The following is a 40783-nucleotide window of genomic DNA, read 5'->3' as shown; positions in this document are numbered from 1 at the left end:
ACAATAAAATTAATCTATGGGTCACTACATTGACGAGCAAAAAAATAAATATAATAAATACAGTGCGTTATATTTTCAACCCCATGGTTTTTTGATAAAATTAGCCTTGATTTTTAAAAAAATGACGAACTTGGGTTAGGTCGGAAGAATATCAATTATGGATAGAAAATTAGAAAAATTATGTAAATACTCCTTGACTGCGAACAAAATGAATGTAATTTTATAAGACAAAAAGTCAAAATTGGACAAATTGACTTACAAAGGATTTCAAATGACATGCAACCTATCACAATACATATCTATTGCAGACGCTCTTGCTGAACTTTTTCGTCCCCATGCTGAAATTGTAATTCATGACATTGAAGATGATACAATCTTCTATATTGCCAATCCTTACTCCGGCAGGCAGTTGGGTGATTCTTCAAATTTGAAAATCGGAGCGCAGAATTTCGACCTGGAAGAAGATGTGATTGGTCCATATGAAAAAGTTGGGACAAAGGGACAAAGTGTTCGATCGATTACCTCAGTGCTGAAGGATGATAAGGGAAACCCAAGAGGGCTCATGTGCATCAACCTTGATTTCTCAATTCTTGAATCCTCCCTATCGGTTGTTAGGAGATTTTTCAATCCAATGAACGAAGAACCCCGCCCGGAAATTCTGTTCCGAAATGAATGGCTGGAAGTGACCCTTTCGGCGATCCGATCATATTTAAAAGAACAAGGACAGACAAAAGAAAACCTGGATGTTCAGGGACGGAAAGCGTTGCTTTTACACCTTGATAAAAAAGGTCTTTTTTATGCAAGAAAATCGGCAGAGCAGGTGGCTGCCTATCTTGGGATATCAAGGGCGACCATATACAAAGGCCTCAGTGAAATTAGAAAAAAAAAGAAAACCTCCGATATCCTCGTCGGACTCTAACAGGCCGCAAATTATTATGCAGGCATAAAATCAGGAGAAAGATTGATGCAGATATTTAATTTAGAGCAAATAAAAAGTGTTGTAAAGCAGATTGATTTTTTACCTTTCATCGAAGAAGGGTTTGTGGCCTATTCACAGGGCCGGGTGGTTGTTCCCCCCGTGGGCGAACTGATCTTCGAAAACCCACCGGCTGATGTCCATATTAAATACGGGTATATTAAAGATGACGACTACTTTGCCATCAAGATTGCCTCTGGATTTTATGAAAATTATAAAATCGACCTGCCCACCAGTGACGGGCTCATATTGCTGTTTTCCCAGCGGGATGGAAAACTGGCGAGTATTTTGCTTGATGAATGTTATCTCACCAATGTCAGGACTGCAGTGGCGGGTCAGATTGTTTCAAAATATATGGCCCCGCCTGAAATTGACTGCATCGGTGTCTTTGGAACAGGGGTTCAAGGCCGGATGCAGGTTGAGTATCTAAAGACGGTTGTCGATTGCCGCAGTGTCATGGTCTGGGGGTTGCCACAGGATGATTTTGAAACATACAAGCAAGATATGGAAAAAATAGGATTTAATGTCCAGACAACCCGGGATGCTGGTGACATAACAGAAAAATGCCGCCTGATCATTACGTCTACGCCCTCACAGACCCCGCTTATGGATGTTAAGCAGATAAAACCGGGTACCCACATCACGGCCATGGGCTCTGATACCTCCCAAAAGCAGGAGTTAGACCCTAAAATTCTTCAAAAAGCCGATATAGTGGTGGCTGACAGTATAGAGCAATGTTTGTCCCGGGGTGAAATTTTCAAAGCACTACAGGCAAGTCTGTTAAAAAAAGAAGATCTCATTGAACTGGGGGATGTGATTGCCGGTCATCAATCCGGACGGACATCTGCTGAGCAGATAACCGTGGCTGATTTGACCGGTGTTGCGGTACAGGATATTCAGATTGCCAAGGCGGTCCACAAAGCCCTGAACCAATCTGATGTTGGCAGTGTATAGGAAACATTGGTTATGAAAACATATGTGATTTATCCCGATCAGGTCCTCCTTGGAGGTGGACAAAAGGGCAATAGTAATGATTGTGATATTTATTACTAAAACTTTATGTCGGGAATATGGAAACTAAAACAAGACACAGGGGGTATTAGAAATGAAAAAGTTTTTTCTTTTAGCAACGGCAATCCTAGTATTTGGTGCAGGCGGACTCGTGCAACCAGCAGCAGCAGAAAAGCTGCGTGTTGGATCGGAATGCACCTATTTCCCATTTAACTATCGCACGGCTGATGGTGTGCTTACCGGCTACGACATTGATGTTGCCAGGGGTATCATGGAGATCATCGGTGCCGACGTCACCTTTGTTTGCCAGAAGTGGGACGGTATGATTCCAGCCCTCCTGGCCAATAAGTTTGATTTAGTCATAGCATCCATGTCCATAACCGATAAGCGAAAGCAAAAAATAGACTTCTCGATTCCATACCGGATTTCCGTGGGTCGGTTTGTGGGCAAGAAAGATGCAAATCTCAATCTTTTCAATAAAGACGGTTCCCCCAATCCAGCCAATTTCAAGGGCCTCAAACTAGGTCTTGAGCGTGCCACAACCTATGCAAACTGGGTTGAAACGAACGTACCCAATGCCAATGTTATGCTGTATGATACTAACGAGGCCTTATATCTTGATCTTCAGAACGGCCGAACGGATATCATCATGACCAATCCCATGAAGGCCTTTCTTAAATTTCTCAGCAAGGAAAAGGGCAAAAAATTCGAATTTGTCAGCCCGGCGCTGGATGACCCCAAATTATTCGGCATCGGTGTCGGAGTAGGGATTGCCAAAGATCGGGAGGATCTGCTCAAGCGCATCAACAATGCTCTGGCGGAACTGATTAAAAACGGCTCTTTGGAAAAATACTCCCTGAAATACTTCCCCTTTGCCATCCACAATGAAAATTGGGAGGGTGTTGGCGAATAAAAATCTATAACTGATACGTTGGAGTTGGCACCGGCCGACTCCATTGCTTTTTTGTACTCGCAAATTAACAAAACATGCCTGGGTGTGACCATCGCGGTCATACCAGGCATAGATACCTCGATCAGAGGAAGGAAACGGCTATGGCAGAGCTATCCGGGTGGTTGGACGACTATTTTTGGGGCGCAATGGTAGTTCTAAAGGTTTTTGGTGTCTCCTTGACCATGGCAGTAATTTTCGGATTGATGGGGGCCAGCGCCAAACTGTCAAAAAACCGTATTGCCAATAAAATAGCCAACGCCTATACAATCACCTTTCGTGGAACGCCGGAGATACTGGTTCTATTGCTTTTTTACTATGGTTCCGCTATTGCGTTGACTAAAATCGTGCAGATATTTTTCCCCCAAATGCCGTTTGTCGATATCCCTCCTTTCTGGGCCGGTTCCCTTTCCATCGGTTTGATAGTTGGTTCATACGCAACCGAGACGTTTCGAGGGGCTTTTATGGGTGTTGATCCAGGGATTGTCGAGGCTTCCAGAGCTTTGGGGATTTCGAACCTGCACACGTTCTTTTATGTCAGGATACCCCAGATGTGGCGTTTAGCCCTGCCTGCATTCGGCAATCATATGCTTTCAATAATGAAGGATACGGCATTAATTTCAATCATAGGGCTTGAAGAGATCCTTTTTGTTGCAGAAATGGCCACGGCAGTGACCCTCAAGCCGTTTACAATGTACATGATCGTGGCTTTAATTTATCTTAGCATTACCACTGTCATTACAATGGTTGTGATGCTCCTGGAGAAACACGCTAATCGCCATCTGGAGGTTGCCAAATGAATCTTCAAATATATCTCATCCTTGAAAGCATCCCTAAAATGCTGACCGGCCTTGGGGTTACACTGCAGCTTTTGTTTCTGTCAGCAGTTCTGGGCTTATCCCTGGGTATTTTTCTTCTATTGATGCGCATCAGTGGCCGCTGGTATCTTTCCCTGCCCGCATTTATCTACATATACTTTTTCAGGGGGACACCTATTCTGGTTCAAATTTTTGTCATCTACCACGGCTTCCCACAGTTTGAGTTCATTCGGGACAGTGTATTCTGGCCGATCCTTCGTGAACCATTCGGCTGTGCAACCCTCGCCCTTACTCTAAATACGGGTGCCTATGTTTCGGAAATTCTTCGGGGGGGGTATCTGGGTGTTCAACGTGAACTGCATGAAGCGGGCATGGCCCTTGGACTGTCGAAACTGCATCGGTTTGTTTACGTTACGACCCCCATTGCAGTCAGGATTGCCATCCCGGCCTACAGCAACGACTTCATAAGTCTGCTCAAGGCCACCTCCTTGGCCAGTACGATTACCTTGCTCGATATGACAGGTGCATCACGTACTATTGTAGCCGAAACTTTTGCACCCTATGAGATTTTCATCTCTGCTGCGATCATCTATATGGTGATGACATTTTTTATTCAACGCGGCTTTGGCAGGTTTGAGAAGTACATGAGCCGATATGTCAAACCATAACCATGCAGACCAAAGCCAAAAAGTTTGTATTAATTTTTAAGCCAAAGCAGTATGAAAATTAAAGATAAAAATTTAAGGAGTAGTATGAAGGATAACGACAACGAAGCTAAAATAATACTGCAGGATGTCTGCAAATCCTTTGGAGACTTCCAGGCACTGAACAATATCAACTTGCAGGTAAACAAAGGTGAAAAAATTGTGGTGTGCGGACCTTCAGGATCAGGTAAATCAACCATGATCCGCTGTATCAACCGGCTTGAAGAGCATGACAGCGGTAAAATAATTATTTCCGGTCGTGAACTGACAAATGAGGTCAAAGACATTGATGCCGTTCGTAGTGAAGTCGGGATGGTGTTCCAGAATTTCAACTTATTCCCGCATTTGACGGTCATTAACAATTTGATGCTGGCCCTCAAACTGGTGCGAAAGATGAACAAGTCAAAGGCTCGGGAAGTAGCCATGGGTTTTCTCGAACGTGTTCAAATACCCGAGCAGGCCGATAAATACCCGATCCAGCTCTCGGGAGGACAGCAGCAACGTGTTGCCATAGCCCGTGCGCTTTGTATGAACCCTGAAGTAATGCTCTTTGACGAACCGACATCTGCATTGGATCCGGAAATGATCAGTGAGGTTCTCGATGTAATGATTGATCTTGCAAATGAAGGTTTGACAATGATCTGTGTCACCCACGAAATGGGTTTTGCCCGGTCGGTCGCCGACAGTATAGTTTTCATGGATAGCGGTGAAATTGTCGAAATGAAGCCGCCTGATGAATTCTTCAACAATCCGGAAAGCAAACGCACTAAAGCCTTTCTCAGCCAGATTCTCTCTCATTGAGTCAAAGGATATTATTTTTGTAATAGATTGGAGGAAGTAGTATTATGAAATTTGTCAGTACAAGGGGTGGTATTTCACCAGTAACTTTTGATGAAGCGGTATTGCAAGGTTATGCCAAAGATGGGGGCCTTTTCGTTCCGGAATACATCCCCGTAGTTTCAAAAAACCAAATGGAGCAGTGGGCTGATTTAGGATACACTGACCTAGCCTTTGAGTTATTGCGGTTATACGTGGACGAATCAATCATTCCGGCTGCAGATTTAAAAAACTTACTCAAAAAAAGTTTCAGCAACTTTGAGAGCCCGGATATCATTCCTGTCATACCCTTTGACAAAAAAACCGATACATTTATCATGGAATTGTTTCATGGCCCCACGCTTTCGTTTAAAGATATTGCCATGAATTTTTTAATAAATATCATGGACTACTTCCTGCAAAACAAAAATGAACATTTGTCCATTCTACTTGCGACCACAGGGGATACCGGGCCGGCCGCAGCCTATGCTGCAGCAGGGAAAAAGACGATTGACTGCTGGCCGCTTTATCCAACAGGGATGATATCAGAGGAACAGGCCCGCCAGATGACGACATTAAATGCTGCCAATGTTCATCCTTTGAGCGTGGAAAACTGCGCTGATGGCGGAGATGATCTTGATTTTGTGTTATCCAAACTGTTCGGTGATGTAGAATTAAGGGAACGAATGAAGATTACCAGTGTGAATTCTATAAACTGGTGTAGAGTGATGGTCCAGGCCGTACATTATTTCTACGGTTATTTTAAGGTTGTGGACAAGGTGGGAGACAAGGTGACTTTCTCGATTCCCTCGGGCGCTTTCGGGAATGGTTTTGGTGGTTATCTGGCTCGCGCAATGGGATTGCCCGTTGAAAAATTTATCTGCGCCAACAACAAAAATGCCGCATTGCATACAGCTTTTTCAAAAGGTGTTTTTGCTAAAAAAGACCTGATTGAAACTTTTTCATCTGCCATTGATATTGTCGTGCCTTATAATTTCTGGCGATTATTGTATTTTTCTTCCGGAAGCGACAGTACTAAACTAAAAGCCTGGATGGATGAATTCTTTGACAAAGGTGAAATTAAATTTGATGAGAAAACCGCTGCTTCTTTTCAGGAAGGTTTTCTTTCTGTTTCCATATCAGAGGAGAAAACCGCCCAAACCATAAACCAGACATTTAACAATGGATCTCACTATCTTCTCGATCCCCATGCTGCTGTGGCCGTCGCTGCGGTTGAAGAGCTTAAAGACAAGTTGCCTGAATCCGGTAAAATCATTTGTATGGCGACAGCGCACCCGGCCAAATTTCCCGATGTAATGAGAAAAATTTTACGTTTAGAAGGTGATGAACTTCCAAACCAGGCCGTCCATTCTTCGCTGGTTAAGGCAGGTAAAGTCTGTCAGCATCTCAGGTTATGTGATTTTGAAAACCTGGAATTTGCCCTGGTGGAAGCCATAACAAGAGTTTCGGATTCGAAATAGGTATAATGCTTTAACGGCTGGACAATCGGTATAGGAGATTCGAAGTTATACCTAAATCATTTTAATATGAGGATCGTATGACATACCAGGTGCCGAATTTTGATGAGCAGGCCCTTGCTAAAATTGCCAAGGAACATTATGGCCTCAAAGGGGAGATCGCTTCTTTCGTCTCTTACGAAGATCAAAATGCCTTAATCAAGACGCCAAAAGATAAATTTGTAATTAAGATAGCCAATAAAAGATGGGATCTTGAGTTTGTAAAAATGCAGACTAAAGTGCTTGAACATTTAAAAAATGTCGCGCCAAATATGACATTCCCCAGCGTTGTACAGTCATTGAAGGGGGAAAAAATAATCTTTATCGACGGGTTTGCTGTACGGCTCCTTACTTTTCTTGAAGGCGATGTATTGGGAAACATGAGGAGAAGTCCAGAACTTTACCATGATATCGGGTGCTTCCTGGGTCAGTTTTCAAATGCCATGCAAGGCTTTTCTCATCCCGGCCAGGAAGGCTCAGACGCATTATGGAAACTTGATAATGTCCTAGCGTGCAAAGCCTATCTACCCGATGTTATTGATGAAGATGCCCGGAACCGTATTACCCGGCTATATGAAGAGTATGAAAAAAGCATAAGGCCTAAGTTGCAGAATTTACGAAAAGCTATCCTTCATGGTGACGCCAACGAGCACAATTTTCTAATCCTGCCGGATCAACCAAACAAAATAGCCGGATTGATAGATTTTGGTGAAATACAGTATGGAACACAGATTAATGACCTTGCAATTACGCTTGCCTATTCACTGCTGGGGGAAGATGATATCCAAATGGCGACGAACAATATTATAGATGGTTACACCAAAGAATTCCCGTTGGAAGAAGCTGAAATTGATATACTATATTATCTGATGGCGATGCGACTTGTGACCAGTATAACGATGACATCGCACAGCGCAAAACAGTATCCAGATAATAAATATATTCTCATTTCCCAAAAACCGGCCCAGGCACTGCTAAAAAAGCTTGAGGACGAAAAATATATATTAAGAAAATCAAACAATATGACATATAAAGAACCATGGTCCAAAAGACATAAATCCGTAACGGCAAACACGCCATTTAATCTGTCGAATTCTTTTGCCGAGCCACTTGATAGTGAAGAGCTGATCAATCTGTCGCTTGATAGAGGCGATCTCGATATTGTAGAACAATATAATAAACATTCACTGATTTATACGCCTAACGGAGGGAGTATAGATCTTCGTGAAGAAATAGCAGGGCTTTATGGCCCGGATATTGAAGCGGAAAATATTGTAGTCTTTCCAGGTGCACAAGTGGCGCTGCAAACCGCCGCGAGTGCCTTGTTAGACAAAGATTGTCATTCAATCGTATTTACGCCTAGCTACCAATCCGTTCAGGAAGCACCGGCCCGCGCAGGCAGTCAGTTGACCAGAATTTGTCTCCATCCGGAAACTAATTGGCAGATAAATCCTGAGGTGGTAGAAGCCGCGGTTCAGAAAAATACGAAATATATCGTTATCAATGAGCCTTCTAATCCTACTGGTACTTTGATGAGCCATAAGGTGCAGCAGCAGCTTAAAAATATAGCCGAGGCAAATGATATTTATGTTCTTTCGGATGAGGTTTATCGTTTGCTAGAGCATAATGCCGACGATCGACTTCCGGCAATGGCTGATTTCTACGAAAAAGGGATAAGTGCCGTTACATTATCAAAACCATGGGGCGGATGTGGCATAACGATTGGCTGGTTGGCATTGCAGGATCTTGATCTTAGGCAAAAAATCATTGATACTCAATATTTTGGGACGGCTTGCCCTGGTCGTGCCAGTGAAATCCAGGCGATCATGACGTTGCGTGCCAGTGATAAAATTCTTGAAAAAAATTTAAAAATTATTAGGTATAATATTGAGCTGTTAGATCGATTCATCGAAAAATATAGTGATCTATTTGAATGGGTGCGACCAAGTGCGGGGGCGAGTGCTTACGTGAAATTTAAGGGGCCTCTATCGTCTGATGAGCTTGGTGAACAACTGGCTAAATCGGGGATTTCAATAAAACCCGCTTATGTATTTTCGGAATATGGCACAGACGACAGTGGATATTTTCGCGTCGGTTATGGTGAAAAGATCATGCCAATGGCATTGGAGGCGCTATCGGTTTATGTGGAGATGCACAAAAAAATATGGCTCAGCTGAGACCATATAGATCATTTGCCAAAGTTTTTCTGGTAGCCGGCCCTTTTTAGAACCCGTTATATAGCAGAAAAACTTTTTGACATGGCAAAAAATGCCCATGAAAAAACTCTTGTTTTCTGCCTTATTTCAGGTGGCGGGTCTGCGCTTTCACCTTTACCATGTGGGTGATGATCTTGATATCATAGCTTCAGGCCTTACAGTTCCCGACACAGGCACTTTTGAAGATTGTAAAAATATCATAGATTCATATAATATTGCCCTAAGCCTGCCAAAAAATGTCCTGAATCATATTAATAAAGGGTGTAAAGGTGAAATTCCTGAAACCCCCAAGCCTGATGATCCATATTTTAAAAAAGTTAAGAACCTTATCATCGGGAATAATTTTAATACACTCATCGCTGCCAGAGCCAAAGCTGAGTCACTGGGATATAACACAATAATTTTATCTTCTTTGGATGATCTAATCATAACCGGCCCCCCCAATACAAATGTCATGGATCTAAGAATATTTCTCATGAAATAATCTTAGATCGAGTCTCTAAATGTTAGGACGTGAGTTTTTTCAAAATTTCAACAAGGTCAGACCTTTGATTAATTTACAATTCCAGTTATTTTCTTTTGTAAAATTTAAAATTCAAATACAATTTCTTAAAAATGATTTATTTTTGACTTATTTTCAATAAAAATCCACATTATTTCTGTATTTTTTACCTCAAAAGCCTCCCAAATGGCTCTTTTGAGCCTTTGGACGCAACTATGCTGTTGATAGCCTTTGAAAAATGTTAAATCCTCTTTTTATATTAAATGCTACTTGCCTGAACCATATATCAATGTTGTTTTTATCTATGGTCGTAAACCTTGCTCTTTGCCCATTGTCATGAAGATGACTTAAACCAAAATACTGTTCGACTATGTATCTGACTTTGGATATCTTTTTATTTCTCTCTATTTCATGCTCAGTTAATTTTGCTGTTTTGGTATCCTTCCGCATGATTCCATCTTTGAGTTTATTCATGGCCAGGAATGTTCGGTTCGGCTCTCCTGCGTATCCTTTATCCGCATACACAATCGCCAGAGCATGCTTGATGTGACGGCTATATAAAGTGCAATATGGTAAATAATTCGTGTCATTAACAGAAGCAGGGCTTAAAGCTGTTGCAAGAACAAATCCATACTTTGCATCAACAGATGCATGTTCTTTTAGTCCATAATAATTTTTTTTGTTTTTTATTGTCCAATTGGATTCAATATCCCTGGCAAATTTTAAGGGCTTCCCGGTTTTATCAAGTTTCCCTTCAGGTGTTTCTCTTTTCACTCTTATTTTTTCCAAGGTTTTATTGCTAACCGGCCTGCTGGCTGATTTAACAATCCGGGCATCTATGGCGATTCCTTCATTAATGGTAAGGCCCTTATCTGAAAATTGATTTAAAATATCTCCAACTATCATATCGAACTTAGCCTTTGTAAGTCTTTTCCTGAAAATTGAAAAAGTTGAATGATCAGGAGATGCTTCCCGGGCAGAGAGGCCCAGAAAAACCTGAAATGATTTACGATCATTGATCAAATTCTCCAGTTCCGGATCTGATCCGACCCGGAATCATTTTTGAAGTAACATGCATTTAAACAGAAACAACGGAGGATAAGCTCTATTGCCTTCCCTCTTATGGCCAACCGGATAGTCTTTCAAGAGTATTGATTCTATTCGATCCCAGGAAATGACTTTTTCTAAATTCATCAGGGTTTTTAGACTTCGGTTCTTTTCGTCTTTAAACGATTTTTCTAAGTCAGAGAATGTTAGATTTTTTTGATTTGATTTAAAGCCCATTAAAAGGTCCCTCCATTTATGCTTTTGATTGTCATTTTAATAACATAAATGGAATGAATAGTCAATTATTTTAATTAGTTATCTAAAAATAAATTTATTTCGTTTTTGTAATAATTCGTTGTTTTAGTCGATGAGTTGTTCAAAGGTCTGGTTATAAGTATGGCCTTGATCTTTTAGCTTGTTGTTATCTGGCACAGCTCCGCTCTTTCGCTTACATTGTCGAGAATGGAGGCAAGATCGAAACAGCATGTCATTTTCTGTTATAATAGGGATTTCATAGAATTGCAATCAGGGAAAACTCCTAAGCTTATTTTTACTTTACATTTTGCAAATTGTATATTAATGTTTACCATTATATATAAATTTTCATTTTTATTTTTATAATAAAACATAGGAAATCAAGATGAAGTTCACAAAAGAAGTTGTCGAAATGATAAAAGTCTTTATAATTAATCATGTCTCCGACAACCCAAACACATTGACACAAATCACTTGCAAGCATTTTCAGATTACCAAACCAACTGTTTATAAATATATTTATGAACTGGTTGAAGACAAAATTCTCGAAAAACTTGGATCAAATAAATTGCCCAATTACCAATTGGTTAAAACTGTTTACAATTGGGAGTATGAGAATAATCATTTAGAAGAAGACATTCTATGGTCAAAGGACATGGCACCTTTATTAAAAGACCTTAAAAACAATGTAAAAGAAATTTGCCAATATGGTTTTACAGAAATGGTCAACAATGTGATTGATCATTCAGAATCAAACACAATAACGATTCAGCTATCTGTTGATTATTTAAAGCTTAAACTCCAAGTGTCTGATAATGGAATCGGTATTTTTGAAAAAATAAAAACCGACCTGGGCTTGGAGCATCCAAAACAGGCAATTTTAGAACTGGCAAAGGGCAAATTCACCTCTGATCCTGAAAACCACTCCGGGGAAGGTATCTTTTTTACTTCAAGGGTGTTTGATATCTTCGTCATTTTTTCACACGAGTTAGCCTTTGTCGGGTTTGGAAATGATGAAGGGGTCATGTTGGAAAGAAAACGCGATCTTCCGGGGACCACCGTCAATATGGAAATCAAAAAAGATTCACCCACTTTATTAAAGGACATCTTTGATGAATATGCAGATCCGGATAAAGATCCGAGTTTCCATAAAACCCTTATTCTGGTTGAGCTTATGCAAAACGAGGGAGAGTCTTTGCTTTCAAGATCACAGGCAAAGCGGCTTATATCGCGACTTGACAGATTTACTGAGGTTATATTGGATTTCAAAGGTGTCGCCCAGATCGGTCAGGCATTTGCAGATCAGATATTCAGGGTTTTTACAAACAAACATCCTGACGTACACCTTAAAAGGATTAACACATCAGTTGATGTCGGAAACATGATTAAAAGGGTGCAATCAACTAAATAGCAGTGAAACTAAAAGTGTTTGTCCGCAGTTTAAGAGAATCACGCCATATTATTCGCCACAAGTTCGGCGATATCCTGTGTCTTGATGTCCTCGTCTTTGTCCAGCTCTTTCATGCCGTCTTCAATCATGGTCAGGCAGAACGGGCAGGCCACTGCCACAGTTGCGGCTTTTTGACCTGCAATTTCTTCTGATCGTTCCACATTGATTCTTTTACCAATGGTCTCCTCCATCCACATTCTTCCGCCGCCGGCGCCGCAACAAAAACTTTCACGGCCATGCCGATCAAGCTCTTTGAGCCCGTCTTTTGATAAGGCCTGCAAAATCGATCTGGGTTGATCATAAATTGAATTGTACCGCCCCAGATAGCAGGGATCATGGTAAGTCAAAGAGCCTTGAAATGATTTATTTAAGGTGATTTTGCCGGATTTTATAAGCTGGTCGATAAAATCCGTATGATGGATCACCTCATAATTTCCGCCCATTTGCGGGTATTCATGTTTAAGCGTATTGAGACAATGAGGGCATGCTGCGATAATTTTTTTAACCTTGTAATTGTTCAGGGTTTCAATGTTTTCCTGAGCCATCATCTGGTACATCATCTCATTGCCGACACGTCTGGCAAAATCACCCGTGCATTTTTCTTCCTTACCCAGGATGGCAAAGCTGATATTGGCTTTCTGTAGAATTTTGACCAGGCTTTTGGATACTTTTTTGCTTCGATCATCAAAAGACCCGGCACAGCCGACCCAGAGTAAATAGTCGACATCAGCATCTTTTGCCATGATTTTAACGTCTAACCCGTCTGCCCAGTCAACGCGTTTGTCATACCCGATACCCCAGGGATTGCCGTTGCGCTCAAGTCCTTTAAGGGCCACATTCAACTCCTGGGGGTAGACTCCCTGCATCAAGGACTGTCCCTGTCTCATGGCAATTATGCGGGGAACATGCTCGATGGTAACCGGACAGACTTGTTCACAGGCCCGGCAGGTGGTGCAGGCCCAGAGCGTGTCTTCGGTGATCACATCACCGATAAGCGGCTTTTTGCTGTTGAGCTCGGCCATTTGGGCTTTGATTTCTTCATTTTTTTCAGCGTCGCCGTCCTCTTTGATGGTAGCGGCCAGTTTTGCTCTTTTAATCAGGTTGCCTGCATTCTCTAAGAGTTCAGCCTTCAGTGTATCATTGAAGTCATGCAGATTTAACGGTTTGTCAGTGGTATGCGTGGGACAGACCTCTTTGCATCGGCCGCACTCGGTACAGGTGTAAAGATCCAGTCCCTGTTTCCAATTGAGCTGGTGGATGTGGTTTATCCCTAAGGATTCATCTTCCCACACGGATTCATCTTCCAGATCTAAAAGTTTGGTCTTTTCATGGGGATATCCCAGGGATTTTAAAAACACATTGGGAAGTGCAGTGATGACATGAAAGTGTTTTCCAAAGGGCAGAAAATTAAGAAAGGTCAACTGGGTGATGATATGCAGCCAGAACATAGTGGTCAGGATAAGCCCGTTGGCATCGGCACTGAAGCCGGATATGAGGCTTGCCGCCCCCACGGAAACAGGTGTCCAGAGAAACTCGGAACCATATAGTGGATTATTAAAAAAATGAAGATGCTCTGGATTATTATGCAGCATAATTAAGTTATACCGGGCGCCATCGAGTAAGAGATCGGAAAGCATCAAAACCCCGATCATGCCCAGAACAAAATACGCTTCCCAGGTATTGTGCAGTCGTTCCGGCTTAAGAACGGCCCTGCGAAAGATGGCATAAACAGCCATCACTAGAACAATGCCTTCCATGATATCTTTTAAGGCGATATAGAGATATCCCAGTATGGACCCGTCTCCAAATAAAGGCAGCTGAAACCCTTTTACAAATCCTTCTCCATATAAATTCAGGCTGCGGATTAACAGGATGCAGAATCCCCAGAAGATGAAAGCGTGCATGATACCGGAAGCCCACTCTTTTTTTCTTCCCACCAGTCGTTTCTGACCCAGTGCGATAACCACCATATTCTTAAGCCGGTCTGTAATATGATTGGCCCGGTCAGTGGGTTCAAGTGCCATAAGCAATTGGATTTTTTGAACCATTGTGCGGCTAAAAATCGCCAGCCCGACAATAAGCAGTAAAGACATAAAAAGTGGGTTCATGGGGACCTCTTCCTAACTTCTAATTTTATTAATCTCTTCACGGAGAATCGGAACCACTTCAAAAAGGTCTCCGACAATACCATAGTCAGCCACGTTAAAGATGGGTGCTTCAGGATCTTTATTAACAGCCAGGATCGTTTTTGAGCCGTTCATTCCTGCAAGATGCTGGATAGCGCCTGAGATACCGATTGCCATATAAAGGGTCGGTGCGACTATTTTACCGGTTTGTCCGACTTGCTTGTTATGTGCCATGAAACCACCATCCACCATGGCGCGGGAGGAACCAAATCCTGCGGCAAGATCGTTGGCCAGTTCTTTTACAAGATCTATACCGGCCTGATCCTTAGTGCCTCGCCCCACTGAGATGACGATGTCGGCATCGGCAAGATCAATTTCTCCGCTGGCATCTGAAACAAGTTCTTTGATCACGGCCTTTAAATCAGCTGCCGGGGCAGTAAGTTTAACCACATTTTCAGTTCCGCTTATGCCTTCGTCTGCCTCAAATGCACCCGCTCTGATAACGGCTACAAGTCTTTTCGTATTGATTTTGACTTTTTGCGTTACCTTATTTGCAATGGCAGGTCGCATGACCTCGATTTGATCTCCATCAAGCACAATGTCAGTAATTTCTGTTGCACATGCAGCTTCCAGCTGGGTTGCTACTCTCGGCGCCATGGCCTTGCCGCCTTCGGAAAAACCAAACCAGATCAGGTTGGCTTCAAATTGATTGGCTGCGTCCACGACACATGATGCATAAGGTCCTGCTGAAAAAAGTTCAAGACTTGCATCATCTGCTATATACTGGGTATCTGATCCGGCATTTGCCAGATCATTTGCCAATGATTCGATATTACTACCAATCGCCACGACAGCAGTCTCTGCGCCAATGGCTTTGGCTTTTGATAAAAGTTCAGCTGTGCTGCCTTTTAGTTCGCCTTGTTTGATATCTGCTATTACAAGTACTTTAGCCATAATATTATTTTCCTTATATGAAATCGGAATTGAATCCGGTTAGTTTTAAATTTTGTTAAAACACCTTTGCTTCATTGACCAGAAGATCAACGACTTTGGCTGTAATTTCTGCTGCATCACCTTCAAATTTCTGCCCGCCCTGTCGTTTTTCCGATTCCATAAACTCTATAACTTCTGATTTTAGAGAGCCGCCGCCGACTTCGTCATAGGAAGTTCCCAGGCCTGCCAGATCCATAACCTGGATTTTCTTTTTCTTTGCCATCATGATACCGCGCATGGCCGGCAACCGGGGTTCATTAATACTGTCACTCACCGTTATTACTGCGGGTAACACAACTTCTACAATTTCTGTACCCATATCACCCAGCCGGGAAACTTTAATCTTGCCGTCATCTATTATTTCTATGGCGATCACGTTACTGACGCACGCTATTCCCAAACACTCCGCCAATATAATCCCGGTCTGGCCGCTGTCTGTATCCTGGGCCTGTTTCCCTGTGATGACCAGATCATACTCGCCAGCCTCATAAACCTTTTGCAGCACTTTGGCAAAGACAAATGAATCTGCTTTTTCCAATGCAGGATCATCAATATGAATTCCATTATCAATTCCCATGGCATAGCATTTACGGATCATATCCGTGTTATCACCACTGCCAATACTCACCAGGGTCGTTTCGGCCCCATTATTTTCCTTTAACTGGACAGAGGCTTCCACTGCATTTTCATCCCAGGCATTAATAACATATTGCAACCCGTCTTCGACAATGGCGCCGTTCTCCACGTGAATGGTTAATTCCACATCTACTACTTTTTTTGCGGTTGTGAGAATTTTCAAATTATCCTCCTGTTTATTGGTTTTTTATATTTATCAGTTTTTTTGTTTTGATCTTTTTTTGTGTAAATTGTTACCTTGACTTTATCTTCTCTTGATGCGGTTTTCACCGCAAACTATTATTAATTCAGTTTCCTCGGCAGGAAAGGCAAGCGTCATGTTAAGGGCCTGCCCCATTTCTACGGCAAGGGTGGTGGGTCTTGAGTTAGAAATCATCACCGGCAAACGCGCTCTGGCAGCTTTTTGAACGAGTTCATAGCTGATCCTTGAAGATAGAACAAGAATGCTGGCGTCAGACAGCGTCCCGTCCATAAAGATTTTTCCGATTGCCTTGTCAAGCGCATTATGCCGACCCACATCCTCAGAAAAAGAGATCGCTTGAAGCCGGTCATCAAATATGATTGCAGCGTGTGATCCACGGGTTCTCTGATAGTATTTTTGATTTTTGGAAAGTTTACCAATGCAATCAAAAACGTGATTAATTTCAACCTCAAAGCCATTTTCCGCCGGCATTAATATCTGGTTGAGTTCCTTCATCATTTCCTTACCACAGATACCGCAACTGGTTTGGCTGACAAAGCCCCTTCTTTCAAGAAGATGCGGAATCTTTTCCCGCCGTTCAGGTTTGAGCCAGATATCAATAATATTTGGGTCCAGATCTTTATCATATCCAATGGTCTTGAAATCATCCGGAGCATCCGCAATCCCCTCCCCTAAACAGAATCCTGCCGCGTGAAACACCTCTTCCCCGGGTGTTCTCATCACTACTGAATAAGGCTTGTCATCGATACGGATTAAAAAGGGTTCCTCTCCGATCAATTCCAGGTCAATTGTCTGGTCGGAAAAATTTGTCTGGCTGACCCCTTCCTTGCACCGAAGCGCTTGATAAAATTTAGTATTTTTTCCTGCACTCAATTGTTCCTTCTCCTTACAAAAAGGTTAGGGAAACGCGAGGGCTTCGGTTAAAACGAAAACTGCCTGGAGATACGATGTCGGGCAGAGCTCAAAACATTCCTTACAGTCATTGCACTCCTTTGCGGCTATTTCCGGAATAAAACTTATCTCACGTCTTGCTCCACTGTTAACAAATCCAACAGCATGTTTCTTTTTGACTTCAGCACAATATCTTACACATAGACCGCAATGGATACAAAATGAAGCCTCTTTTTCAAAACGGTCTCTATCTGCTCCATACTCTTTAGCAAAAGCTTGCAATTGCAAAGAATCAGGGGCATGAGCCAGCAGAAGCTCCAAAATCATCTTACGAATTTTATCTACCTTCTCAGATCTGGTTCTGACAATTATATTTTCTTCTACCGGATAAACGCAGGAAACAACGAGCTTTGTCCAGCCGTTAACTTCTACTTCTACTATACAAAGTCGACACCCACCATAAGGTTCTAATTTCTCATGGTGACAGAGCGTAGGAATAAATATATCTGCACTTTGGGCTGCTTCCAAAAGGGTCATCCCTTCTGTTGCTTTAACTTGCCTTCCATCTATCTGTAAAAGAATTTCCTTCATCTTTTTATACTCTCTTTAACTATAATTCTTGGTTCTTTGCCGAGCATTGCATCTACTTGATGCGTGCCTCATACTCATCTCTGAAGTAGCGTAAAGAGCTCAGGAGCGGATCAGAAGCAGTTTTCCCCAACGCACACAAAGAGGCTGTTCCAGCTACCTCGGCTATCTCCTCCAAAAGCTCAATGTCTCCCTCTTTTCCATTTCCTTCACTAATATTAGTCAAAATCTTAGCCATCTGCCTGATGCCTTCACGGCATGGAACACATTTACCGCATGACTCATTAACGAGAAAATCAAGGAAGAACCTGGTTTTTTCAACCATATTGGTATCTTCATCCAATACTAGTAATCCACCTGCCCCTATCGGAGCTCCCAGTTTTGCAAGCTCATCAAAATCTAAAGGAGTGTCAAGAAATTCCTCTGGAATAGAGCCTCCCATGGGCCCTCCAAAATGAATCGCTTTGAGTTTTTTCCCATTTGGAACTCCACCGCCAATGTCGTAAACAAGCTCTCTGAGGGTAGTACCAAAAGGAACTTCTACGACCCCTGTATTAACTATATTACCTGATAAGGATATGAGTTTTGTTCCCTTGCTTTTCTCTGTCCCGATACTGGTATACCATTCTGCGCCCTTATTGATTATCTGAGACACATTAGCCCAGGTTTCTACATTATTCAGGTTGGTCGGCATGTCCCAAACACCACGTACCGAAGTACGTATATATTTTGGTCTTGGTTCCGGGTTTTTCCCTTCTATTGAACTCATTAATGCGCTGGACTCACCGGAAACAAATATTCCTACATCAAAATGCACCTCAACATTAAAATTAAAGCCGGAGCCAAGGATATTTTCACCTAAAAGACCGTATTCCGTGGCCTTAGCAAGAGCAATATCAATATTCTTTTTTAATTGAGGAGTATCATGACGTGTATAGATAAATCCTTGATGTGAGCCAATAGCATAAGCGCCAATTATCAGACCTTCCAGCACAAGATGCGGATTTCCCGTAAAAATGGCTCTATCCATATACGCCCCTGGTTCACCTTCATGACCATTGACAATAACATACTTATCTTTTCCCGGGGCATTTCGCGCAGTCTCCCACTTCCGACCAGCAGGAAATCCACCGCCGCCTCTACCACGCAGGTTAGCTTTCTTTACCTCTTCAAGGACTTGCTCAGGGCTCATCTCAAAAAGCGCTTTGGATAAACCAGAATAACCACCATTAGCCAGATAATCATCAATGCTTGTAGGATCAATCTTAGGGTTATAGCTGATAAGGTACTGGGTCTGATTCTTGTAAAAAGGTATTTCAGACTGATGTGCTGCTTTTTCGCCGGTATTGGGATCAGTATAAATCAGACGGTCAATCACTTTCTTTTCAAGCACAGTCTGAGATATAATTTCCGGGACATCCTCCGGTGTTACCTCCATATAGCAGATTTCTTCAGGATAAATAACTACGATAGGCCCTTTTTCACAAAAACCATGGCAGCCGGTTACTCTAATATCAACTTTAGTCTTTAAATTTTGTTTGTTGATTTCTTCTTCAAAGGCGCTGATAACCCTGTCGTTACCGAGACCGTGACAACCCATTCCCGAACATATCGAGATACAGGTCTTATCAGGATCTCTTTTTGACAAGATACCCGACCTTCGTTCTTCCAGTTCAGCAGCTGAATTTATCCTTGGCATAATCTTTCCTTACTTGTAGTTTTTCAACACATCTTCTGCCTGGTCAGGTGTTAGCCTGGCGTGATGTTTCCCATTGATTATTATCTCCGGCCCTAAATTACAGCAGCCGAGGCAATTGCTGGTTTCCAGGCTGAACTTTGAGTCAGAGTCTGTTTCACCAGGTCTAATTCCGATCAGGTCTTGAACCGTATCGAGGAGGCGTGCCGAACCACGAGCATGACAGGAGCTGCCCGTACATACGTGAACTTCATTACGTCCTTTAGGAATCAAACTAAAAGTTTTATAAAAGGTAGCTATTTGCATTACACGAGTTAACGGTACTTCCAGTTTCTTACTAACCTTGTCTAATACTTCTTTAGGGAGCCAATGATTTTGATTCTGAATCTCTATCAACACTTGAATCAGTGAACTGGCTTTCCCCTGATGTTTATTTATAATCTGATCGATTTTATCATTATCCATAGTCGCTGTCCTAACTTCCTTATTTCTTTGTCTTATCTGTGTGCCTGCTCTTTCATCTCAGGCGGCAACAATAAGGTCCTGGCTTTTGTCGAACCTGACTAATCCCTGCCTTGCTGAAACATCAAGGTGTCTTGATACTTCAGACGGGTTTAAACCTAAAATCTCAGAGATTTCTCCAGCTGAAAGAGGTCTTTCCCGCAGGAGCGCCATAATTTGGCTTATTGCCAATTTATCTACAATTAATTCATTAAATAACCTGTTTACCTCGCTGCTTTCAAAGAACTTATTATACGCTTCTTCCGATTTAAAAGGTACTCTCAGCCTCTGTCTTTCCACCAGTTTAATGTAGGGGACCAATTTTCTAACTGCTTCAAGTTTGAACTTCAATTCATTTTCATCCATGCCTTCGCTTTCGCCAATTGGTCCTAACTCCTTAATCTCATTGGTAAAATCATCAGTATATTCGGCCAGAAGATTTCCATCAGCGCCGGTCATAAATTTGATCCGGAGGCGCTCTGGGTTCAGGCCGATATGTTCTAATATCTTTTTAGTAAGATAGGTGTTGGCTAATGCATCATAATTTCCATGGGTAACATAATTACATTCATCTAACTTGCACCCACCAATAAACACGCCGTCTTGTCCATTTGAGAAGGCTCTGAGTATAAATTCCAGGTCAACTCTACCGGAGCACATGACTCGAATAAGCCTCATTTCATTTGTATATTGCAGTCTGGAAACTCCAGCCAGGTCAGCAGCACCGTATGCTCACCAGTGACACACAAACCCTAATATTTTTGGTTTAAATTCAAGACCTGTACTCATTATTTATAACCTCCTTTGTTAGAAGCTATTTAAAACTTTAAAACAGCCTCTATTCATCATGGTCCTATGCCTCTTCAAGAACCGCATCCATTTGTTCTATGATATCTTCATGGGTAACTGCCGCATCAATCTGGCTTATGAGCGCATCATCGGTAAAATGCTTTAGGCTAATAGCATTTGTTGGACATTTTGCATTACACAGACCGTCTCCTTTACACAGAATCGGGTTCACAAAGGCTTTCTTACCCTTTGGTGTATCACGGAATTCAATAGCATCATAGGCACACGCTGTAATACATGCGCCGCATGACACACAATCGCACTCAGTTACTTTGGCTACAGAACCGGATGCTATGACCGTATCTTTTGATAGAAGTGTTAAGACCCTTCCGGCAGCGCCATACGCCTGGTTAATCGTTTCCGGTATATGTTTGGGATAGTGAGCCGTTCCACAAAGAAAAACGCCATCCGTAGCAAACTCAACCGGTTTTAATTTAACATGGGCTTCTTTGAAAAAGTTATCCGGGCTCAAGGTTACCTTAAAGTGGCTGGCTATTTCATTGGTTGATTCAGTGGGAATAACAGCGGCAGCCAGAGAAAGAACATCGGCAGTAAGTTCAAGCCGCCGGCCTAAAATGGGATCAGGAACGGTTACCCGTATAATGTCTTTACCACCCTCTTTGGCCGCTTCCACTACAGGCTTATCTTCCGGCGTATAACGGATGAAACGTACGTCATTCTCTGAGGCTTCCCTGTAAGAATCTTCCCTGAACCCATAGGTTCTCATATCCCTGAAAAGGATATAAATCTGCATCTCGGGATTTTTCTTTTTGAGTTTCAAGGCGTTCTTTACGGCATGACTGCAACATACCCTGCTGCAATAATTTCTGTCTTCGTTTCTACAGCCAACACATTGGATCATCACCAGACTTTCGGCATTAATGACCGTTTGGTTTCCTTTGGCAATCTCTTCTCCCAGCTCAAGGTGGGTGAAGACAGAATCGTTTTCCCCATAAAGGTATTCGGTAGGCTTATATTCATCAGCACCTATCGCAAGGACGGAGGCACCATGTTTTATTTCTTTGATCCTTCCCTCGGTTTCCAGGATGGTGGTAAAATTGCCCAGATAGCCTGTAACACTTTTAATAGTGGCTTCATGGGATACATGGATTAAGGGATTCTGATAAACCTGGCGTATCACGTCATTCAAATAGGCTTGAACATCCAGGCCTTCCAGGGTCGAATGAAGTCTTCGCGCCATTCCACCTAAGTCTTTATTCTTCTCCACGAGATGAACCTCATGTCCCTGTCTGGCTATGGAGAGTGCACAGGTCATGCCGCCTATACCGCCACCAACCACTAAGGCCGCTTTGTTTACCGGCAGATCAAATTCCTGTAAGGGTTCCAGTTGACTGGCGCGTGCTACTGACATCCGGACGATATCCTGTGCCTTTTGGGTGGCCTCTTCCTTTTGCTTGGCATGAACCCAGGAGCACTGTTCTCGAATATTGGCCATATCAAGGTAATATTGATTCAACCCGGCTTCTCGAAGGGTATCCCGGAACAAGGGTTCAAGGGTCCTGGGGGAACAGGCAGCAATGACAACCCGGTTGAATCCTTTTTCTATTGCCAGGTCTGTTATTTCCTTGGCAGAATTGGTTGCACATGAAAAAATTTGATCTGTGGCGTAGACAACATTGGGTAAAGTTAAGGCATAATCAACTGTGGAGGGCACATTGACAACACTTGAAATATTGGCCCCGCAATGACAGACAAAAACGCCTATCTTGGGCTCTTCGGCGGAGACATCCCGCTCGATCGGATAAACTCTTTCTTTGGCCAGCTTCCCCCGCCTGTAGTTAAGAAGTTCACCAATTTGAGAACTGGCACCGCTGGCGGTAAAAACCGACTCAGGAATATCTGTCGGGCCCTGGAATGCGCCGCTGACAAAAACGCCGGGTCTGTTGGTCTTGATCGGATTGGTAGAATCTGTTTTACAGAATCCATGTGAATTAAGCTCGATTCCAAATTTTTCTGAAATCTCCTTGTAAGCCGCCGGCGGATTCAATCCAACAGATAATACCACCATATCGAATTCTTCTCTTTTTACACCATCATCGGAAGTCGCATATCTGACAACAACATTCTTGCTGTCAGGGATCTCTTTTTCGATGGATGCGTAGCTTCTGATGAATTCAACCCCGGGCAGTTGTTCTGCTCTTTGGAAGAATCGTTCAAAATCCTTGCCAAAGGAACGAATATCGTTATGAAATATGGTACACTCGGCATCTTCGTAATGGTGTTTTGTCAAAATAACCTGTTTCTGGGTATAGGTACAGCACACGCCTGAGCAATAGCTGTTATCCCCTTCGGTTACCCGTCTTGAACCAACGCATTGAATCCAGGCTATTTTTTTGGGATGCTTCTTGTTAGAGATACGCAGGACCTCGCCTTCGTAAGGACCTGTGGAGGATAAAAGCCGTTCATAGTCCATACTGGTGACAACGTTCTGCATCTTCCCATAGCCATATTCATCCTTCACTGAAGGATCAAACGGCGTAATACCGGAAGACAGAATGATCGCACCTACATTTATGTCTGTTTTCCGGGGCGTTTGTCTGAAATCTATGGCGCCTGTCTTACATACGCTGCTACAGATATCACATTTGTTCTCTTTAAGTCTGAGACAACTGTCATCAATATATGAAACAAGGGGAATTGCCTGGGAAAAATATACATGCACGGCTTTATTCTGGGATATTCCCTGGTTAAATTTATCAGGATATTCCACGGGGCAGTATTCTACACAGGTTGTACAACCCGTGCATTCGTCCTCGATAATGTATCGGGGTCTTGTTTTAAGCGTTATCTTAAAATCACCTTGTTTCCCTTCTACAGTCTCTACTTCACTAAATGTCAGAATCTCTATGTTTGGATGCCGGCCGACCTCGACCAGTTTTGGAGAGAGAATTCACATCGAGCAGTCATTTGTAGGAAAAGTCTTGTCAAGCTGGGCCATGTGGCCGCCAATGCTCGGTCCTTTCTCAACCAGATAAACCTTGAAACCCGCAGTGGCGAGATCAAGAGAGGCTTGAATACCGCTGACCCCCCCGCCAACAACCATTACGTCTCCAAAGTTTTTGTCTCCAAGATTTTTAGAAAATTGCTGAATTACTTCTTTTGGTAATACATCGTTTTCCACTTTCTATCTCCTCATCATATATTTAGTGCTCGCCCGAAAACCGTCAATTTTTCCGATTACTGCGTTGGGCTCAGACCACTTACTCAAAATCATTTTTCTAAAGCATCTCACTGATAATCTCTGTGATGTCTTTGACTTCCAGGACATCTTCATATTCAAGATTCAGGCGGCTTTCCTCAAAGTTGGTAATGCAGTATGGGCAGGATGTCGCAAGAACCTGGGCCTCAACCTCTTTTGCCTGTTTCAGTCTGATATCGGAAAACCTTTCTTCCTGGGGTGTGTCCATCCAGATCCTGCCACCGCCGCCACCGCAGCAAAGGCTGTTCTTGCGGGAATTTTCCATCTCAATCAGTTCCAAACCGGCTACCTTGTTTAAAAGATCCCGAGGTTCGTCGTATACATTATTATGCCGGCCAAGATAACAGGGATCATGAAAGGTTACTTTTTTCGGGTATTCTCCTGTTAGTTCAAGCCGTCCTTCATTAATCAGCTCAAGGAGATATTGGGACATATGAATAACCTCAAAGTTTACCATAAATTCGGGATATTCATTTTTAAAAGTGTGAAAGCAATGGGGGGAAGAAACAATGATTTTTTTTACGCCATTATCAATAAAGGTTTTGATATTTTCTTTGGCCAGATTTTTGAAAACTTCCTCACTGCCTGTCTTGCGTATGCTTTCTCCACAACAGCTTTCCTTGTCACCCAGTATCCCAAAATTTACCCCGGCTTTTTTAAGGATATTGGTTGTGGCGATTGCTACTTTTTTCATCCTCGGGTCATAGGAAAGATAGCAGCCAACGAAATATAAGGCTTCCATTCCCTCTGTGTACGTTTTTACAGACAGATCTTTAGCCCAGTCAGCCCGCTTTTTTCGGTCTCCCTGCAAGGGGTTGCCTTCAGAAATCAGGCTTGCCCGAGCCGTACGGGCGGATTTGACAGAGGCGGGGAAAACTTCATATTCCGTTGCCACCCTTCGCAGGGCTACGCTGATATCTATCTGTTTGACGCCCCTCGGGCACTGCTCAGGACAGATTCCGCAGGTTGTGCAGCGCCATATATCTTCGCTTTCAATTTCAGTCAAACCAAAGGCAACCTCCCGGATCAGCTTGCGCATGCTAAAGGGTCGAACCTTATTCCACGGACAAACAGTATCGCACAAGCCACACTGAAAGCACATTTTAAAGACTTCTCCGCCGGCCTCTTTTATCTCATCTATTACTTCTATGAAGGGGGCTATAGTTTCCACTGATTTAGTCCTTTTCATTCATTCGGACAACGGCATCCATTATCTTGTCCATACCATATTTGTCTGCCAATGATTCCAACCCGATCTCCAGATCTTCCTGCTCCACCTCTTCTTCCATTTCCTCTTCTCTTTCTTCCAGAATCAACGCATCATGCAGGCACCACTTAACACACAAAGGCTCTTCTTCACCTTCACACATATCGCATTTTAAGGGCAAGCCTGAATCAGGCTCTTTGAACTCGTCCCTGGATGGGCAGGAAGCCCTGCAAAAAGAACACTCGTCGTATTCCTTCCCGTCAATGGTGTATTTGTCTCTGCCGGCACATTCCGCAACAGTATATTCTCCTGCATAGACAGGAACATAAATATCTCTTAAGGGATCACGAATGATTCGGATACGGGATCTTGCCGGATTATTGCTGCTGTATTTGGGAGCAGCGTGAAAGGCGGAGCAGATGACTTCACATGCCCGGCAGCCATTGCATTTATCAACATCAATTTTTATTGTCTTAATTATTTTCTTTTTTTCATCAATTTTATCAACAGTCAAGATTCACGCCCTCCACTCTATTTTTTCTCTTTTTCAGCCATTGCCTCTTCGGAAGAAGTATCTTCGAAAGGCGAATCTTCGCCGTCCGTTAAGATCCCTCTCTTTACAAAGTCTTCGGCCACGTAATCCAAACCCAGTTCATGTAAGGACTCTTTAGTCGGAATACCATCATTGTTCCACCCTTTATATTGGTAATACGTATCTAAGAGTTCCTTTTCAAGCTCGGGAAATCTTTTCTTCCAATGATCAGCTGGTGGTACTTCATCTTTTCTTCTCATGCCTCTTCTTATATTGTTGGCTCTAACTAAGGTTCGATACCTCTTGGCTGCTTTAGTCAGTTTGTCCTGATCCATTTCTAACCCGGCACCTGCGGTGATAAATTTTGGAAAATTGTGCATATGATAGGGAGGTTTAAGATGAAATGAAGAAAGACCGGCACACATACCGAGAGCATCATCAATGTAATGCATTTTTTCCTGCCAGTCAACAATCTCACAAGTCATTTCAACAGTTGGATAGAAAGGCGTTACGTTTTCTTCGCCCCTCATTTCCCAGTCCAGAAAATATTGTTTGAATTTTTCATCCGGCACCTGGAACCAGTCCTTTACAAACTTTTCTCTATGCTCTCTTTTTGGGAAAGGCGCCTGGGGAAATTGTCCTTCAATCTGTGTAATATTCATTTTCTCGCCGGTACAATACATCAGATAATAAATGGGATTCATCATAAACAATTTAAGAGGCAACTGCTCAACCTTCTTAATATTATTATGGGCGTATTCCTCGGCACCGTTACCTATCTCTTTAGCTGCCCAATGGGTACCATTTGCCAGAGTATCCCCTATTCCTTCCCGTCGAACAATCTTGTCCAACAGATAATAAAATCTGCCTTCAGTATCAGCCGGCATTTCAGGGAAATCTTTATCTGTCAAAATCCCATCTTCTAAAAGCTCAAGAGCAAAGGCCATAACCTGGGGAGTTGAGTACCCATCCAAGCCATATTCCGTTGCTTTCTGAGCAATTCTTAAACCAAATTCCAGATTTGAAAAAGCTCCCATTGTATAGGTAAGTTTTGTAAAGCATTTCATCATGTATGTGGGTAGTCCAGGCAAAGAAAGTGTTGCGCCGCATTTCATGGGGCAATTATAGCAGGAAATCAGCCGTGTACGGGCGCTTTCCAGCGTCTCTTTCCACTCCGTTGCAACCTCCTCTGTCCAAAAATCTTTTCTACGGGTACGAGAATTTCCCCATGAAAAATTTTCAGTGTGCCATTTTTCATCATGCACAGCCATCTCCTGGGGTGACCCGAGTCTGGACAAAATGGCCATAACCCCTGGGATTGGATTTTCTTCTCTAAATTTTATATATTCCAGTACTTCATTGCAAAGTTCTATATATTTTTCAGGGTCAGCAACATTAATATCTTTTGTTCCGCGGACTACAATGGCCTTTACCCCTTTGTCTCCCATAACAGCACCTATTCCGCCTCGGCTGGCACTGGATCTGCCCTGCTCAATGGAAGCATAATAAACCCTGTTTTCACCGGCCATGCCAATAGCAGCCACCTGGGCTTTGGACTCATTCAACTCCTTCTTAAGAATTTCACCAGTTTCAATGGCTCCTTTACCGCTCAAATGAGAGGCATCCCGTATTTCGACCTTGTCGTTATTTATATATAAATAAACCAGGTCAGGGGACTTGCCGCGAAGGATCACTTTGTCATAGCCAGCATACTTTAATTCCGGTGCCCAAAACCCCCCCATCATTGAAAATACCATTAACTTGGTCTGAGGAGAAATAGTGGTAACAATGGTACGATTACAACCGGTTGCAGGTGTGCCGCATAAAAGACCGGCCCCGAATATGAGTAAATTATCAGGAGAAAAGGCTTCAACTTCAGGTCCAACCCTGTCCCATAATATCTTGGCGTTGGTACCTAGACCCCCCAGATAAAGCTCGGTATCTCTTGGATCGGTTGCGACTTTCTCAATGTTTCCCCGGGTTAGGTCTACTTCTAAATTAAACCCTGTCTCTGCATACCTCATTTTTTTCCCCTTCTATATTACCTGAATCCATGGTATTCTTTTAATACCGAATACAAAATCACTCTTGGCGATAAAAAAATTACCTGCGCCGTCCGGTACAATGTGATTATATATAAGCTACATAATAACTATGTGTCAAGAGGAAAAATGGGCCTTATAAACCAGAGCATTGCTCTTTCCATTTTATTACCACCCTAAAATAATTTATGGTCCAAAGTCTGATACAGACCTTGAACCATAAATTATGTAACTTATTTATCAATTATTTCTGATAGTATTTCTATTCTTGGGGTTTACCCATAACTTCAGCAAACATTTCATCACTCCACATCTTGGAATCAGCAACGTTCTGGCGGAATTTAATGAAGTCGATTGTATCCTGACCTGTAATTTTCTTGGTATTAAATGCGCCAAATCCGAGGAATGCTTCCCCGGACATATTTGCAGCAAGCCAGTGTCTGTGATCATTCTTCATGGTATCCCAGAAGAATTTCTTTTTCTGACGGATACCGTCAATGGATTTAATCAGACAGCCAGGGAACAGGTTGGCAAACTTCCAGATAACATTATTGACTTCTTTGTCAAGAAGTTCAAAATCAGCAGTGGCCTGATGCTGTTTAAGAATTGCCCGGCCATCTTTGAAGTCCTGTCCTGATTTGTATTCGCCGTAAACGATCTCACCGTCATCAATATATTTATCCGTAATAATGGTTGGGTTTCTCACCCATTCTCCATCAATTTTCAGAACCGGGACAACCTTGGAGAGCATCCCTTTTGCTTTCATTTTGTAAGAAGACCACATCTCACAGGATACGCAGTTCCACATGGCATCTTCTGCCGTCAGGAACCAGGGAAGAAAATCCGAAGATCCACCGGCAGGTGCGGAGCCATGCCTTGGGCCTGCCTGACCAAAAATAGCAAGATCAGAAGATATTGCGATATCACATGCCAGGCCGATTTCCTGGCCACCGGCAACCCTCATGCCGTTAACCCGGCAGACAACGGGTTTTTTGCAGGCAAGGATAGAATCAACCATGTGGTTGAACAGCTCCATGTACTGGCCGTATTCATCACATCTTTTTGAATAAAATTCCGAATATTCCTTTGTGTTTCCACCCGTGCAGAATGCATAGGGGCCTGTGCCGGTAAAAACTACGGCAACAACACTTCTGTCAAGAGAAGCATTTTCAAATCCTGCAATTACACCCTTTACCATGTCTGTGGTATAAGAATTAAACTGTCTTGGGTTATTCAAGGTAATCCATGCAACAAACAATTTTTCTGTAACATTTCCCTTTGGATCTGTTAATGGTCTTTTCTCATATATTACGCATGGTGCTTCTGTTCCCCAATGGGGATTTCTGTGCAAAGCATGATCCTTAATCTCGTTTTCTCTTGGCATCCACTCTAAAGCCATATTTAGCTCCTTATATAATATTTTTATTTATCTTAAGTGCCTGACGGAAAACCTGAAAATTTTTGTGAGTACAAGACGGGCGATAATTTTAACCGGAGGAATATATTAAGTATTTTGAGGATTAAAATTTGAGCCCAACGCAGTAATCGGAAAAATTAGCGGTTTTCATTCGGGTACTATCCTATATATCCGCCGTCAACACCCAGTACCTGACCTGTGATATAACTTGCATCATCAGAAGCAAGAAATACAAAGGCCGGGGCAATCTCTTCGGGCTCTGCAAATCTGCCCAGCTGAATTCTGCCTTCATAGATTTTTCTTAATTTCTCATCAGTCTGTAGTTTGCCCGTCATTTCAGTCTTTGTAATACCGGGACAAATGACGTTTACATTGATACCATATCTGCCAAGTTCCCGGGAGGCTGATTTTGTAAATCCTATGATCCCGGCTTTTGCAGATGCATAGTTGATCTGGCCGACGGTTCCGAAAATACCGGCGGTTGAGATCACGTTAATAATTTTGCCGTATTTTTGTTCTTTCATGTGGCGGCCTGCTGCCTGGGTGGTATTAAAGGCTGCTTTTAAATGGATATCAATAATGGCATCCCAGTCTTCTTCCTTCATTTTAAGCAGCATGGAGGGTTTGGAAACCCCGGCATTATTGACAACAATATCAACACCGCCCAGCTGTTTTACGCATTCTTCAACCATATCCTGTGCGCTTTTATAGGAGGCAACGTCTGCTGCAACTGCAACACCTTTACGCCCAAGTTTTTCAATTTCAGCCACAGTCTCTTTTGCAGCAGCATCATTGGAATGGTAGTTTACCAGGATATCTGCCCCTTCTTTTGCATACATCAGGGCAATGGCTCTTCCGATTCCGCGGCTTCCACCGGTAACGATGGCTTTTCGTCCTTCTAATTTCATCTTTATCATCCTTTAAAATTATTAAAAATCAGGTACAAGTACAATCCTCTGATCAGGTGATTTTTTATGGGCTTCATCAAAGCTTTCAACAATGGTGCTCATGGGCCTTGTCTGTACAAATTCTTCAAAATTGATTTTCCCGCTGGTAATCATGCTCAGCACAGAAGGATAGTATTCCGGCAGGCATCCCCAGGAACCAATGAGTTCTGCATCAAATGCCATGAGTCTTGAAATGGAATATTCAACCTTGTGGGGACCGAAACCCACAACAACCATTTTGCCTGTAAAGCTTAAAAGAGCAAGTCCAAGTTCCTGGCCGGGTTTGCTGCCGGAAACTTCAAAAATTTTCCATCCAGTAGAAGCAAGTCCATTTTCCTTGCGATAGGCTTTCATCTCCCCGGAGATCTCTCTTGGGGTTTTGCCCATTGAATTAACAACAAAATCCGCACCATTTTTCAACATGACATCAAGGCGCTCCTGGTTAATATCAATGGCAACAACATTTGCCGCACCCAGAGCTTTAAGGACCTGAACCATGTATTGTCCCACACCGCCGACACCAATAACAATAGCATTGTCACCCACCTGAACATCAGCTCTTTTAGCCGCCTGAAAAGGAGTTGTTGCAGCATCTGCCACAACTGCCAGTTTTTCAAGAGAGATGCCTCCGCGGTTTTTCACTTCGCAAAGATCAATGGCAGGAACAGGAATATGACTTGAGAATCCACCGTAAATCCCCATGCTGTTGCCCGGCATCTTCTGAGCAAGACATCTGTTTCCCCTGCCTGTCTTGCAAAGATAGCATTTTCTGCAGGGCATGACCGCCGGGATAATAACTTCTTTTCCATTCCAGGCTTCCACATCACTAGCTGCTGCCACAACGATCCCGGAAATTTCATGGCCCAATGTTAAAGGGGGTTTATTCACAGTGGGAACACCATAATAAAAATACCCAAGATCCGTGTGGCAGACACCACAACCGGCTACTTCAACCAAGACCTCTCCGGGGTTAAGTTCAGGAACATCAATCTGTTTTTTTTCAAGTTTCCCAGGGGTGGCCTCACCGGTTTCCCTGTCTTTTCTAAATGGGGTTACCATTTGCCAGGTCTGAATTTTATCTGGTACATTTGCCATCTTATACTCCTTATTATATTAAATTATATTAACATTTCACCACTTTAACTTTTATGCCGATCCATTCAGGCGGCAGATAAACCCTTCCACTGTTACCGCTTGAATTAACAGTTTTTTCGATAATTTCTTCACCATAAATTTCAAATTTCACCTTGCTGCGAGAGTAACTTTCTTCACTTTTTTCATCATCAATCGCCATGATGTTAAACTCCTGTTTACAAAGCAGCTATACAACAATAGTATATTTTAGCTATTACTTAGATATTTTATAGATACATTACAGCTACACGTCAAGAATTTATTTTTAATTTTTTTTAGTGCCGATTGTCATCTAAACAAATAAGGGAGAAACACTGCTTATTTTGAAAAGAGGAGAAAATCAAGTCACTTAACTTAAAATAATATTTTATATTGGTTGATATATCAACTTCCTACAAACACATTCTTTTGATTAAAAACGCCAATGCCTGTTGAAATACAGCTGATTTGGGATTTTTCCAACATGGATAGCAAATAATCGTACTATAGCCGTGTGTCTTATTAAATTTGAGCCGCCCAAATACCGTGAGCCCCTCGCATTAAGGGGATGGTTGATATATCAACCACATAGGCTTCCTTTTTATTTTCCAAAACGAACTTTTTTTCTTGACATGGTTTCTTTATTTTAAATATAGTTACTTAACATAGCTGATTTATAGTTACATTGTAATACTATTAATAATATTGCAATGAAAGGAGGTGAAATCCCCCTGGGCAAAATACATGGCGGCATGGTTTAAATTATAGAATCCCAAGGTAGTTTTTGGCTCCATTATAAACTTTTTTTTAGGAGGTCAACAAAATGAAGAGAATTACGTTTCTGAGTTTTTTAATTTTTTGTTTTAGTACAATTTTTGCTTTCAATGCAACAGCTAAAACCCAACTTACCTATGCTAATTTTTTCCCCCCCACACATATTCAAAGCATACTTGCACAAAGCTGGTGTGATGAAGTAGAAAAAAGAACCAATGGTGAAGTCGTTATTAAATATTTTCCTGCAGGAACCCTTACAAAAGCCCCACAAACTTATGATGGTGTTGTTAAGGGTATTGCAGACATCGGCATGACTGTTCTTGCCTATTCAAGGGGTCGTTTTACTGTGGCATCCGCCATTGACCTTCCCCTGGGTTATAAAAACGGCGTACAGGCAACTGCCGTTGCCAATGCTGTCTTAAATAAATTTCAACCCGAGGAATTTAATGATTCAAAGATCATGTTTCTCCATGGTCATGGCCCAGGGCTTATCCATACCCGCGACAAAGCCGTCTCTACCATGGCGGGCCTGAAGGGTCTTAAACTCAGAAGTACCGGAACCAGCGGTCTTGTCGCCGCTGCCCTTGGTGCATCTCCTGTTGGTAAATCCATGCGAGAATGCTACCAGATGCTTCAAAAAGGTGTTGTCGATGGCTCCCTCCATCCCCTTGAATCCAACAAGGGGTGGAAATTAGGCGAAGTTGTTCATTATCTGACAGAAAATTATTCAACTGCCTATACCACCACATTTGCCGTATTTATGAACAAAGACAAATGGAATAAATTGTCTCCTGCTACGCAAAAGGCAATCAAAGATATAAACGCAGAATGGTCTGCCAAACACGGCGAAGCCTGGGACGAAGCAGACAAATTGGGTCTTGAGTTCTTTAAATCTAAAGGCGGAAAAGTAATTAGCCTTTCTGATGCAGAATCCAAAAAATGGGAAGCTGCTGTTGCTCCGGTAATTGATGGGTATATCAAGAAAGCGAATGCAAAAGGTATTGATGGGAAAGCGGTTGTGGATTTCATCAAAGCGAATATGTAATATTTAAATATTCATTCACAATAAATGACCGGGTTTGATCAAACCCGGTCATTTATTGATAGTTTAATTTTTAAGCAGGCTATTATGAACAATCTCTCCAAAACACTGGACAAATTTTCCGATCTGTTAAAAATCATCGGCGTGTCTGCCCTGACCGCCATGATGCTGTTGACTGTTGTTGATGTGATCGGTCGTTTTTTCAAGCATCCCATATTCGGCTCTGTTGAGCTTGTCGGTTTTCTGGCCACTCTTGTTGTGGCCGCGGCTTTGCCTTATACTTATAAGGTGGAAGGGCATGTTGGTGTAGAAATACTGGTCCGGCTGCTGTCTAAAAAAACACAGCTTATCATTGATCTTTTCACCCGAACCTTAAGCCTTTTTCTGTTCTGCCTTGTGACCTGGCAGATGTTTCTTTATGCAAATGATATACGTGAAACAGGAGAAGTCTCCATGAACCTGGAATTCCCCATTTATTACATTATATACCTGCTCGCTTTCGGTTTACTGGTCTTCTCTGTTACCATTATAGAGACTATTTTAAAAGATATAAAGCAATTGAAAGAATTAAAAACAAAATGAGTCCAACAATTATTGGCATCATCGGTATAGTCATCATGATCCTCATGTTTCTGACAAGAATGCCTGTTGCATTTGTTATGGCCATAGTCGGCTTTGTTGGATTCAGCACCATGGTTACACCCAATGCCGGCCTGGTTCTTTTGTCCAGAAATGTGTATGACGTCTTTGGATCATACGATTTAACAACAATCCCTTTATTCATCCTCATGGGGCAGTTAGGGTTTAACTCGGGAATCAGCAAGCGTCTTTATGACGTCGGCTACAAGTTCATGGGAAGTACCAGGGGGGGGCTTGCCATGGCAACAGTATCCGCGTGCACAGCTTTTGGTGCGGTCTGCGGATCCAGCCCTGCAACAGCAGCAACCATGGCAACGGTGGGTCTTCCTGAAATGAAACGCTATAATTATGATGATGAACTTGCCACAGGATCTGTTGCATCCGGCGGCGGAATCGGTATGATCATGCCCCCCAGTGTTGTCCTGATCATTTACGGTATTTTGACAGAGCAGTCCATCGGTCAATTATTTGTTGCCGGAATTTTCCCGGCCCTGCTTGTTACTATATTATTTATCATTACAATATATATCCGTTGCAGTATTAATCCGGAACAAGGCCCTTGCGGTGAAAAATTTACATGGGCAGAAAAATTCAAGGCATTGCTGGGTCTTGGTGAGACACTGGCAGTATTTATACTTGTTATCGGCGGTATTTTCATCGGTCTTTTTACACCGACGGAAGCGGCCGCAATAGGTGCTTTCGGTATACTTGTCATTGCAATAATAAGAAAACAGATCACCTGGGCTGGATTTATCAAGTCTCTGATGGAAACTTTGAGAACCTCGTGCATGGTCATGATGCTCATTGCCGGTGCGGTTATTTTTGGAAAATTTTTAGCCGTCACAAGAATTCCTTTTGAAATTGCCGGCTGGGTCAGTGAACTTCAAATGGCACCGTTCCTGGTCATGGCGATCATCATTATGATCTATTTCATCGGTGGCTGTTTTATGGATGCCCTGGCTTTTGTCACCTTAACCGTACCCATTTTCTTCCCGGTTGTCATGGAACTTGGATATGATCCCATCTGGTTTGGCATCATTATCGTTATGGTGACTGAAATGGGGGTTATCACACCCCCGGTTGGTATTAACGTATATGTCGTCTATGGGGTTGCAAAAAATGTACTGGATCAGGAAATCCCTTTGGAAAAAATATTCAAAGGTATCTTCCCTTTCCTTATCGCTGTTGTTGTCGGTGTAATCATCCTGATCATCTTTCCAAAAATCATACTGTTTTTACCCCAACTCATGTATTGACCTTGCAAGGTTGAAAATTTATTGTTTTCAACCTTTTAACATATTGAAGCCCTCTATTTTGATTTATATCAAATAGAGGGCTTTTTTAATTGACTATCCCTGGGACAGGTAGTAACCAAACTATATAGAGGCACACTTGACAAGCTTAAAATACCATGGGGGTGTTACTTGAAAAGCAATTTTTTTTCACTGGATTATCTGTTTTCCAGCATCCGCTCAAAGTTTATTGCCATCTTTGTCATTTTAGGTTTGATGCCGCTGATTATTGTGGGGTTCTTTGCCTATAACAGTGCATCAAACGCACTCTTATTACAGACCAGCGAACAATTGGGCAATCTTGCAGACAAAACCGCCCAACAGATTGATACGTTTTTCGAAGTCGTTGAAAAAGATATAGATCTGCTGTCAAATTTCCCCTTTATTCAGCTTTCTTTTCTCCAGTATGAATTTGGTCAAAAACTTGATACGGCCAAAAGACTTATGGAAGAATATGAACAAAAGAACCAATACTATAAACAGATTCACCTGATCAATCTTCAGGGCAAATCCATATTAACCGTCCCCCGGGACAGCAATAAAAAATCCGGCTTGTTTAATACCCCTGACTGGTTCGATACCGCGCTTGAAAAAGACATGTTTTTATCAGACATCATCATGAATGAATCCTTTGCCGATTCCTTTTTGATCCTTTCAAAAAAGGTGTATGATTTTGAAGATAAGACAAAACCTGTGGGGATCCTTGTCTTTGAAATCAAACTGTCCTCCTTTACCTTATTTGTGTCAAGTTTAAAAATCGGCACCCAGGGGTATTCTTTCCTGATCAATGACAAAGGATATCTCATATACCATCCGGATCAGAGTCTCAATTTAAAAAACACCTTTCTTGAAAATGAAGATGAAAAACTTGCACACATTATAAAAAAAATGGAGTCGGGAGAACGCGGGTTTGGAGATTACCTTTTTAAAAAAAGAAAAAAATATATAGTGTTCACACCGTGCAGGATTAAAAACTGGAGTGTGGGCATTACATTGCAACACTCAGAATTTATGGCTGATATAATTAAACTTCGGCAGAGCATGATGACCTTCAGCGCCTTGATCATTACCCTGATTATTTTTGTTTCACTCCTGTTTGTAAAAAGCCTGACCCAGCCCATCAGCCAATTGATCACAGGTGCCAGGGCCATTGGAGCAGGAGATCTGGATCAGACAATCAGAGTGGAATCATCAGATGAACTCCAGGGACTTGCAAGAGAATTCAACAAGATGGCTGCCAGGTTAAAAACAAGTATGCAGGAGATTGTTGAGCTCAAAACATTTAATGATGATATTTTCAGAAGTGTGTCCAGCGGTATTATTACCGTGAACCGCAAAGGAGAGTTAACCTCGATTAACAAAAGCGCCCAAAAAATCTTATCATTCTCCGGGCGTATTGGCAGCAAGGACCAGGAAAACATTCCTGCCGGCATAAAAAAAGCCCTGGCTCTGTTAATGTTGACCCTTGGGAAAAAAGAAAAAATAGGACACCAGGTTCTAGATTTTTTCGATCAACAAGGCGAACCTGTTTTCATTGAAATCAACACCTCTTTGCTCAATGAGAGTGGAGGCAAAGTCATCGGTGCCATTGCCGACATCAGAGATGTTACCCTTAGAAAACGAATGGAAGAATTGATGATGAGGGTTGATAAACTGGCCTCTTTAGGAGAATTATCTGCCGGGATTGCCCATGAGATCAGAAATCCCCTTGCAGGGATGAAAACAAGTATCCAGGTATTGGCAAAAAAATTGACGGACCCCTCACAACTACTTCTCATTGAAGGGGTTTTAAGCGAGATAGACCGGCTCAATGAAATTGTTACGGATCTTTTAAAATTCTCAGGCCCTGCCCCTTCCTTTCCTATACCTATGGATATCAAAATTGTACTTGAAAAGACCCTTGATCTTTTAATGGAAAAAATAAAAAAACTGAATATCAAAATTGTTCAAAAATATGATCATGAGATCCCAAGTGCCTTCCTTGACAGGGAACAAATTCAACAGGTATTTTTAAATCTGATGCTGAATGCTGTGAATGCCATGCCCGGGGGCGGCACCCTGACCATTTCTATCAAGAGGATAATGGACCAGGAGAGAATCAAGGAAAAAATTGCCCAGTCCTTTGATCCAGGCTTCTCAATGGAAAATGAATATATGGCCGTCTCTTTTACGGATACCGGTTCGGGAATAAAAGAAGAAAATCTCTTAAAAGTATTTAATCCCTTTTTCACAACCGATCCCAATGGTACGGGTTTAGGGCTTTCCATCGCCCATAAACTTTTAGAAAAAAATAATGCGTATATTTATATTGACAGCAAAGAAGGCAGGGGGTGTCGCGTCACCCTGATTATCCCCATGGCTGATGAATCCCGAGGTACTTTGTCTGAACCACCTTTAAAAAAACCAAGTAAAAAGGAAGTAAAAACATGACACAAGAAAGAGTTTTAATTGTCGATGATGAAAAAATTCTTTGCCGGTCATTAAAAATGGACTTTGAAGAAGACGGCTACCTTGTAAAAATTTCAAACAGTGGAGAACAGGCCCTTGAAGTAATTTCAGATTTCGATCCTGCTGTTGTGCTTCTGGACTTAAGACTGCCGGGAATAAATGGAATCGAGGTCTTAAAAAAAATCAGGGTATATAACCCTGAGATTGCCGTGATTATCATGACAGCATTCGGAGACACAAAAATCACGGTTGAAGCGGTCAAATGCGGGGCTTTTCACTTTATCAACAAACCCTTTGAGCTGGAAGAATTAAAAAAACTGGTGGGGCAGGCCATTAAGGGCCAGGTACTAAAAAGGGAAGTTGAATACCTGAGGTACCAGCAGCGCAAGATATACCGGTTCTGCGACCTTGTGGGCCAGAGTGATAAAATGATGGAGATATACAAACAGATTGAAATCCTTTCCAAAACCGATCATACCACTGTGCTTGTCTTAGGAGAGAGCGGCACAGGCAAGGAACTTGTTGCAAGTGCAATTCATTTTAAAAGTAAAAGAAAAAAAGCCCCTTTTATGGAAATTAACTGCGCCACTCTACCGGAAAATTTAATTGAAAGCGAACTTTTCGGGTATGAAAAAGGGGCGTTCACAGATGCAAAACAGTCCAAAAAAGGGCTATTGGAGATTGCAGACAATGGGACTGTCTTCCTTGACGAGATTGCAGAAATGTCCATGTCTATCCAGGCCAAACTGCTGACATTCCTGGAAAAAAAACAGTTCAAACGGCTTGGCAGCGGTAAGGATATTGAAGTGGATGTCAGAATCATTGCCGCTACAAACCAGGACCTTATAAAGGCAATTGAAAAGAAAAAATTCAGAAATGACCTTTATTACCGTTTAAATGTTGTTTCCATTCATGCGCCTCCTTTAAGGGAACGAAAAGATGATATCCTGGCGTTGAGCAATTACTTTCTGGAGGAATTCTCCAGAGATATGGGAAAGATTCCCAAAACCCTGCTGCCTGAAGTTGAGGACATCTTTAATGCCTACCCCTGGTATGGCAATGTCAGGGAACTAAGAAATGTCATTGAACGGGCTGTTATATTCTGTAGGGGAGATACGGTTGATAAAAGTCTTCTTCCCCGGGAAATACTCGAATATAAAAAATCTGGAATTCCGGAATTAAAATTTCAGGGCCCGACAAATCATGCCCAGGGAAAAAAGAGTACTCCCATTGATACAGTATTGTTAGAAGTTGAAAAACAAATCATTGATGATGTCTTAAAAAAGACAAAAGGAAACAAGACCCTGGCGGCCCGCCTGCTTGACATCAGCCGGCATTCCCTGACACGCAGGATAAAAAAATACCAAAAGGAAAACAAAAGGAAGGGTAAATGATCCGTTTATTTTTCTTTATCCCATGTATTTTGGGTCTGTTTTTTTTTATTATTGCTCCCGGACCCCTCTTTGCAAAAGAGTACTGCATTGCAATGATTACGTGGCGCGGTGAAACAATTGCTGAAAAAGGCTTTATTGATGAACTGAATAAAAGCACTTATGACATAGTATTGACCAAATATAATGCGGATCAGGATAATTTTCGACTCCAAAAAATCATAACACAGATTCAAAGCAACCCGGTCGATATCATCTATGTTTTTGGCACAACAGCTACCAAGTCTGTTTTATTGAGGATTAAGGATACGCCTGTTGTTTTTAATATTGTCAGCCGCCCGGTTGGATCAGGAATCATTGCCAGCTGGGAGAGCTCCAAAAATAATGCCACCGGTGCCAGCAACAAGGTATCAGTAATAAACCAACTAAAGACCTTAAAAAAAGTCATTAATTATAAAAAACTGGGAATCATTTATAACCCCAAAGAGCAGAATTCCATTTTTCAAAGAAACAATGTAAAACGGCTGGAAAACCTGCTTAATTTTTCTCTCAAAGAATATAGAATTTCCCGGAAACAGGACATTTTAAAAATTCTGCCCCAGATGAAAGACAACGTTGACGCGGTTTTTCTCCCGGCAGATTCCATGATAAAGTTTTTGGGGAAGGAAATCATGGAAAAGGTAAACGGATACAAGATACCGTCCCTGTCTTCAGTCGGGAGCATGGTTCCTGAAGACTCTGTCCTGCTGGGCTTTGTCCCTAAATATTATGAACTGGGCAGAATAGCGGCCCAAAAAGCCATACTGATTTTAAACGGGAGGAACCCTTCGGATATTCCCTCTTCTGTCCTTGATCACTATCATATTTCAGTGAATATGAAGACTGCCAGAATAATCAATATCCAGATTCCCATGTCCCTTCTTGTCATGGCCAACCAGATTGTCAGATAATAACACTCCCTTGAAAATGAATAGAATTCGGTAAAATGTGCGGTTTTCGCCCGAAAAGTGCGGAACAAAACCGCACACTTTTCTTATCCCTACCCTGTTTATCCCCTCTCCCCCATGAATAACTTATTGAAATAACGACATAAAAAAAAATAAATGCCCTCTGGCACCATGATTGCAGTTATTTATAAAGTTATTGCCTAAAACGGGGTGCACTAAAATCCATCAATTATTAAATAAGGAGAATCTTATGAATCAAAGTAAAATTAAATTTTCATGGTTATTGCTAATTTTCGCAGCAGGTGTGCTTGCCCTGACCGGATGTATGACGGTAACTCCCAAACCAGGAGAAGTCTTTTCCTGTGCCAAAGATTCAGATTTAAACAAGATAATTGCGCCTGAAGCCTCTTTGGAAAATTTTTCATGTGTTATTAAAAAATGGGCTGGTGCAAATACGCTTCATTTTAATGTAGCCGTCAAAAACATCAGTAATGAAGACCAGCGGTTCAAGGTCAATATTTTTCTTGCAAACGGCAAGGCTGTCGGCGGACTACTTCCCAGAAAAATCAAGAAAGGTTTGATAAAACCAGGAGAAACTGCAAAGTTCACATATCCGGTACAGAATGTGATTGCTGCACCGGGAAAAATCGATCTGATCATCAAAACCATGAGCAAATAATTTAAGATAAGGAGATTAGCCCAATGAAACGAACGCATATTATTCTATCCATTATATTTTTAGCCCTGGTTTTTACAGGGGTGGCTATTGCAAAGACAACCTTTATCAGCATCGGTACAGGCGGAACCGGCGGCGTTTATTATCCATACGGCGGTGGTGTAGCTGAAATCTGGTCAAAGAATGTAAAAGGAGTAAAGGCGGTTGCCGAAGTAACCGGTGCCAGTGTTGAGAATGTAAAACTGGCCCATAAAGGAGAAACCGTGATTGGTGAGGTTATGGCTGACACCGCCATAGCCGGATATGAAGGGCTGTCAAAATTTAAAGGCAAAAAACACAACATTCTTTCAATG

35 protein-coding genes and 1 pseudogene are annotated in these 40783 nt (G+C 42.2%); 19 read left to right on the top strand and 17 right to left on the bottom strand.

Going from position 1 to position 40783, the window contains the following annotated elements; translation table 11 throughout:
- Positions 1-271: 271 nt before the first annotated feature.
- From QAI40_RS07375 to QAI40_RS07335, 10 genes are all read left to right on the top strand, one after another.
- Positions 272-919, top strand: a complete 648-nt coding sequence (locus QAI40_RS07375) for a helix-turn-helix transcriptional regulator (protein ID WP_299980197.1) — start codon at positions 272-274, stop codon at positions 917-919.
- Between the two features lie 45 nt (positions 920-964).
- A complete protein-coding gene (locus QAI40_RS07370) occupies positions 965-1930 on the top strand; it encodes a hypothetical protein (protein WP_299980200.1) in 966 nt (321 codons plus the stop codon).
- A gap of 151 nt (positions 1931-2081) precedes the next feature.
- Entirely contained in the window at positions 2082-2900 is an 819-nt protein-coding gene (locus tag QAI40_RS07365) for a transporter substrate-binding domain-containing protein (protein ID WP_299980203.1), read from the top strand.
- A gap of 140 nt (positions 2901-3040) precedes the next feature.
- Positions 3041-3736: an ABC transporter permease gene (locus QAI40_RS07360; RefSeq protein WP_299980206.1), complete on the top strand. Its 696-nt coding sequence runs from the start codon at positions 3041-3043 to the stop codon at positions 3734-3736.
- Positions 3733-4422, top strand: a complete 690-nt coding sequence (locus QAI40_RS07355) for an ABC transporter permease (protein ID WP_299980209.1) — start codon at positions 3733-3735, stop codon at positions 4420-4422. Before QAI40_RS07360 ends, QAI40_RS07355 begins: the two co-directional genes overlap by 4 nt.
- Positions 4423-4506: 84 nt before the next feature.
- Positions 4507-5259: an amino acid ABC transporter ATP-binding protein gene (locus QAI40_RS07350; protein ID WP_299980212.1), complete on the top strand. Its 753-nt coding sequence runs from the start codon at positions 4507-4509 to the stop codon at positions 5257-5259.
- Between the two features lie 44 nt (positions 5260-5303).
- Positions 5304-6755, top strand: coding sequence for a threonine synthase (gene thrC / locus QAI40_RS07345; RefSeq protein ID WP_299980216.1), 1452 nt, complete (start codon positions 5304-5306; stop codon positions 6753-6755).
- Between the two features lie 77 nt (positions 6756-6832).
- Positions 6833-8968: an aminotransferase class I/II-fold pyridoxal phosphate-dependent enzyme gene (locus QAI40_RS07340; RefSeq protein WP_299980219.1), complete on the top strand. Its 2136-nt coding sequence runs from the start codon at positions 6833-6835 to the stop codon at positions 8966-8968.
- Positions 8969-9049: 81 nt separating this feature from the next.
- Entirely contained in the window at positions 9050-9136 is an 87-nt protein-coding gene (locus tag QAI40_RS17170; protein ID WP_367278874.1) for a DUF4147 domain-containing protein, read from the top strand.
- Positions 9099-9491 carry a DUF4147 domain-containing protein gene (locus tag QAI40_RS07335; protein ID WP_442875360.1) on the top strand — a complete coding sequence of 131 codons (393 nt, stop codon included), beginning with the start codon at positions 9099-9101 and terminating at the stop codon, positions 9489-9491. Before QAI40_RS17170 ends, QAI40_RS07335 begins: the two co-directional genes overlap by 38 nt.
- Before the next feature lie 231 nt (positions 9492-9722).
- Here the strand turns inward: QAI40_RS07335 and QAI40_RS07330 are convergent.
- A pseudogene (locus QAI40_RS07330) lies at positions 9723-10547 on the bottom strand (IS5 family transposase); the annotation flags it as partial.
- Between the two features lie 649 nt (positions 10548-11196).
- Here QAI40_RS07330 and QAI40_RS07325 point away from each other — a divergent pair.
- Positions 11197-12222 carry an STAS-like domain-containing protein gene (locus tag QAI40_RS07325; RefSeq protein WP_299980225.1) on the top strand — a complete coding sequence of 342 codons (1026 nt, stop codon included), beginning with the start codon at positions 11197-11199 and terminating at the stop codon, positions 12220-12222.
- Between the two features lie 38 nt (positions 12223-12260).
- On the opposite strand, the gene QAI40_RS07320 is transcribed toward QAI40_RS07325, so the two are convergent.
- From QAI40_RS07320 to QAI40_RS07245, 16 genes are all read right to left on the bottom strand, one after another.
- Positions 12261-14369 (bottom strand): (Fe-S)-binding protein, encoded by a 2109-nt coding sequence (locus QAI40_RS07320; RefSeq protein ID WP_299980228.1) that lies wholly within the window; start codon positions 14367-14369, stop codon positions 12261-12263.
- 12 nt (positions 14370-14381) lie between these two features.
- Positions 14382-15341 (bottom strand): electron transfer flavoprotein subunit alpha/FixB family protein, encoded by a 960-nt coding sequence (locus tag QAI40_RS07315; RefSeq protein ID WP_299980231.1) that lies wholly within the window; start codon positions 15339-15341, stop codon positions 14382-14384.
- 55 nt (positions 15342-15396) lie between these two features.
- Positions 15397-16179, bottom strand: a complete 783-nt coding sequence (locus QAI40_RS07310; RefSeq protein ID WP_299980233.1) for an electron transfer flavoprotein subunit beta/FixA family protein — start codon at positions 16177-16179, stop codon at positions 15397-15399.
- Positions 16180-16260: 81 nt separating this feature from the next.
- The gene (fdhD, locus tag QAI40_RS07305) at positions 16261-17091 is read right to left on the bottom strand and encodes a formate dehydrogenase accessory sulfurtransferase FdhD (protein WP_299980237.1); all 831 of its coding nucleotides are present in this window, start codon (positions 17089-17091) and stop codon (positions 16261-16263) included.
- Positions 17092-17115: 24 nt separating this feature from the next.
- A complete protein-coding gene (locus tag QAI40_RS07300; protein WP_299980240.1) occupies positions 17116-17700 on the bottom strand; it encodes a 2Fe-2S iron-sulfur cluster-binding protein in 585 nt (194 codons plus the stop codon).
- 52 nt (positions 17701-17752) lie between these two features.
- Complete coding sequence (locus QAI40_RS07295) at positions 17753-19396, bottom strand: (2Fe-2S) ferredoxin domain-containing protein (RefSeq protein ID WP_299980243.1); 1644 nt, start codon at positions 19394-19396, stop codon at positions 17753-17755.
- Positions 19397-19405: 9 nt separating this feature from the next.
- The gene (locus QAI40_RS07290) at positions 19406-19858 is read right to left on the bottom strand and encodes a complex I 24 kDa subunit family protein (protein WP_299980246.1); all 453 of its coding nucleotides are present in this window, start codon (positions 19856-19858) and stop codon (positions 19406-19408) included.
- A gap of 57 nt (positions 19859-19915) precedes the next feature.
- Positions 19916-20683 carry a hydrogenase iron-sulfur subunit gene (locus tag QAI40_RS07285; protein WP_299980249.1) on the bottom strand — a complete coding sequence of 256 codons (768 nt, stop codon included), beginning with the start codon at positions 20681-20683 and terminating at the stop codon, positions 19916-19918.
- 64 nt (positions 20684-20747) lie between these two features.
- A complete protein-coding gene (locus QAI40_RS07280; RefSeq protein ID WP_304511532.1) occupies positions 20748-23885 on the bottom strand; it encodes an FAD-dependent oxidoreductase in 3138 nt (1045 codons plus the stop codon).
- A 97-nt stretch (positions 23886-23982) separates the two neighbouring features.
- A complete protein-coding gene (locus tag QAI40_RS07275; protein ID WP_299980254.1) occupies positions 23983-25134 on the bottom strand; it encodes a (Fe-S)-binding protein in 1152 nt (383 codons plus the stop codon).
- A 4-nt stretch (positions 25135-25138) separates the two neighbouring features.
- Positions 25139-25684 (bottom strand): (4Fe-4S)-binding protein, encoded by a 546-nt coding sequence (locus tag QAI40_RS07270; protein ID WP_299980257.1) that lies wholly within the window; start codon positions 25682-25684, stop codon positions 25139-25141.
- Positions 25685-25701: 17 nt separating this feature from the next.
- Positions 25702-27726, bottom strand: coding sequence for an aldehyde ferredoxin oxidoreductase N-terminal domain-containing protein (locus QAI40_RS07265; RefSeq protein ID WP_304511531.1), 2025 nt, complete (start codon positions 27724-27726; stop codon positions 25702-25704).
- 280 nt (positions 27727-28006) lie between these two features.
- On the bottom strand, positions 28007-29143 hold the full coding sequence (gene oah, locus QAI40_RS07260) for a 6-oxocyclohex-1-ene-1-carbonyl-CoA hydratase (RefSeq protein WP_299980261.1): 1137 nt from the start codon (positions 29141-29143) through the stop codon (positions 28007-28009).
- A gap of 176 nt (positions 29144-29319) precedes the next feature.
- Positions 29320-30069: an SDR family NAD(P)-dependent oxidoreductase gene (locus QAI40_RS07255; protein ID WP_299980264.1), complete on the bottom strand. Its 750-nt coding sequence runs from the start codon at positions 30067-30069 to the stop codon at positions 29320-29322.
- A 21-nt stretch (positions 30070-30090) separates the two neighbouring features.
- Complete coding sequence (had, locus tag QAI40_RS07250) at positions 30091-31203, bottom strand: 6-hydroxycyclohex-1-ene-1-carbonyl-CoA dehydrogenase (protein ID WP_299980267.1); 1113 nt, start codon at positions 31201-31203, stop codon at positions 30091-30093.
- Between the two features lie 28 nt (positions 31204-31231).
- Positions 31232-31402: a DUF2080 family transposase-associated protein gene (locus QAI40_RS07245; RefSeq protein ID WP_299980271.1), complete on the bottom strand. Its 171-nt coding sequence runs from the start codon at positions 31400-31402 to the stop codon at positions 31232-31234.
- A gap of 642 nt (positions 31403-32044) precedes the next feature.
- On the opposite strand from QAI40_RS07245, the gene QAI40_RS07240 reads away from it, so the two are divergent.
- The 8 genes from QAI40_RS07240 to QAI40_RS07205 all read left to right on the top strand — a co-directional run.
- Entirely contained in the window at positions 32045-33040 is a 996-nt protein-coding gene (locus QAI40_RS07240; RefSeq protein ID WP_299980274.1) for a TRAP transporter substrate-binding protein, read from the top strand.
- An 84-nt stretch (positions 33041-33124) separates the two neighbouring features.
- Complete coding sequence (locus QAI40_RS07235; RefSeq protein WP_299980277.1) at positions 33125-33619, top strand: TRAP transporter small permease; 495 nt, start codon at positions 33125-33127, stop codon at positions 33617-33619.
- Entirely contained in the window at positions 33616-34932 is a 1317-nt protein-coding gene (locus tag QAI40_RS07230; protein ID WP_299980280.1) for a TRAP transporter large permease, read from the top strand. Before QAI40_RS07235 ends, QAI40_RS07230 begins: the two co-directional genes overlap by 4 nt.
- A 168-nt stretch (positions 34933-35100) precedes the next feature.
- A complete protein-coding gene (locus QAI40_RS07225) occupies positions 35101-37398 on the top strand; it encodes a PAS domain-containing sensor histidine kinase (protein ID WP_299980283.1) in 2298 nt (765 codons plus the stop codon).
- Positions 37395-38810, top strand: a complete 1416-nt coding sequence (locus QAI40_RS07220; RefSeq protein ID WP_299980286.1) for a sigma-54-dependent transcriptional regulator — start codon at positions 37395-37397, stop codon at positions 38808-38810. The genes QAI40_RS07225 and QAI40_RS07220 overlap by 4 nt, the downstream gene beginning before the upstream one ends.
- On the top strand, positions 38807-39757 hold the full coding sequence (locus tag QAI40_RS07215) for an ABC transporter substrate-binding protein (protein WP_299980289.1): 951 nt from the start codon (positions 38807-38809) through the stop codon (positions 39755-39757). Before QAI40_RS07220 ends, QAI40_RS07215 begins: the two co-directional genes overlap by 4 nt.
- A 247-nt stretch (positions 39758-40004) precedes the next feature.
- Positions 40005-40433 (top strand): hypothetical protein, encoded by a 429-nt coding sequence (locus tag QAI40_RS07210; protein ID WP_299980292.1) that lies wholly within the window; start codon positions 40005-40007, stop codon positions 40431-40433.
- A gap of 23 nt (positions 40434-40456) precedes the next feature.
- Positions 40457-40783, top strand: a 327-nt coding sequence (locus QAI40_RS07205) for a TAXI family TRAP transporter solute-binding subunit (protein ID WP_304511530.1), incomplete at its 3' end; no start/stop codon positions are given.

Source organism: Desulfobacula sp., assembly GCF_030611305.1.
Classification (GTDB): Bacteria; Desulfobacterota; Desulfobacteria; order Desulfobacterales; family Desulfobacteraceae; genus Desulfobacula.
The sequence above is the reverse complement of the archived record's forward strand: the minus strand, read 5'-3'. Positions and strand labels throughout refer to the sequence as shown.

Bases quoted from the DNA above. Each gene is read 5' to 3' on its own strand.
- QAI40_RS07320 (WP_299980228.1), bottom strand. From the start codon at position 14,369: ATGAACCCACTTTTTATGTCTTTACTGCTTATTGTCGGGCTGGCGATT.
- QAI40_RS07300 (WP_299980240.1), bottom strand. From the start codon at position 17,700: ATGAAGGAAATTCTTTTACAGATAGATGGAAGGCAAGTTAAAGCAACA.
- QAI40_RS07255 (WP_299980264.1), bottom strand. From the start codon at position 30,069: ATGAAATTAGAAGGACGAAAAGCCATCGTTACCGGTGGAAGCCGCGGA.
- QAI40_RS07325 (WP_299980225.1), top strand. From the start codon at position 11,197: ATGAAGTTCACAAAAGAAGTTGTCGAAATGATAAAAGTCTTTATAATT.
- QAI40_RS07210 (WP_299980292.1), top strand. From the start codon at position 40,005: ATGAATCAAAGTAAAATTAAATTTTCATGGTTATTGCTAATTTTCGCA.
- QAI40_RS07360 (WP_299980206.1), top strand. From the start codon at position 3,041: ATGGCAGAGCTATCCGGGTGGTTGGACGACTATTTTTGGGGCGCAATG.
- QAI40_RS07295 (WP_299980243.1), bottom strand. From the start codon at position 19,396: ATGCCAAGGATAAATTCAGCTGCTGAACTGGAAGAACGAAGGTCGGGT.
- had (WP_299980267.1), bottom strand. From the start codon at position 31,203: ATGGCAAATGTACCAGATAAAATTCAGACCTGGCAAATGGTAACCCCA.
- QAI40_RS07230 (WP_299980280.1), top strand. From the start codon at position 33,616: ATGAGTCCAACAATTATTGGCATCATCGGTATAGTCATCATGATCCTC.
- QAI40_RS07265 (WP_304511531.1), bottom strand. From the start codon at position 27,726: ATGAGGTATGCAGAGACAGGGTTTAATTTAGAAGTAGACCTAACCCGG.
- QAI40_RS07340 (WP_299980219.1), top strand. From the start codon at position 6,833: ATGACATACCAGGTGCCGAATTTTGATGAGCAGGCCCTTGCTAAAATT.
- QAI40_RS07215 (WP_299980289.1), top strand. From the start codon at position 38,807: ATGATCCGTTTATTTTTCTTTATCCCATGTATTTTGGGTCTGTTTTTT.
- QAI40_RS07235 (WP_299980277.1), top strand. From the start codon at position 33,125: ATGAACAATCTCTCCAAAACACTGGACAAATTTTCCGATCTGTTAAAA.
- QAI40_RS07315 (WP_299980231.1), bottom strand. From the start codon at position 15,341: ATGGCTAAAGTACTTGTAATAGCAGATATCAAACAAGGCGAACTAAAA.
- QAI40_RS07220 (WP_299980286.1), top strand. From the start codon at position 37,395: ATGACACAAGAAAGAGTTTTAATTGTCGATGATGAAAAAATTCTTTGC.
- QAI40_RS07375 (WP_299980197.1), top strand. From the start codon at position 272: ATGACATGCAACCTATCACAATACATATCTATTGCAGACGCTCTTGCT.
- QAI40_RS07245 (WP_299980271.1), bottom strand. From the start codon at position 31,402: ATGGCGATTGATGATGAAAAAAGTGAAGAAAGTTACTCTCGCAGCAAG.
- QAI40_RS07240 (WP_299980274.1), top strand. From the start codon at position 32,045: ATGAAGAGAATTACGTTTCTGAGTTTTTTAATTTTTTGTTTTAGTACA.
- QAI40_RS07350 (WP_299980212.1), top strand. From the start codon at position 4,507: ATGAAGGATAACGACAACGAAGCTAAAATAATACTGCAGGATGTCTGC.
- QAI40_RS07290 (WP_299980246.1), bottom strand. From the start codon at position 19,858: ATGGATAATGATAAAATCGATCAGATTATAAATAAACATCAGGGGAAA.
- QAI40_RS17170 (WP_367278874.1), top strand. From the start codon at position 9,050: ATGGCAAAAAATGCCCATGAAAAAACTCTTGTTTTCTGCCTTATTTCA.
- oah (WP_299980261.1), bottom strand. From the start codon at position 29,143: ATGGCTTTAGAGTGGATGCCAAGAGAAAACGAGATTAAGGATCATGCT.
- QAI40_RS07355 (WP_299980209.1), top strand. From the start codon at position 3,733: ATGAATCTTCAAATATATCTCATCCTTGAAAGCATCCCTAAAATGCTG.
- thrC (WP_299980216.1), top strand. From the start codon at position 5,304: ATGAAATTTGTCAGTACAAGGGGTGGTATTTCACCAGTAACTTTTGAT.
- QAI40_RS07370 (WP_299980200.1), top strand. From the start codon at position 965: ATGCAGATATTTAATTTAGAGCAAATAAAAAGTGTTGTAAAGCAGATT.
- QAI40_RS07365 (WP_299980203.1), top strand. From the start codon at position 2,082: ATGAAAAAGTTTTTTCTTTTAGCAACGGCAATCCTAGTATTTGGTGCA.